General features: G+C 40.4%; 47 protein-coding genes and 1 pseudogene (1 of these 48 running past the window's edge). 2 read left to right on the top strand and 46 right to left on the bottom strand.

Features of this window, described 5'->3' with window-relative positions:
* Window positions 1-290 precede the first annotated feature (290 nt).
* Both DFR58_RS07385 and DFR58_RS07380 read left to right on the top strand, forming a co-directional pair.
* The gene (locus DFR58_RS07385; protein ID WP_114297170.1) at window positions 291-2000 is read left to right on the top strand and encodes an IS1634 family transposase; all 1710 of its coding nucleotides are present in this window, start codon (window positions 291-293) and stop codon (window positions 1998-2000) included.
* Between the two features lie 266 nt (window positions 2001-2266).
* Window positions 2267-2584 carry a hypothetical protein gene (locus DFR58_RS07380; protein WP_114297169.1) on the top strand — a complete coding sequence of 106 codons (318 nt, stop codon included), beginning with the start codon at window positions 2267-2269 and terminating at the stop codon, window positions 2582-2584.
* 123 nt (window positions 2585-2707) lie between these two features.
* Here DFR58_RS07380 and DFR58_RS07375 read toward each other — a convergent pair whose 3' ends face one another.
* The 46 genes and pseudogenes from DFR58_RS07375 to DFR58_RS07145 all read right to left on the bottom strand — a co-directional run.
* Window positions 2708-3250, bottom strand: a complete 543-nt coding sequence (locus DFR58_RS07375; RefSeq protein ID WP_114297168.1) for a ClbS/DfsB family four-helix bundle protein — start codon at window positions 3248-3250, stop codon at window positions 2708-2710.
* Between the two features lie 390 nt (window positions 3251-3640).
* Window positions 3641-3949, bottom strand: coding sequence for a type II toxin-antitoxin system RelE/ParE family toxin (locus DFR58_RS07370; RefSeq protein WP_114297167.1), 309 nt, complete (start codon window positions 3947-3949; stop codon window positions 3641-3643).
* Window positions 3946-4131, bottom strand: coding sequence for a hypothetical protein (locus DFR58_RS07365; RefSeq protein WP_114297166.1), 186 nt, complete (start codon window positions 4129-4131; stop codon window positions 3946-3948). Before DFR58_RS07365 ends, DFR58_RS07370 begins: the two co-directional genes overlap by 4 nt.
* 149 nt (window positions 4132-4280) lie before the next feature.
* Window positions 4281-4733 (bottom strand): GNAT family N-acetyltransferase, encoded by a 453-nt coding sequence (locus tag DFR58_RS07360; RefSeq protein WP_114297165.1) that lies wholly within the window; start codon window positions 4731-4733, stop codon window positions 4281-4283.
* Between the two features lie 337 nt (window positions 4734-5070).
* Window positions 5071-5340, bottom strand: a complete 270-nt coding sequence (locus DFR58_RS22605; RefSeq protein ID WP_114297164.1) for a GIY-YIG nuclease family protein — start codon at window positions 5338-5340, stop codon at window positions 5071-5073.
* 600 nt (window positions 5341-5940) lie between these two features.
* The gene (locus DFR58_RS07345; RefSeq protein WP_114297163.1) at window positions 5941-6984 is read right to left on the bottom strand and encodes a substrate-binding domain-containing protein; all 1044 of its coding nucleotides are present in this window, start codon (window positions 6982-6984) and stop codon (window positions 5941-5943) included.
* A gap of 75 nt (window positions 6985-7059) precedes the next feature.
* On the bottom strand, window positions 7060-8070 hold the full coding sequence (locus DFR58_RS07340; RefSeq protein WP_114297162.1) for an ABC transporter permease: 1011 nt from the start codon (window positions 8068-8070) through the stop codon (window positions 7060-7062).
* 26 nt (window positions 8071-8096) lie between these two features.
* Window positions 8097-9608 carry a sugar ABC transporter ATP-binding protein gene (locus DFR58_RS07335; RefSeq protein WP_114297161.1) on the bottom strand — a complete coding sequence of 504 codons (1512 nt, stop codon included), beginning with the start codon at window positions 9606-9608 and terminating at the stop codon, window positions 8097-8099.
* 177 nt (window positions 9609-9785) lie between these two features.
* Complete coding sequence (locus DFR58_RS07330; RefSeq protein ID WP_170138064.1) at window positions 9786-11399, bottom strand: response regulator; 1614 nt, start codon at window positions 11397-11399, stop codon at window positions 9786-9788.
* A complete protein-coding gene (locus tag DFR58_RS07325; RefSeq protein ID WP_114297159.1) occupies window positions 11392-11850 on the bottom strand; it encodes a histidine kinase in 459 nt (152 codons plus the stop codon). Before DFR58_RS07325 ends, DFR58_RS07330 begins: the two co-directional genes overlap by 8 nt.
* Before the next feature lie 48 nt (window positions 11851-11898).
* The gene (locus DFR58_RS07320; RefSeq protein ID WP_114297158.1) at window positions 11899-12399 is read right to left on the bottom strand and encodes a cupin domain-containing protein; all 501 of its coding nucleotides are present in this window, start codon (window positions 12397-12399) and stop codon (window positions 11899-11901) included.
* Between the two features lie 292 nt (window positions 12400-12691).
* Window positions 12692-13873, bottom strand: coding sequence for an iron-containing alcohol dehydrogenase (locus DFR58_RS07315; protein WP_114297157.1), 1182 nt, complete (start codon window positions 13871-13873; stop codon window positions 12692-12694).
* A gap of 58 nt (window positions 13874-13931) precedes the next feature.
* Window positions 13932-14693, bottom strand: coding sequence for an SDR family NAD(P)-dependent oxidoreductase (locus DFR58_RS07310; RefSeq protein ID WP_114297156.1), 762 nt, complete (start codon window positions 14691-14693; stop codon window positions 13932-13934).
* A 63-nt stretch (window positions 14694-14756) separates the two neighbouring features.
* Window positions 14757-16250, bottom strand: coding sequence for an FGGY-family carbohydrate kinase (locus DFR58_RS07305; protein WP_114297155.1), 1494 nt, complete (start codon window positions 16248-16250; stop codon window positions 14757-14759).
* A 27-nt stretch (window positions 16251-16277) separates the two neighbouring features.
* Entirely contained in the window at window positions 16278-16577 is a 300-nt protein-coding gene (locus DFR58_RS07300) for a hypothetical protein (RefSeq protein ID WP_114297154.1), read from the bottom strand.
* 39 nt (window positions 16578-16616) lie between these two features.
* Entirely contained in the window at window positions 16617-17477 is an 861-nt protein-coding gene (locus DFR58_RS07295) for a phosphate propanoyltransferase (protein WP_341457390.1), read from the bottom strand.
* A gap of 57 nt (window positions 17478-17534) precedes the next feature.
* On the bottom strand, window positions 17535-17804 hold the full coding sequence (locus tag DFR58_RS07290) for a BMC domain-containing protein (RefSeq protein WP_114297153.1): 270 nt from the start codon (window positions 17802-17804) through the stop codon (window positions 17535-17537).
* Window positions 17805-17841: 37 nt separating this feature from the next.
* Window positions 17842-18111 carry a BMC domain-containing protein gene (locus DFR58_RS07285; protein ID WP_114297152.1) on the bottom strand — a complete coding sequence of 90 codons (270 nt, stop codon included), beginning with the start codon at window positions 18109-18111 and terminating at the stop codon, window positions 17842-17844.
* Between the two features lie 78 nt (window positions 18112-18189).
* Window positions 18190-18513: a BMC domain-containing protein gene (locus tag DFR58_RS07280; RefSeq protein ID WP_170138063.1), complete on the bottom strand. Its 324-nt coding sequence runs from the start codon at window positions 18511-18513 to the stop codon at window positions 18190-18192.
* Between the two features lie 31 nt (window positions 18514-18544).
* Window positions 18545-20014: an acetaldehyde dehydrogenase (acetylating) gene (locus DFR58_RS07275; protein WP_114297150.1), complete on the bottom strand. Its 1470-nt coding sequence runs from the start codon at window positions 20012-20014 to the stop codon at window positions 18545-18547.
* Between the two features lie 126 nt (window positions 20015-20140).
* Window positions 20141-20791 (bottom strand): annotated as a pseudogene (gene deoC / locus DFR58_RS07270) (deoxyribose-phosphate aldolase); the annotation flags it as partial.
* 138 nt (window positions 20792-20929) lie between these two features.
* Window positions 20930-21202 (bottom strand): EutN/CcmL family microcompartment protein, encoded by a 273-nt coding sequence (locus DFR58_RS07265; RefSeq protein ID WP_114297148.1) that lies wholly within the window; start codon window positions 21200-21202, stop codon window positions 20930-20932.
* A 13-nt stretch (window positions 21203-21215) separates the two neighbouring features.
* Window positions 21216-21485 carry a EutN/CcmL family microcompartment protein gene (locus tag DFR58_RS07260; RefSeq protein ID WP_114297147.1) on the bottom strand — a complete coding sequence of 90 codons (270 nt, stop codon included), beginning with the start codon at window positions 21483-21485 and terminating at the stop codon, window positions 21216-21218.
* A 238-nt stretch (window positions 21486-21723) separates the two neighbouring features.
* Complete coding sequence (locus tag DFR58_RS07255) at window positions 21724-22020, bottom strand: EutN/CcmL family microcompartment protein (protein WP_114297146.1); 297 nt, start codon at window positions 22018-22020, stop codon at window positions 21724-21726.
* A gap of 55 nt (window positions 22021-22075) precedes the next feature.
* Window positions 22076-23134, bottom strand: coding sequence for a 2-hydroxyacid dehydrogenase (locus tag DFR58_RS07250; RefSeq protein WP_114297145.1), 1059 nt, complete (start codon window positions 23132-23134; stop codon window positions 22076-22078).
* Window positions 23135-23176: 42 nt separating this feature from the next.
* On the bottom strand, window positions 23177-24220 hold the full coding sequence (locus tag DFR58_RS07245; protein WP_114297144.1) for an alcohol dehydrogenase catalytic domain-containing protein: 1044 nt from the start codon (window positions 24218-24220) through the stop codon (window positions 23177-23179).
* Window position 24221: 1 nt separating this feature from the next.
* On the bottom strand, window positions 24222-25001 hold the full coding sequence (locus tag DFR58_RS07240) for an SDR family NAD(P)-dependent oxidoreductase (RefSeq protein WP_114297143.1): 780 nt from the start codon (window positions 24999-25001) through the stop codon (window positions 24222-24224).
* 269 nt (window positions 25002-25270) lie between these two features.
* Complete coding sequence (gene deoC, locus DFR58_RS07235) at window positions 25271-26056, bottom strand: deoxyribose-phosphate aldolase (protein ID WP_114297142.1); 786 nt, start codon at window positions 26054-26056, stop codon at window positions 25271-25273.
* 56 nt (window positions 26057-26112) lie between these two features.
* Window positions 26113-26460: a cupin domain-containing protein gene (locus DFR58_RS07230; protein ID WP_114297141.1), complete on the bottom strand. Its 348-nt coding sequence runs from the start codon at window positions 26458-26460 to the stop codon at window positions 26113-26115.
* Between the two features lie 29 nt (window positions 26461-26489).
* A complete protein-coding gene (locus tag DFR58_RS07225) occupies window positions 26490-27251 on the bottom strand; it encodes an SDR family NAD(P)-dependent oxidoreductase (protein WP_170138062.1) in 762 nt (253 codons plus the stop codon).
* Between the two features lie 305 nt (window positions 27252-27556).
* Window positions 27557-28624 carry a substrate-binding domain-containing protein gene (locus DFR58_RS07220; RefSeq protein ID WP_114297139.1) on the bottom strand — a complete coding sequence of 356 codons (1068 nt, stop codon included), beginning with the start codon at window positions 28622-28624 and terminating at the stop codon, window positions 27557-27559.
* 35 nt (window positions 28625-28659) lie between these two features.
* Window positions 28660-30132, bottom strand: coding sequence for a sensor histidine kinase (locus tag DFR58_RS07215; RefSeq protein ID WP_114297138.1), 1473 nt, complete (start codon window positions 30130-30132; stop codon window positions 28660-28662).
* Window positions 30133-30185: 53 nt separating this feature from the next.
* Entirely contained in the window at window positions 30186-31601 is a 1416-nt protein-coding gene (locus tag DFR58_RS07210) for a dockerin type I domain-containing protein (protein WP_114297137.1), read from the bottom strand.
* 306 nt (window positions 31602-31907) lie between these two features.
* Window positions 31908-32300: a putative toxin-antitoxin system toxin component, PIN family gene (locus DFR58_RS07205; RefSeq protein WP_114297136.1), complete on the bottom strand. Its 393-nt coding sequence runs from the start codon at window positions 32298-32300 to the stop codon at window positions 31908-31910.
* Complete coding sequence (locus DFR58_RS07200) at window positions 32284-32559, bottom strand: AbrB/MazE/SpoVT family DNA-binding domain-containing protein (RefSeq protein WP_114297135.1); 276 nt, start codon at window positions 32557-32559, stop codon at window positions 32284-32286. The genes DFR58_RS07205 and DFR58_RS07200 overlap by 17 nt, the downstream gene beginning before the upstream one ends.
* Window positions 32560-32773: 214 nt before the next feature.
* Window positions 32774-32977, bottom strand: a complete 204-nt coding sequence (locus DFR58_RS07195; protein ID WP_114297134.1) for a hypothetical protein — start codon at window positions 32975-32977, stop codon at window positions 32774-32776.
* 92 nt (window positions 32978-33069) lie between these two features.
* A complete protein-coding gene (locus tag DFR58_RS07190; protein ID WP_114297133.1) occupies window positions 33070-33348 on the bottom strand; it encodes a type II toxin-antitoxin system RelE/ParE family toxin in 279 nt (92 codons plus the stop codon).
* The gene (locus DFR58_RS07185) at window positions 33335-33625 is read right to left on the bottom strand and encodes a type II toxin-antitoxin system RelB/DinJ family antitoxin (RefSeq protein WP_114297132.1); all 291 of its coding nucleotides are present in this window, start codon (window positions 33623-33625) and stop codon (window positions 33335-33337) included. The genes DFR58_RS07190 and DFR58_RS07185 overlap by 14 nt, the downstream gene beginning before the upstream one ends.
* Window positions 33626-33805: 180 nt before the next feature.
* Window positions 33806-36445, bottom strand: a complete 2640-nt coding sequence (gene ppdK / locus DFR58_RS07180; RefSeq protein WP_114297131.1) for a pyruvate, phosphate dikinase — start codon at window positions 36443-36445, stop codon at window positions 33806-33808.
* A gap of 252 nt (window positions 36446-36697) precedes the next feature.
* A complete protein-coding gene (locus DFR58_RS07175) occupies window positions 36698-38086 on the bottom strand; it encodes a glycine--tRNA ligase (RefSeq protein ID WP_114297130.1) in 1389 nt (462 codons plus the stop codon).
* Between the two features lie 31 nt (window positions 38087-38117).
* The gene (gene coaBC / locus DFR58_RS07170; protein WP_114297129.1) at window positions 38118-39329 is read right to left on the bottom strand and encodes a bifunctional phosphopantothenoylcysteine decarboxylase/phosphopantothenate--cysteine ligase CoaBC; all 1212 of its coding nucleotides are present in this window, start codon (window positions 39327-39329) and stop codon (window positions 38118-38120) included.
* A gap of 116 nt (window positions 39330-39445) precedes the next feature.
* Entirely contained in the window at window positions 39446-39652 is a 207-nt protein-coding gene (rpoZ, locus tag DFR58_RS07165; RefSeq protein WP_114297128.1) for a DNA-directed RNA polymerase subunit omega, read from the bottom strand.
* Between the two features lie 12 nt (window positions 39653-39664).
* The gene (gmk, locus tag DFR58_RS07160; protein WP_242987449.1) at window positions 39665-40288 is read right to left on the bottom strand and encodes a guanylate kinase; all 624 of its coding nucleotides are present in this window, start codon (window positions 40286-40288) and stop codon (window positions 39665-39667) included.
* Window positions 40281-40562 (bottom strand): extracellular matrix/biofilm regulator RemA, encoded by a 282-nt coding sequence (gene remA / locus DFR58_RS07155; protein ID WP_114297127.1) that lies wholly within the window; start codon window positions 40560-40562, stop codon window positions 40281-40283. Before remA ends, gmk begins: the two co-directional genes overlap by 8 nt.
* A 35-nt stretch (window positions 40563-40597) precedes the next feature.
* Complete coding sequence (locus tag DFR58_RS07150; protein WP_114297126.1) at window positions 40598-41476, bottom strand: YicC/YloC family endoribonuclease; 879 nt, start codon at window positions 41474-41476, stop codon at window positions 40598-40600.
* Window positions 41477-41709: 233 nt separating this feature from the next.
* On the bottom strand, window positions 41710-42051 hold the 3' portion of the coding sequence (locus tag DFR58_RS07145; RefSeq protein WP_114297125.1) for a response regulator. 30 nt of this gene lie beyond the right edge of the window; 342 of the gene's 372 nt are visible here — the last part of the coding sequence; its start codon lies beyond the right edge, outside the window; the stop codon is at window positions 41710-41712.

Below are 42051 nucleotides of genomic sequence, written 5' to 3'. Positions count from 1 at the left end.
TGTTTTAAATCTTTTTCTAACCATCTTCGGAATAACTAAATGCTACCCAGTTCCAGTTACTCTGTCAATGGTTGCATTTACTTTGACCGCCCACCTATTTTTTTAAGGCTTTTTTTAAGTATTTTTTACTTTCTCCACTCTTTTGCAGTTACATATTAATCGTTAGAGCTTGAAACATAGTTAAATCTATTATTTCAAGCTATTTTTATTTTAAAATAATTGTAAAAATGTATAGCGTATTATTACGTATTATGATATAATAGGTATATATCGCAAAGGATGGTAAGCATATGTATCTTAAGAAAACACCGCAAAAAACCGGTAGAGTTTATCTCTCCATAGTTGATGGATATTATGATAAACAAAAAGGATATTCAAGACAGATAACCATCGAAAAACTTGGATATTTAGATGATTTGGAAAAACAATATGATGACCCTATTGCTTTTTTCACTCAGAAAGTTCAAAGGCTTAAGGAGGAAAAAGCTGAACGCAGGGCCCCTCTCACATTTACGTTCAGCCATGAAGATAAAATTTCACCCAATACTACTTACAGAAAAAATTTTGGGCATGTAGTATTAAGCAGCATTTATCACGAACTTGAAATTAATAAGTTCCTTGTAAGCCGTCAACGCAGTTCAAACATAGAATTCGATACAAATAACATTATGAAGCTTCTTACTTTCTCAAGGTTACTTGCTCCTGCTTCAAAAAAGAAAACCTTTGAGGGCAGAGACAGCTACTTTGATAAAACCAATTATACTCTTGATGATGTTTACCGCTCTCTTTCGTTTTTTAACAAGCAAAGCAGCAACCTCCAGCTCTGGCTCAATGAAAGAATCAAGCAATCCTATGGACGTGATTCCAGTCTGGTTTATTACGATGTAACAAACTACTATTTTGAAACGGATAAAACAGATGATTTTAAAAAGAAAGGGCCTTCAAAGGAGCATAGACCAAACCCAATCGTCCAAATGGGTCTATTTATTGATAACAACGGGATTCCAATTACATTTCAGTTGTTTCCCGGAAACACTCATGACTGCCTGACATACCGCCCAAATCTTTCACGTATTAAAAAAGAATATGATTTGGGTAAGGTAGTCGTTGTGGCAGATAAAGGTATGACCACCGGTGATAACATATGGTATACCTTATCCGCGAAAGACGGATATGTTTTTAGTATGTCTATACGTGGAGCAGATAAAGAATTGAAAGAGTATGTCCTCAATGAGGACGGCTACGAATGGCTAGGAAAAGAGTACAAAAGAAAATCAAGGCTTTATCCAAGAACTATCCAGGTAACAGCCACCAACGGTAAAAAGCTGAAAAAAACGGTACATGAAAAGCAGGTTATCTTTTACAGTGAAAAATATGATAAGAGGGCAAAAGCGGAGCGTGCAGCCGCTATTACAAAAGCACAGGATTTGATAGCCAATCCTGGTAAATATACAAGAGCAACTTCGCACGGTGCAGCAGGGTATGTTAAAAATATCGATTTTGATAAAGAAACCGGTGAAATATTGACTACAGCAAAAGCCTTAGTGCTTGATTTGGAAAGGCTGAAGGAAGAAGAAGCTCTTGATGGCTATTATGCCATTGTTACAAGTGAACATGAAGAAACCGCAGACAAAATCATTGATATGTACAGGGGGCTTTGGAGAATCGAGGAATCTTTCCGGGTTACAAAAAGCGATCTTGAAGCCCGCCCTGTATATGTTTCAAGAGAAGATCACATTCAGGCACATTTTCTCACTTGCTTTATAGCACTTGTTATTGCAAGAATCCTGGAGATGAAGATGGGGCACCGTTACACCATTTCACAACTGCTAGAGAGTTTGAAGAAATGTGAATGTACTCATTTACAGTCAAACCACTATCTTTTTGATTATTATGATGACGTTTTAAAAGAAATCGGTAATGAATTCGCCATTGATTTATCAAAAAGAGTACGAAGTATCGGAGAGATAAAAAATATTTTAGCAAACACAAAAAAATGAAAAATTCGCTATGGTTTTTTGCAAAACACAAAAGCCCGATAATCCTTATATACCAAAGAATTCGGGCTCTTTTTATCTCGTTTTACTGCAAAAGAAAAGTTATAGCACCCTTTAGACATTAATGCAAGAGTTATATGAAAGTAATTTATATATTTTTTTAAGGCTTTTTTTAAGTATTTTTTACTTTCTGTTATAAAACTATTACTTAAGGGTATAAAATGTATAATGAATCAGAATATGCTGTCAATTTTAAGGGGGTATTATTTATGGATCTAAGGGATTTGCTGGTTTCCAACCTGAGCATAACAGAGGATGAATACAGCTTCAAGGGAAGCTTCGTACTGTCCGGCGAAGGGCTGTCTCTAAATGTTGATATCACAGATCTTGAGGACGAAGAAAAGCTCGAGTCCTTAAAGGCTCAATTTGGCCTGTCTGAAAGCAGCGGTGAAATAAGGAGCTTCATCATGGCAGGTGTGGTAGAAAAAGCAGCCATAGGCTCAAGAATTAAAGAGGGTGAGGAATATAGCGAGGAGGCAAAAAAAGACAGGCTTAACAGGCTTGCAGATTCTTTTGATCTTTCATAGCTGAAAGACATCCTCCGTTATCTGATATATCAAAACCTAAACTATATAGCTTAGCGCGATAAAAGCAGGGTATTTGAGCAATGTTTCGGCACAGCTACCCTGTTTAAGCTTTTTTTGCAGCTTTTACTTTCTCCTGTATGCTTTGATGTGCGCTTTAATCTTTTTTATTGCCCAATCGTAATGACTGGACGTTGCGGAAGCGCAGTAAGACCCTAGACTTGACGTTCCCGTCCACAAAAAGTGCTCCTTCTCAAACAGCTCGTCATTTGAGAACCGTTCGATCAAATTCAATACCTTCTTATGGCTGTCGCAAAGCATTTCCTTTGAATTCTCATATGGAGTAGACTGATGCTTCTCCCAAAATTCCACATTCATTTGAGGGTATGTTTTCCAGTTATAAGGCTCGGGTAAAAATGACTTTGCTTCCCCGTTCTGGTTGGCATTAACCCAATTAAGCAGTAGCTGATGCCATTCATACAAGTGAACAAGCACGTCTCGCAGATTTTTATCACGCTTCCAGTGCGCCTCCTTCTTATTAGAGATGTCACCAAAGCTAAAGGCCGCGCTCCGCTCATCGTCTGTCATGGAATCAATGAGTTCCCACATATTATTAAACTGTTCGTTTGCCGCCTTGATTAAATCCGGTTTGGTAGTTGGTCTGCCCATAAGTTAATTCCTCCTGAAATCCGATGATTTTCTTTCGCTTAATTCATTGTAGCAGATATAAGATGACAACAGCATGTCATATTTTATCTTGTATGTTTTTGAACTGTATGGCTTGTGCCGCATAGTCTTTTATCTTTTCAAGAATAACTTTCTCTTTCATATTCCCCCTTAAGCTACTTTAATTTCATGCTTAATTCTAATGTTAATTATAGCCCATAATTTGTAATAAGTAAATTATTCATGAAACAAGGGAGGCCGTTACAGCCTCCCTTGTCATATATTTGATTTTATAAATTTATTTTGCTTCTGTCCCATTGCCCCGCCGCCTGCGGCCACCTGTGCTAATACAAACATTTTTCACCCTATTTTCGATTTTACCTATGGCACACTTCAACAGTGTTTTTGGATCAATCTTGCCTGAAAATCCTGCCTGCCGCTGAAAACGTCTATAATCTCTATTTGACTATCCGTCACACGATACACTAAAAAATATTCACCTTGTATAAGTTTTCGCAATCTATTATCACCGAAGCGTTCGTCTGTAGTACCCAAAAACGGGAATTTTTCAAGTTGTCTTGCATAAATAACCAAATCACTCACTACTTTTTGGGCTTTAGACGAAGAAACTTGTGATATGTATGCCTTGATGGAATCAAGGCTTTCGATTGCTTGTTTGGACCAATATATACTGTATGTCATCGGCAAAACATGTCCTCAACTTGCTCCTGAGTGTATGTCCGTCCTGATTTAACATCGGCAAGCCCGGCGTTAATTCCAGCTTTTAAATATGCATTATACAGTGCGTCCATTAAAACCTCTTCATCAAACATCATTTCATCAGGCAGTTTCATCAGCATATTAATAACATCGTTCTTTGACATGATTTACACTCTCCTTTGTTATAGTATAGCATAAACAGGCATGGTTTACACGATGTTTTTAACGATTGTTTTTTCTTAGCAAACTGTCTACAATAATCACCTTAATTTTGATTATCGCTTATTATCCGCTACTAAGCCATCAATCGGATTTATAACACTTTCTCCATACAGATAGAATCCGGCATATCCTTGTAATCCCCGAAATTTGGTATTTCATAATAGCCAGTGCTTCTATATAATATCATTGCGGCAATCAACGGTTCACCAGATTCCAATACAAATTTTTTATAGCCTTGCTTCTTTGCCCTCTGCTCCAGTAATTCCATCAGTTTTTTTGAAATACCTTTCCCCCGGTATTCCTCCTTAATGAAAACACGTTTTACTTCCGCCGTTTCAGTGTCATAATGCTTAAAGCTCGCGCAACCTATAGGCTTGCTTTTATCGTACACCATAACAATATTATGAATGTCATCTAATCGGTTATATGGAATATATTGTGAGCGATTTTCTTCTCCCCCAACCAATTTGTTTAAAAATTCATCCAGTTCGTTACATAATAGTATAAAGTCTGTATCAGAACCATCTGTATATTCGTATCTCATATAGAAAGCCCCCATCAAAATCCCGTTTATCAAGCACATTTTCATTACTTTTTAAATAAATCCGCATCAGATAAATATATCTATCGCTGTGGACATAGGCATACCTAGTTGTGAAAGGATTTCCTCAGCCCTTTTTTACGCCAGGATTAACTCTTCCTTCTATATAACATAGTAGCGTTTTTGTCGTTACATTTCAATAGACACCTTGGCTACGCGCAGGGCAATCGCATTATAATTAATACGCATATAGAAACCCCGGCACCGTCATCCTGAGCGACTAGCGAAGGATCTATTCACTACAGCAAGATTCTTAGCTCTCGCTATAAAAATTTCATTTTTACCCGCAAATATCTCGGTATAAGTCTTTCCAGTCCTTGTTCATAATATTTATTAGGTTGATTTTCTTTTGTCGAGTAATTCCTTTAATTTGCTTTTCCCTTTGTATTGCCGATTTAATATCACTAAATATCTCATAATATACAAGCTTGTTAACATTATATTTTTTTGTAAAACCCTCAACCATTTTTTCTTTATGTTCAAATGTCCTTCTTACTAGATCGTTGGTTACACCTGTGTAAAGAACAGTATTTAATTTGTTGGTTAATATTACTTTCTCTAGTTATTCCGTGTCTAATATACATTTATACCACTTCTGATGTCTATTCTTCAGTGTATATATCGTACTTTTACAGGTATTCTTTACTGTAGCACAGAGATCCTTCGCTGTTCGCTCAGGATGACGGTCAACTGGCAAACACACATATTCTTTACTGTAGCACTGAGATCCTTCGCTATTCGCTCAGGATGACGGTCAACTGGCAAACACACATATTCTTTACTGTAGCACTGAGATCCTTCGCTATTCGCTCAGGATGACGGTCAACTGGCAAACACACATATTCTTTACTGTAGCACTGAGATCCTTCGCTATTCGCTCAGGATGACGGTCAACTGGCAAACACACATATTCTTTACTGTAGCGCTGAGATCCTTCGCTATTCGCTCAGGATGACGGTCAACTGGCAAACTTCGAAAATTTTAAATGCGATTGCCCTGTGGCCACCCGTCACACGATACACTAAAAAATATTCACCTCTACAACCTCTAAAATTTAAGGTTATCCTATCCATAATATAAATATGCCAGACCCGTATTTTGACGAATCTGGCACATTTTATTTAGAAGATTTAATTTAAGTTTAGTCCTTTTATTTAACGTAGAATGCATCGCCATTGTCTTTTGTTACGATATCAAGACCATTGTTCATCATTGGGAATATAGGTGATCTTCCGGCTTGCTTCCAGTCACTGATTGGGTTAATTATGCCTTTGTTGTAAGTCATAAGAGCCATCATGGACCAGAATCCTTGGTTAACTGTATTAGGATGCATACATGCTAATATAGTTCCATCTTTAACCATGTCGATTACTGCGGGATCTGCATCGTAGCAAAATACCTTTGCGTTTGTTTTTGCTTCTTTAACTGCCGTTCCTGCTCCCATACCTTCCATGCCTGCTGAACAATACATTAAGGCAAGGTCAGGGTTTGCCTGTATCATTGCTGATGTTAAAGATGCCGCCTTAGTCTGGTCGCCTTCCGCTTGACCACGTGCGACTACCTTCATATCAGGATATTTTTCTTTAATTCTTGCTTCAAATCCGTCAATACGGGCTGCATGGTTATTCTGAGCCGGCCTTTCAAGGATACCGATTTTACCCTTTCCACCTAATGCTTTCGCACAGAAATCAGCCGCTTCTCCGCCTGCCCGATAATCATCCGAAGTTATCCAGGTGATTCTTTTGCTATCCGGTGAATCTGAAGCAAAGCATGACACCGCAATACCTGCTTCCATTGCCTTGTTGATTGGTTCAACAAAAGCGTCTGCAACTGTTGGTGAAAGCGCGATCCCCTTTGGCTTTTTAGCAACAATCTGTTCAAAAACTGCAACCTGCTTTGCAGCATCACCATCGTCACAGCCCATATAAAAAGTCTTTACTCCCAAAGCATCTCCAGCTTGTTTAAAGCCTATGAAAACGCCCTTCCAATAGTCAGCCCCCTGATAGAAAGTACACATATAGTACTCATCCGTGGGTGATCCTGCAAAACCCGCCATTACCTCGGCTGCCGCTTTTGCGCCCGTCGTTGTTTCTTTAGGGGCTGCTGTTTCCGATGTACATCCAATAAGCCCAATTGCGAGTGTCATCACGATTACAAGCAGCATCGTGATACCTCTTCCTGTTTTAACGAACATGGTAATTCCTCCTAAGTTCTATTTAATAATAGCCTAATGCTTATGCCTTTTGGCCATAATTACATTATTTTCGGTCTATTTATCCTTATGCATCAGATAGTCTATAGTAACTGCAATCATCAACACTGCGCCGGTGACGAACTGGGTCCAGTTTACGGATATATTCAACATTACAATACCATTTGCAATGAAATTCATTAGCACTATGCCAAGAATCGAGCCTAATACCGTTCCTTCTCCACCCAACATGCTGGCGCCGCCTATAACCGCTCCTGAAATAGTCATCATGGCCGTGGGCTCTCCGGTAGTTGCAGGTGCAACTCCAAATCTTGCAATCGTGAGAATGCCTGCTATCCCGGCAAGTGCCGATGAAACAATATACACCCCCATTTTAACGTTTTGTGCATTTATACCTGAAAGAATAGCCGCTTTTTCACTGCTGCCAATATAAAAAACCTTTCTCGCAATGGAAGACCGTCTTAGAGTATAATCGCTTATGACCGCGATTATCAGCATAATCAGCACCAGAACAGGTAATATGTCAAGAATAAGACCGGTTCCCAGTGTTCTGAAGGCAGCCGGCATATTAGTTACAGAAATTGGTGTCCCATTGGTTATAACATAATCCAATCCTCTGCACATACCCATGGTCGCCATTGTTACAATAAAGGGATTCACTCCGACTTTGCCTATGAATAAACCGTTTAGAAATCCTACGAATACCGCAGCTAATAAGCCTATCAAAGCAGCAACAACAATATTTAAATTGTATGTCTGCCACAGCCGTGCTGTCAGTATGCCTGCCAAACCCATTACAGATCCTACCGATAAATCAATACCCCCGGATATCAAAACCAAAGTCATTCCTATTACAATGATGGAGTCTGTTGAAAGCGCCAATGCTATAGCTTTAAAGTTATTTACCGAAAAGAAGTGGGGTGAAGCTATTGACAAACCCGCCCCGATTACCAGAATAATTAAGATTATGGTTAACTCCCTGAAACCTGCTATTTTTTTTAATACCCCGCTTGCGATGGAATCTGCCTTTGTAAGATCTTTACCTGATTGTTCAAGTAATGCTTTCATTTTCCCTCTCCCTTTAAATATTTTTATTAACCTGCAAAGCCGTGCTCCTGTGAAGAGGCTGCATATGTCATTATGTGTTCTTCCGATAGGTCCTTAGCATCCAAAACCCCTGTTATCCTGCCCTCAGACATTACTATAACCCGATCGCACATTCCAATGATTTCCGGAAGCTCGGATGATATTATTACTATACCGATTCCTTCATCTGAGAGCTTTCTTAACATGTCATGTATTTCAGATTTTGCACCTACGTCAATACCTCTGGTCGGCTCGTCCATGAATATCAGCTTTGGATTTATTGAAAGCCATTTTGCTATAACTATCTTTTGCTGATTTCCTCCGCTTAAGCTGCTGGCTTTCTGATTTACATTGTATAACTTTATTCTAAGCTTTTCGGAAAAGGAATTTGCCCAATTCTTCTCTGCACCGGCATTGATTATCTTGAATTTTGAAACTTTTTCCAGACAAGAGGCCGTAATATTTTTTTTGATACTTAAATTAAGAAACAGCCCTTCTATTTTTCTATCTTCTGTAAGGTAAGCAATGCCTCTTTTGATTGCATCCCTATAGCTTTTAAAGTGTACCTTTTCCCCTTCAAAGTGAACTTCACCCGAATCAACCTGGTCAATCCCACACACCGCTCTTGCTACTTCGGTTCTCTTAGAGCCTACTAAACCGGCTATTCCTAATATTTCACCTTTAGAAATTTCAAAACTAATATTATTAAAAACGCCTTTTCTGGTAAGATTCCTGACCTCTATGATCTTTTCTGTTACTTTGGTACTCTTTGGAGGATATAAGTTTGTTATGTTTCGTCCGACCATTTTACTGATTACAATTTCAGGACTTATTTCTTTTACCTTTAATGAATCTATAAAATGACCATCTCTAAGAATTGTTATACTGTCACAAATTCTAAATATTTCTGACATCTTGTGGCTTATATAAAGTATGCTTATACCTCTGGCCTTTAAATTCGCGATGGTTACAAATAATGCCTCGGTTTCGCTTTCGGTCAATGAAGAGGTAGGCTCATCCAGAACAAGTATTTTACAATCAAGCGATAACGCCTTTACAATTTCTACCACCTGCTGGTCTGCTACGGTTAGCTTTCTAACTATAGTCTGTGGAGTAATGCCGGTTTTGAACAGGCTAAGGATTTCACCGGCTTTTCTATTGAGCTCTGAAAAGTCCAGCATACTTAATATATTTCCTTTAATCCTTCCCATATAAATATTTTCTGCAACAGTCATATGAGGACAAAGCGCTATTTCCTGATGAACAAAACCAATACCCGCATCCTGAGCATCTTTTGGTGAATGGAATTTGACTTCCTTGCAATTTAACATAATTTGTCCGCTGTCGGGCTTAATTACCCCTCCAACGATATTCATAAGTGTAGATTTGCCGGCCCCATTTTCACCTATCAGAGCGTGAACCTCTCCTTGCCTTAAGTCAAAATGCACATCTGTCAAAGCTTTTGTACCGGGATAGCTTTTATTGATGCCTTTTACACTTAAAATAGTTTTCTGTTCCAATGTATTCACCTCTTCATGTGTAGTTTCTATATTTAAATGATACAACATGAATACATCTAAGATTTCTGAACCTTTTTAATATAGACATGAAGTTTTTAAGTGTCCATAAGATAAGTTTAGTAGATAAATTTCTCTGTATTAAGAAAATTATATGAAATTAAAATAGTACTATGATTATTATTGAAGATTATGTAATATTACATTTGCCCTGAATTGTCTGGGGCTTAAACCCGTATTCTTTTTAAATATTCTGCAAAAATAGTTTGAATCTTCATATCCGGACATTTTACTCACTTGCTTTATATTCAAATCACCCTTTTTTAATAGGGTTTCTGCAAACTCCAAACGTTTCGTGGTTATATAGTCTATAAAATTGGTTCCGCACTTTTCTTTAAATATCTTGCTAAGGTATTGTGAGCTTAATCCTACTTCATTGGCAACAGACTCCAGCGTTATGTCCTTGTTGAAATTTCTATTTATGTATTCGAAAACCTTACTGATCATTTCCGAATTCCTACCAGGGCATTTCTCGACCTGCTCTATGATATAATCAACATTCTTCTTACACCACACCTCTATTTCATCTGCTGAAGTTAACTCAACCAGTTCTAGCAGCATCCCCATACTTAAAGACTTGTCCATATGTATTCCCATTTTAAACACATTTCTTTTTAAAATAAATATGAGCTCTTCGGCATAACCTTTTAAAATATCCATATTATCAATATTTGCTATTAATTCAGTTATGATTTCATCAGCAAAGCTTTTAGCATTCTCTATGTTTCCCGCTTTTATTTCATCAATAAGCTTATTTTCCAAGTCTAATGGATACTCATGAAACGTCCCTGAATTCATCTCAATACAAAGTGAGGAAAAATGAATTACACTGTTCTGATCAGATGATTTTCTAAGTGCAAAACCGGCTTCATTGTATGATTTACTGAAATTTTTAATGTCTGTGTACGCATTGCCGATTCCTATTGAGGCATTAACATCTCCAGCAACCTTTAGCTTTCTTAAAATATCCTGAGCAATTATAACCGCTTCATTCACAACCTCTTTGTGCTCGAAATTTTCATTAACAGGAATAAATACAACAATAGAATTCCCCTGAGGCTTGCCGAAAAAACACTTCTTATATAAAGGAAGATTGCGTGTAACAATTGCCGCTGTTTTTTCCTTAATAATTCTACTCCTTATACACTCATTGATTTCCCGGGAGTTTGTCCGGCCCGGGGATATCAGCATAAAATAACCCGCCTTTATTTCCTCCTGAAGAAATGCTATATAATTTTCCACCTTTCCAACATCACAATTGCCATTGATAAAAGCAGCCACAAGCTCGTTCTCCATGTACGGCTTAATCGCTCTGAGCTTTGCGTCAATCAATTCCTTGAAGTCACAATTGTTCAATTTCTCATCAATCTGACCTAAGACCTTGTTTATTTTTTCAACCACCTCCAGCTCGTTTACGGGTTTTAAAATATATCCCTTTACTCCAATATCCAAAGCTTGCTTTACATATTCAAAATTATTATATGCCGTCAAAATCAGTATACATGAATTGAAATATTCCCTGAGGATTTCCATCGAAGCATCAATGCCGTTAATACCAGGCATTTTTATATCCATTATAATTAAATCAGGTTGAAGCTTGTGATTTAATTCTATAGCCTGCCTGCCATTTTCAGCCTCACCGACAATTTCAATATTACTGAATTTCTTCGTTATCAATGCTCGCAAAACATATCTTGACAGGGATTCATCATCTACAATCATAAGCTTATACATTGACATCCCCCATTTCTGCTAAAGGCCTTGAAAACTCTTCCTTTTTCATGTCCTTTTTTAATATAACCCTGAGAAATATTCCATTAGTATCTTTAATTTCAACCGTAAGAGCAATGATTCCTTCATACTGCACAAGGGCGTTATTCAATATATGATCAACAAAATCTATGACACTCAAGTGATTGATGTTTATGTCTTCAAACCCACTGCAATTAAGATAAGTAATGTCAAACCTGTTTCCATAGCGAATTTTTTGTATGTCAATATAATTGCGTAAAGCCTCTAATTCCTTTGAAAGCAAAACTTGTGTATCACCCTTGTAAAAATACCTTAAAAGTTCACAGAACATCTGAAGCATCATTTGGGTTTTGGGAGCATTCTCCAAGTATGCCATTTGGGCTGCATTAACTACAAACATCTGAGTCACCTCATCAAATCTTCTTAGTTTCATAAATCACCTTTATCCAGAGATATTTTAACAACACGTTGCAAAGCACCCTTATTTATCAACGATTTCAATTTGCTTTTCCACAGGTATTTCTACCACATAACAATCATTCATGTACGTCCTTTCAGGAAGTGCCACCAGAATATTTACGGTTTTACACCTGTATACGAAGGCTGAGTAGTGCCATACCCCAGGATTAATACATACGACTACGCCCTTTGGTATACGAAAGATTTCTATGTCCTCAACCGGCACCTCTGCCTTTGAGGTAGCCGGACCGACATGCATAAGAATATCCCCATCCAGCGGTACTATCATTTCTCCCGAGTAATTGTGGTATTCAGAGGCATCAATAATCAACGGCCTCTTTAAAAGCCGGCATAAGGAAAAGGAAGCTAAATTACTATTTCCAAGCGGCAGCTTAATCATATCCCTATAAAACTCAACCGGTTCTTCCCCGAATTTAACCCCATTTGGATTAAGCATATCGGAGTATGTACCATATTTTGAAAAATTCTCCATGCACAGCTCATTTATCTGCTTTTTTATCATAAATATCATTCCTTTCAATGTACTCAAGGCACAAAATACAAAAGCTATAGATTCCTATATATGTGGCGATAAAGATTTTACATAGAGGATATAACTTGCCGGAAGAAATTTTTATTTGACCCGCAAGGCACTTTTTCGTTGCTATTAAAAATTTCTGTAGGCATTTGTATCCTCTATGATTGTAAAATCTTTATCGCATCCTATATATACGTTAAAAAAATTCGGATATCAATATCCACTAAGAATAAAAACATCCGAATGATTTAACTTTTAAGTATCCTTTTAAACTTGACTAAAAGGATTTTTTCAGTATCTCAATAATGTCTTCCTTACTTGCTCTTTTTGGATCAAGATCCAGCCCTCCACCCATATACTTCGTTGTTCCGGACGCAATCTCATCAAAATCCGATTCCTTGACTCCTTGTTTGCTAAGCGGAATATTCATGCCTATATCATTGATTAGCTTTTCAACTTCCTGTACACTGCTCTCGCATGTGCAGCATCCGTCATATTCTTCACAGCACCCTTCATCCCGGAGGAACATGCCGATATTTTTATATTTTTCAGGTCTGGAATCCATACTGAATCGCATAGTATGAGGCGTCATTGCTGCAAGGCTTTCTCCGTGGACAGTCTCACATACCCCACCTACCGCATGGGAAATCGAATGACATAAGGTTATAACCGCCGTTGCGATTGAAAAGCCTGCCAAGGTATCTGCATAAGCCAATGCAGTTCTTGCTTCTATATCAGCACCGTTTTCAACAGCCCTTCTTAAATACTTTCCAACTATTCTTATAGCTTCCTCCGCCATTTTATCTGTAATAGGAGTAGCACTATTGCTGGTATAAGCCTCAATAGAATGGGCAAGGACATCAAACCCTGTTGCAGCAGTAATCTTCTTAGGTACGGATAGCATGAGCTCAGGATCTACAATTGCCACCTTTGCATATGTATAATCGCTTCCAAGTCCCGGCTTTTCCTTTGTAACGGGATTTGTTATAACGGCATACGGTGTTGCATGGCTTCCTGTACCCGATGTAGTTGTAATTGCAATAATGGGAAGCGTTTTTTCTGTTGCGGTCAAATCATCGGGGTCTCCGCTTGGGCAATAATTCCATATCGGTGCATTATGCCCCATTGCAACAGCAATCCCTTTGGCAGCATCAATTGCACTGCCTCCTCCTAAACCTATAATAACATCACAGCCGGTTTTTTTACCAAACTCCGCACCTGCATCTACTTGCGTTGAAAAAGGATTTGGGCTTACCTCGTGGAATAACTCCGATTCAACGCCGCTTTCAGCTAATATCTTTTGAATTCTTCCAACCAAACCACTGTCCTTGAAAAAAGGGCCTGTTGTAACTATTAATGCCTTTTTGCCGTATTGCTTTACGTACCCGCCCGCTTCATTCAATTTGCCTGCTCCAAAAACTATTTTCACAGGAACGAAATAGAGAAAATTGTTAATCATAATAATACATTCTCCTTTTTTTTATATTTTTTGAAACCCCCAGAAATCACCAAAGCTCTTATCTCATCAGCATCCCACCTGTAACGTCAATAGTTGCGCCAGTTATATAATCAGCCTTATCTGATGCCAGAAAGGCAACTGTGTATGCAACCTCCACAGGATCTGAAATCCTGCCTAACGGTATTCTTTCTATGTATTTAGCTTCATTTTCCGCAAGCTCTTTTTTATTCATTGGCGTTCTCATCATCCCCGGCGCTACTGCTGTTACATTTATTCCATATTTGGCGACTTCTCTGGCAAGTGAAACCGTAAAGGTTACAACTCCTCCTTTTGCCGCTGCATAATGGGCGTGACCACTGGTTGAACCATGAAAGGCAGCCTGTGAAACAATGTTTATAATTTTTCCCTTGCTCTTTCTTCCTATCAGGTTCTGTACAACCCGTTTACTAAACATAAATGGCCCGGTAAGGTTTATTTTTATTGTTTTTTCCCATTCTTCATCAGCCATGCTTTCAACGAAAGCTGTTGGCCATACCCCGGCATTATTTACAAGAATGTCTACTTTGCCGTAAATATCAACCGTCCTTGCAATGACATTTTCTATATCGCTTGCCTTGGTAATATCTCCATATAAAGGTATCGCCCGTGTATCATATTTTTCATTAAGCTGATCAACAAACTTAAAAACATTTGCCTCGTCAACAAAATAATTTACTACCACATTGGCTCCCTCCAATGCCAGGACTTCGCTTATTGAAGCTCCTAAACCGCTTCCCCCGCCCGTTACAATTGCTACCTTGCCCTTCAAATTAAGATCCATAGCCTTTCCCCCTTCTCTTATTTTGACATATACCGGAAGAAAAACAATCCCTAAAGAGTACCCTCAGCCTCCAACCTTGTCAAACATATCAATTACTCTTCTAAATTCCTTATACTTCCTCATATAAACTTCATTTCTTTTTGCATCTGGATAATAATGATTCTTATCCTTTACCATAATACCTATTGCTTTCTTGAAATCATTGTATTCACCTATTGCTATAGCAGTACAAACTGCAGTTCCCAAAGCTCCTACCTGTGATGCCTCAGTTGTAATTATCTCCATATTCAAAATATCTGAAAATATCTGACACCAAACATGGCTATTAGTAGCGCCTCCTGAAAGTACTGCTTTATTTCTGACAACTCCCGCGTTTCTGAGGCTTTCTATATGCATTAAGTGCGCAAAAGCGACCCCTTCAAATAAAGCTCTTAACATATTAAACACATTGTGTTCCGCCTTAATTCCAAAAAATGATCCCTCCATATTTTTTGAAAGCTGCGATTTATACAAAAAAGGCATATAAATAATATTTGACTCCTCAGCATTGATTTGGCTTATTTTTTCATCAATTATTTTATAAAGACGACTGTTTGAAATATCAAATAAACCAATCCCCTTCAGCACATTGTCAATAAACCATTCAAGGTTTACCGCAGATGTTGCGCTTGATTCAACGTAAATATATCTGTCAATATCAACAAAGAGCGAGCATTTCATCGTTTGCGCACTATACACAAGCTTTTCTCTGATTCCGGTATTCACATTCCAGGTTCCTGCGATCAAGCTGTATTTGTCATCATCAAAAACACCGCTTCCAAGAGCACATGCAATTACGTCATAAACCCCTCCGGTTACAGTCGTCCCAAAATTTAAGCCTGTTTCTATTGAAGCTTCCTTAGTAACATACCCTGCTATATCTGTCGTTTTTCTTAAGGGCGGAAGCTTGTCAAACATTTCTTCTATTCCAAATAGCTTTAGAACTTCCTTATCAGTATTTTTAGTAATGGGATTTAATAATCCGGAATTACTGGCATCGGTGTATTCTATCCCTGCATTTCCTGTCAATTTATAAATAATCCAGTCTTTAACCATAAAAATCTTTTCAATTTTTTTATAGCTGTCCGGTTCATTCCTTTTTAACCAAGTTAATATCGGGATAGCCTGACCGCTCCACAAATTTTGGAATAGGCTTTTGTAAGAGCTTTTGCCCTCCATATCCCATTCCTCGAGAAGCTTAATTGCCCTTGCATCCATTGAAGATACAGCTTTCCTTACCGGCTTATTAACTTTATCCAAGCAGTAAAGGCCGGCGCCATGCCCACTGTTACCAACTCCAACTATATCTGAAGGATTGATGTTTGATTTTTTTATGGATTCTTTTATTACATAAGCTGTATTTTTCCATTGCAGCTCCATATCAATTTCCGCACAAGCACCATAGTTCTCAACCACTGTATTTATAAGGCTGGAGGCTATTTCTTTACCATCTGTCGTAAAAATTACCGATTTGGTTGTTGTTAAGCCGTTATCAATACATAAAATGTATTTTCCCATTACTTCCTCCCCTACAAAAGCTGCAGTCTATTTGCCCACTGTATTTCCCATCTTTTCAAGGCATCTTGTTACCACTTCGACAAGTTCTTCCTTTTTAAGAAAGCCGCCTGCCCTATCCATATTTTTTATTACTGCCTTTACCAAATTCTTTAGAAGTTCAGATTTCTCATCGCTTTGCTTGTCGATACCTTTTCCCAAAATTATATCGATTTTGTGTTCCTGTGCCCAATCCTTTGCAGATGGAGTCAATATTGTGTCTGCCGGGAAAACAGCCTTTTCCATACCTGCAAACTTCATAATTTCCATTTGTGTTATTACCTGTGCCATATAAACATCACCTCATGACTTCTATCTTGTTTATGGAATCTAATTCCATATAACCTCGACACCCAATTCCTTAATTGCGTCTCTAGCTAAAGGAGTACAGATAACACCTTTATTTACAGTGATTACAGCTTTTTTCTTCCATGCCCTCCTCACGGTATCCTCCGTTACAAGTCCCACAGGTTCTTCTATAATAGCTTTTTGTGTGCTTTCGCTCTTAATTGGATCGCAGATATTTGGCACGACAGATAACCCTGAGAATAAAAGGTATGCCATTTCTCCATGCTTTATCCCTGCACCGTTGGCTTCATCAATATCTATATGAAATTCCAAAGCAAATTTATCACTTACCCGTACAATGACATTGTCAAATATCACTCCTCGTTCTCCTGTATACTTAACTTGAGCCTTCTGCCCATCCTTCACTCCATAACTTTCAGCATCAAGTGGAGTCATATGTATATGCCTTTGTGCAATAATGGCACCCTCCTTAAGGTGAACAGACCCCATAGGGCCAATAACGGTAATCCCGCCTGACCCCTTCAAATTCCCCGACTCCCTTATCGGTGCATTAACGCCGAGCTTAAAGGCATCACCTCGTGAAATCTCTATTTGAGTCTGTTTTCTTACAGGCCCCAGCACCTTTACCTGTTCTATGCACCCTTTTGGGCCGGCAAGCATGACTGTCTCAAATGAAACGCACTGCCCCGGCTGGGATAGCTCCCTCCGGCACTTCAGACTGTGTCCATGCCCAAACAAAAGCTCCAGATCTTCTTTTGAGAGATGTATATGCCTGTTGGACACACCAATTGGAAAAGGTTTGGGATGTAATTCCGTCACGGAATGGGCCGTTATCTTTTGAATTATTTTAATTACGATCTGCCTTAACAGCTCCTGTTCCACTTTCTCCGCCCCACCTTTCTTCAATTTGAATATATATGTAGCGATAATGTGTGTTTGTTACCGGGGTAAAATGGACTCAACTTCTGAGTGCGGACGAGGTATAACGTGAACTGATTTAAGCTCACCAACACGTGACGCTGCAGCAGCCCCTGCCTCAGTCGCAGCCTTTACAGCTCCGACATCTCCGCGCACCATAACTGTTACATATCCGCTTCCGATCTTCTCCATGCCTATCAAATTAACATTTGCTGCCTTCACCATTGCGTCGGCAGCTTCTATTGCTCCAATTTCACCAATTGTTTCAACCATTCCTAATGCATTTTCCATTTATTTAACCTCCGCTCTTATTGTTTTATCAAAACCTCTACTTAGGCAATATTGCCTCAACCTCTGAATGTGGACGCGGTATGACATGTACCGATTTAAGCTCTCCAACTCGGGCTGCAGCAGCCGCGCCGGCATCAGTAGCAGCTTTCACAGCTCCAACATCTCCACGCACCATAACTGTTACATATCCGCCTCCGATAGCTTCTTTACCGATTAATTTTACGTTAGCAGCTTTAACCATCGCATCTGCCGCCTCTATTGCACCCACTAGACCCTTAGTTTCAATCATGCCCAATGCGTTTTCCATTTAATATCCCCCCTATGCTTTTAATAATTTTGTTAAATATGCCAAACTTCCATGCAAATCCTGAAGCATTCGCTTTAATTATTTAGCAGCGCCTTTAGCTTCAGCCTTTGCTGCTTCAGCCTTTACTGCTCCGGCCTTTGGCAATATTGCCGAAACTTCTGAATGCGGGCGCGCAATAACATGTACGGACTTTACTTCTCCAACTCTTCCTGCTGCTGCCGCTCCCGCATCAGTAGCAGCTTTTACAGCCCCGACATCACCGCGGACCATTACCATAACAAGACCGCCTCCAACCAATTCCTTACCGGCAAGCTGTACGTTCGCCGCCTTGACCATTGCATCTGCAGCTTCAATTGCTCCTACCAAGCCTCTGGTTTCTATCATTCCTATCGCATCACTCATTAAAATAGCCTCCTCGATTTTATTTTTTATATTACTTGCTCCCTGCTTTTATTAACTCTTCAATTGCCCGGGTTATCTCTGCCTTTGTATAAAAGAAGCTTGACGGCTTGCCTGCCGCTTTGCCCGTTTTCTCCGGCAAATGGTACGCCAAGCGTTTAATGTTGATTAGGTGCAGCGGGGTTACATTATCCGAGGTAATACTTCCGCCTAATGTGCCGCATCCCAGTGTTAATGCCGGTGCAACACCAGTTGTATAGCCTATTGCTCCCTGAGAGGACGGTGTGTTTACCAGAATACGAAAAACAGGCTTTTTAATTGCAAATTCCCTTATTATATCCTCGTTTTTTGAGTGAATCACCAGGCTATGCCCAAGGCCTCCGTACTGTAGTAATTCAAAGCAGCGTTCACATGCTTCTTTCCAATCCTTCTCAATATATAGCCCTAGCACCGGGCACAATTTCTCGGCCGATAAAGGAAAATCTTTTCCGACTCCCTTAAGAGATGCAACTATTACCTTAGTTCCTTCGGGTATTGTTATTCCTGCTAAGGAGGCTATTGTCTCTGGACTCTGGCCTACAACCTTTGGGTTTACTCCACCGTTAGGCTGAATCACTATGTTTTCCAATGCAGCCAAATCTGCTCCGCTGACAAAGTATCCGCCTTGCTTTTTTAATTCATCTATAACTCTCTCTGCAATAATAGCTTCGGTCACAATTGCCTGCTCTGAAGCGCATACCGTACCATTATCGAACGTCTTGCTTGAAATTATCTTTTCAATCGCGTCGGTAATATCCGCTGACCGTTCAATAAACGCAGGCACATTCCCCGGTCCCACTCCGTATGCCGGATTGCCTGAACTATATGCGGCCTTTACCATTGCAGACCCACCCGTTGCTAAAATCACAGAGGTTTTTAAATGGTGCATCAATTCGTCTGTAGCTTCTCTTGTAGTTACAGAAAGACAATTTATAAGTCCTTTGGGAGCGCCTGCCGAAACAGCGGCCTCCTCCATAAGCCTCGCTGCTTCCAAGGAACATTTAATTGCCCTTGGATGTGGAGAAAACACAATGGAATTGCGGGACTTAACCGCTATAATGGCTTTATACAAAATTGTTGAGGTAGGATTGGTGGTTGGAATTATTCCTACTACAACACCCATAGGTGAGGCAATCTCCACAACACCCTTATCTGGCTCTTCCTTGATTATTCCTGCAGTACGCATATTTTTTATGTACTCATGAACATTTCTAGTCGCAAACCGGTTCTTGATTTCTTTGTCTTCAGCCACACCTATCTTTGTTTCTTCAACCGCCATAACCGCTAAGCGCCGGGCATTTTTGTACCCTGCTTCAACCATAGCCTCAACAATTCTATCTACCTTTATCTGGTCCAGCCCGGCTATAAGCTTTTGACTGTCATAAGCGGTCTGCATAAGCAGGTTTGCTTCTTTTATAGATAATGCCACATTGTCTGTACAAGCTGTGTCACTGTTACTTCCCATCTTTGCCACATCCCTTTTGGTTATTAATCCTTAATAATTGTCTTTAACAACCTTTGCGTTTCCTGTGGGGCAAGCTGACTTGCAATTTCCACAATTGACACAGGTAGCTTTAGCATTTGGATCAACCCCGGTATGAATAGCAACACCTTTACTTGTACCCAAGCGCGTTGCTCCTGCCCTAATAAGGTTAAGCGCAATTTCACGGTCATTTACACCGGTAGATGCCTTGACTCCCATATCAGGCCCAACAGTTTTTCTCATCAGCGAGATATCTTCAACAGTAGCTCCGCCTGTACTCATTCCTGTTGAAGTCTTTACATAATCTGCCCCTGCGTTTTTGGCAAGTAAGCACGCCTTTATCTTTTCTTGTTCTGTTAAAAGACAAGTTTCGATAATTACTTTAGTTAATGCCTGCCCTGCCGCAGCATCAACAACCGCTTTAATATCTTTCGTTACCATATCGTAATTTCCGTCTTTTAATGCCCCTATATTAATTACCATATCAACTTCCTGAGCTCCGTTTGCAATTGCGTCACGCACTTCAGCAGCCTTAACGACAGGAGTGTTAGCCCCTAAAGGGAACCCGATAACCGTGCATACCTTTACTTTACTTCCTCTAAGAATACTTGCTGCGTACCTGACATGCGTGGGATTCACACAGACAGATGCAAATCCCCATTCCATCGCCTCTTTGCAGAACTTCTCTATTGTCTTTTTTGTTGTATCAGGCTTTAACACTGTGTGATCACATGTAGCAGCCAAGTTATTTATGTCCACTTCATTAGGCAGGATCTCTGCAGATAATTCGCTGCCGTTAAGCTTTGACAAATTTTCTTCACCCAGCTCCTTTAAAACCTCCTGTGTAATTGTCTCGATAAGCTTGCTTATTTCCATCGCCTTCACCTCTCAATTTTTTTATGTTACACTTTCAACAACATCTACTATCCCCGCAATCACCGTATCTATCGGGGCCTTGGCATTTCCATATACCTGACGCGCTGATCCTCCCTCTGCAATGCAGAGAACCATATCTCCAACACCTGAGCCAACTCCATCAATTGCTATAAACTCATCACCTGCGTTTTTGCCTTCTGTATCGATTGGCTGCAGCAGCATGAGTTTACCTCCTAATAAATTGACATTTTTTTGTGTTGCAACGATATTTCCAACTACACGAGCAAGTATCATTTTGCAAAACTCCTTAGCTTTTACTATAGGCATAATCTACTATACCTATTATTCCTGCATCACTGGGTGCGTTTGGGTCAGGCAGAGGCATTGCGCCGTCCTTACTCTTTGCGCAGAACACCGTATCCCCCGCCCCCGCGCCTATAGTGTCTGATGCTACAACAGGTGAACCATTCGCCTTTCCGCTTGAATCAACAGGTTGGATCACAAGCAGCTTTACTCCCTTCAGGGAAGCATCCTTCTGTGTTGCTACTACTGTCCCGATTACTTTTGCAAGATACATTTTACAGTCCCCCAGTTAAGATATATATGTAGCGATAAAGATTTTACATGGAGGATATAGTTTGATGGAAGAAATTTTTTTGACCCGTAAGGAATACATCTAAGAAAAGCGCCTGATGACATACCCGTGAGACATTTCCCCGCAAGGCGTCTTTTCGTTGCTATTAAAAATTTCTGTAAGCAATTATATCCTCCATGTTTGTAAAATCTTTATCGTGTCCTATATAGGTACAAGAATACTACATACCTTTATCAAACACTTTTTTACCTTCAACATCTATTAAATCTACGATTGCCATGATAGTCGCATCTACAGGAGTATTTGCTGTAACTGCCGTTTGTCTTGCAGAGCTGCCTCCAACAACAAGGACTATTTCATTAAGTCCTGCCCCAACCGAATCTATCGCAACAGCAGGTTTACCTTCATATTGAAGTGTTAAAAGATTGACAGGCTGCACCACCTGAAGCTTTCTGCCGTTTAATTTCTCATCCTTGGCAGTACAAACCACGGTACCGATAACCTTTGCTGCGTACATATATCTTCAGCCTCCCGCTTTTCTAATGCTTTATACTGTTTGTTAAAGCTGTTGCTTACTTAAAGTTTTTTACAGCAGACTCAAATATCTGCTTATTAACCATGTATTTTGAATTCTGGCCTTCAAAAAGCTTAACCATTTCGAGTGCCAGCTTTTTAGGAGAATTAAAAAACGCATCATTTGAACCGCCTGCCATATGAGGAGTAATTGTTACATTGTCAAGCTTTACAAGGGGGTATTCTTTTCCTGGCGGTTCAACGTCAAATACGTCTAAAGCGGCGCCTGCGATTTTCTTATTCTTCAATGCCTCATATATAGCATTTTCATCTGCTACAGATGACCTTGAAGTGTTTATAAAATATGCTGTCTGCTTCATTTTCTGGATTAATTCTTTGTTAACAAGATTTTCTGTTTCCTTCATTGCCCTGACATGGATGGTTACAAAATCAGACTGCTCCATCAATTCTTCCAAGCTCACCATTTTGATCCCATATGGAGGATTATTTACAAAAGGGTCATAGCCTAAAAGATTAACGTCAAAACCAACAAGCCTCTTTGCAACCTTTTGGCCGATTTCTCCAAGTCCGATAACTCCAACTGTCTTTCCCGGAAGATCAGGAATATGCCCTGAATTTGAATATGTCCTTACCCATTCTCCGTTTTTCAAGCCAAAGTGTCCTCTGGCAATGTTTCTGCTTTCACTTATTAAAACTCCTATTGTAAAATCAGCAACTGCATCTGCATTTCTGCCAGGGGTATTGAAAACCATAATACCCTTTGAGGTTGCATACTCTACATTGATGTTCTCACATCCCGCCCGAAGTACTCCTATTACCTTAAGCTTTGTACATGCATCAATCAACTTCTTTGTAACGGTACAAAATTCAGTTATGATAATATCTGCATCCTTACATGCATCTATTATATACTCAGGTACTTCATAGGCTTCACTTCCGCTATGCTCTACCAAAAGATTTATATTCTGAAGCTCTTCAAAATCCTTGAGCTTCCAATCTACAGTGCAGACTTCAACTCCCAGTTCCTCGAACTGCTTAAATCCCGATAGTATATATTTATTGGGAATAAACAAATCACCAATTCCAACAAGCTTCATAGCCGTACTCCTTTTATAGCTTTGTAATAGTAAGCAATAGACCTACGGAACCAACACTATTTTCACAGCATTTCCTGCTTTGATTTCGTCCATTGCCTTGTGGAAATCCGAAAATGGCATAACATGTGTAATCAAAGGTTTAAATCCGTCGGGATTCTTCCTTAATAACGCCACTGCTGCTTGGACATGCTTAACTGTTGAATCCGATGTGCCGTATAAAACCAGCTCATTATAATGAATGGTACGGCTATTCATACTAAGCATCTCATCGCCCACAGGCAAGCTCGCAAAGTACGACACATACCCGCCTTTTCTGGCATACATGGGAGCTTTACTCTGCACTCCATTGTTAGGAGCGGTGATGAGTACAAGATCAAAGCCTTCTCCGTTTGAAAGTTCTTTGAATTTCCCATCAATTTCATCAGGAGCCACAACTGTCAAGCCCATATCCCTTGCCATATCAGACCTTTTCCCCGGGAATTCCACACAAACGATGTTTTTAACGCCTTTTTCGCGGACACATACCGCATGCAGCATACCGAGCGGCCCAAGACCTAATATAAGTACATTCTCAAGCTCTTCTTCAGGCACACGGTTGATGTCGTTCATTGCACATGACATTGGTTCACTAAGGGAAGCCACCGTGGCATCCAGATCTCCTACGTCAACCAGATGATTCTGTTTAACAGCCTTCGCGGGAATTACTGCATATGGAGCCATCGCACCCGCATAATTAAAGCCCATTGCCTCAGCGCTTCTGCACATATTCGTTTTGCCTTTATTGCAGTAATAGCAGTCACCACAGCCTATTGTAGTAGCCATAGTGACCCTTTGTCCAATTTTATAATTTGCAACACCCTTGCCCAATTCCACTATAGTTCCGCAAAGCTCGTGTCCCATAACCTGCGGAGGCTTTATTCTGGGATTCCCGTTTACAAATGACTTAACATCAGTCCCACAAACCGCACAGGCTTCAATCTTTACAAGTACCTCGCCAATGCTGATTTTAGGTATTTCATTCATTTCTTCGATTCTTACATCTTTTGGTGCATAATAATTAACACAATTTCCAACGGAGGCTCCCATATCAGTGCATCTCCCTTCCGCCTGTTATGTTCACCGCCTGACCTGTACAGTATTCTCCGCTTGCAGTAAGGAAATAAACATAATCAACAACATCTTCTATATCTGTCAGTCTCTTAAGCGGAATTTTTGCAGTAAAGGTCTTAATTACTTCTTCTCTGGATAATCCTAAATTATCTGTATATCCTGCGCTAACTGAGTTCCAGACGCCTGTTGCATCCGTAATGCCCGGGCAAATAGAATTTACTTTTATGTTGAATTGCGCCAGCTCAAATGCCAATGCATGAGTTAATGCTATTACCGCACCCTTAGCCGCTGAATAATGGGCCATTAATGCCGAACCGGTTTTGCCGGATTTTGATGAGAAATTAATTATTCTGCCGTTTTTCAGAGCTTTCATAGTTTTAACCGCAGCTTGTGCGCAGAAAAGTGTTCCGTTTACATTTACCGCCATTTGCTTATTAATCTGATCCGCCGTAATTTCTTCAAAAGGGCGTTGGTCGACTATTCCCGCGTTATTAACCAACGCATACACCGGGCCAAGATCCTTCACAATTTGCTCAAAGCAAGCGAAAACAGCGTCTCTATCAGTTATATTCAATATATATCCCTTTGCAGTCCCACCTTCTTGCGATATTCTATCGGCCTGTGCTGCAACTTCACTGCTAATATCAATCATAGCAACCGCCGCGCCCTCTTTTGCATATCTTTCGGCAATACCAAGTCCAATACTTCTTGCTGCTCCTGTAACAACGCAAACCTTGCCTTTTAATGATGAAAACATTTTAATTTCCTCCTCACAATCAACTCAATTGATATTTTTTAATTAAATTTTTTTATATATGTAGCGATAAAGATTTTACATAGAGGATATAACTTGCCGGAAGAAATTTTTATTTGACCCATAAGGAATACCTCTAAGAAAAATGCCGAGTGACAAACCCAAGAGACTTTTCCCCGCAAGGCACTTTTTCGTTGCTATTAAAAATTTCTGCAGGCATTTGTATCCTCTATGATTGTAAAATCTTTATCGTGTCCTATATATGACATTTGTCAAAATACTCTCTTTACAATTTTTACCGACCCACTGGCACCAATTGTGCTTCCGCCGCTTTCAATTATTGATAAAGCAGTGTTATAATCCTTAATTCCCCCATCTGCCTTTAAGCCCATATCATTTCCGACGATCTGGCGGAAGAATCTCATATCTTCGGCATTTACCCCAACAGGCCTTGTTGTAGCCGCAATTTTCAAAAAGTCTGCATCTGCCATTTTTGCAATTAACGCTGCCTTTATCCTCTCTTCCTCTGTTAAAGCGCCCAGATCAATTACAACTTTAATCAAAGCCCTCTTATTGGATGCGGTAACCACCGCTTCTACATCTTCCTTAACAGCCTTTAGCTGTCCCGCTTTGATCATTCCTATATTTATTGGCAGGTCTATTTCTGCTGCCCCATTTTCAATAACCTCAATGGTTTCCGCCACTTTAATCTTTGTGGACGCTATTCCCATAGGGAAGGCAACTGCTGTGGACACTTTGACGCCTGTCCCTTTAAGCAGTCCCGCAGCCATAGGCACAAAACATGGTGCAAGCGCAACATTGCGGAATTTATATTTTACAGCTTCATCGCAAAATTGTTTTACCATTGCAGGCGTGGCATCAGGCCTAATCATCGAATGCTCCATCCTTGCCGCAAGCGACACATCAAAATCTCCGCTAACACTGCCGGCTGAAGCTGTCAACCGAGCATTTGAACCCGAATCCTTATTTAAAAGTCTTTCTTTTGTAATTTCTTCAATAACTTCATTTACTACTTTATCCAGATTGTTAATATCCATTTTTATTCCCCGTCTCTTTAAAAAATCTCAATTGCTTACAAAAACCCTTCTTATGTTTAGTACAATAATATAAATCCCATTACTTCAAGGGTTTCATCACTATTGTTTTCGATAGAATGTGACGCGCCGCCCCCAGTTAAAATAACATCACCCTCTTTAACCTCTTGTCTGATTCCATTGTCAACACAAATACCCTTGCCTTTTAATATGTAATAGATTTCCTCTTCGTTTTCATGCGGGTGTTCACCAATTGAGCAGCCCGGATTAATCCGCATCCTTCCAAAAAATCTGCACTTTCCCTTTATTTGAATCTGGCGCAAGAGATGTGTTATAGCGACAGAACCCTTGCCGCCTTTCATTTTATCCCTAACTTCAACTTCCATAGTTCCAGCCCTTTGAATCATAAAACGCTCCCTCCTTTTTAAGTAAAAATTTACCTTCCTGTAATCCCCCCACTGACATCCAATGTTGCCCCGGTAATATAACTCGACACATCCGAAGCCAAGAACACCACAACTCTCGCAACCTCGTCAAGCTCAGCTATACGCCCTATCGGGATTTCTTTTTTGTATTTGTCCATATTTTTATCAAGGGTTTCAGCTGTCATCTCTGTATACATCATTCCCGGAGCCACGGCATTAACATTAATCCCATACCGTGCTGCTTCCTTAGCCAACGAAAGTGTAAAGGATACAATTCCTCCTTTACTTGCTGCATAGTGGGATTTCCCCGTTTTCGAACCGTTAAATGCCGATTGGGAAGCAATGTTGACTATCTTACCGCATTTGTTTTGGGCAATGAGCATATTAATCATTTCTCTGGAGGTTAAAAAGGTTCCCGTCAAATTGGTGCCTATCACACTATTCCATTCAGATAAGTCCATGTCTTTAACCATTGACACCGGGCATATTCCTGAATTGTTTACTAAAATATCTATTCTGCCTAATTGGCATAATACTTCACAAAAAATTCGCTTTACATCTTCTTCACTTGTTACATCTCCTTTTACACATATTGCTTTGACACCATATTTTTCTTTAATCTCTTCTGCAAGCAGCCAGGCTCTTTCATGGTCCTTCCTATAATTTATTGCAATACCGCTGCCCTCGGAAGCTAAGTTTAAGCATATTGCCCTTCCTAAGCCACGAGCTCCCCCAGTAATCAATGCAGCCTTATTGCTCAATCCAAAATCCATAATCAGTACTCCTTGCCTGCTTGGCAGTTTTCTGCAAAGCCCGTTAAATATTAGGATTTTGCAGGAAAAGATTTGAAATATTAATTGCTCTATTACATAGTTAAATAATATAATATTAATTGAGGTCATACTTGCGTAATATTTTAATAATTCTATGAAGTTTTTAATTGTAAGGGAAAAATTTGATTTGTAAGTTTAGTTAATTGTATTAAAAAAAGACTATAAAATTAAAAAAGTACTATCCTGATTATAGCAAATATTAATCGAATAGCACTTTTTTATATTATTCCATTATTTTATGGGCTTTACTGGATGTCGAAGTAATCGCAATTTTCCTTTGTTACTACGTCAATTCCATTATCAATAGTTGTAGGCAAAGGTGATTTATTTGCGGCTTTCCAATCGTTAGCAGGGTCAATCAAGTTATTTGCCGCCGTGTACAGGCACAGCATTGACCAATAACCCATATTTACAGTATTGGGCTGAAAAGAAGCAAATATCGTTCCATCTTTAATCATATCAATTATCTGGGGATCTACATCATAACAAAATACCTTTACCGGCTTTCCCGATTCTTTTACTCCCACTCCTGCACCTATTCCTTCTATTCCCGCCACGCAGTAAATAAGTGACAAATCAGGGTGCTCCCGAATCATCGCAACAGCCACCCTTGCTGATTTTGCCTCATCTCCATCTGCTGTGGCACGTGATACAACCTTCATACCGGGATACTTTTCTTCCAACCTATCCATGAATGCTTTTACACGCTTGGCATGGTTTGTTTGGTTAGGCCTTTCGATTATTCCGATTGTTCCACGTTCTCCAGTCTTTTGTGCTATGTAGTCAGCGGCCAGCCTTCCCTGTGTTATATCGTCGGTAGTTATGATGGTAAGCCTTTTGCTGTCCGGTGAGTCAGAAGCAAAGGTAGTAACCTTAATACCGGCTGCTATTGCTTTATCGATGGGATCTTTGAATATTTCCGAACTGATCGGAGACAGAGCAATTCCTTTTGGTTTTTTCGCTACAATTTGTTCAAAAACCTTCAATTGGGCATTAGCATCGTATTCGTCACAACCTGCAAATTCTGTTCTCACCCCAAGCTGATCCCCTGCAGCTTTAAAGCCTTTATAGACGCCCTTCCAATACGCAGTCCCTTTAACAAAAACGCACATAAAGTAAGCTTGATCTTTTGATCCTGCAAATGCGGTGCCTCTAACCTCAGGATCATCAGCAGAATTTCCTTCCGGGGCTTCACTGCTGCTTGCAGCAGGAGTATTTGCAGGATCAGGGGAATTTACTATAGCAGAACAGGCTGTTAATATTATGCAGAAAAGCAGTAGGAGTAATTTAAAAAACCAGATTCTTTTATTCATTTTCTAGTATCCTCCAGATTTTTGATGCTTAACCTCTAAATCATCTTAGGAAGCCGTATGTTAACTTCAGTCCCTTTATCCTTGCTGCTCTTAATTTCAACAACATTCCTGCCGTATTTAAGCTCTAGCCTTCTAATTACGTTCACGACGCCGATTCCTCTTTCAGAAGGGGAAGGCATGGATTTTTCTTTTTCAAAAAACTGACTGAGGATTTCCTCTTTTATACCAATACCATTGTCTTCAACCTTCATTAATATGTCACTTTCCATATCAATGATCCTTACATTAAGCCTCCCTTTTTCCTCTAAAGGCTCAAGTCCGTGTATTATTGCATTCTCAACAAATGGCTGGAGTATCATGCTGGGAACACAATGACCCATTACGCCTTCATCATAGTGTAATTCAAATTTTATCCTGTCCCCAAAACGTGCTTTTTGAAGATATACGTAGTTTTCAATAATCTTGAATTCTTCATTCAATGTAACATTTTCGTTTATCTTTTTGAGGTAATATTTCAAAATTTCAGAAATGCAGCCTATCATTTTCATGGTTTGCTCCGCACCTTCTATAAGAGCCCAGGCAGAGATGCTGTTTAAAGTATTATAAAGAAAATGAGGATTGATTTGCGACTGTAAAAATTTTAGCTCTGCTTGGTTTAGAAGATTGGACATTTCCAAATTTTTTATCTGCTCTTCTGATAATTCTTTTTCTATATCCGCTTTAGCTTTTATTTCTTCAATTAACCCTTTTATTTTAGCTGTCATAAGAACAAAGGATTCTATTAAAACATCTATCTCATCGTCTGTTTTAATGTTGATTTTTTCGACTTCAAACTCTCCCTTTGCAACTTTTGCAAGACTTAGCACCAGCTGGTGAATAGGCTGCGAAATTTCCCTTGAAAATCGAACGGCAATAATTATGCATATCACAGTTATCAATGCCGTTAAGACATAGATTACATTCTGCTGGCTTCCGATATCGTTTATAAAGTTTCTATAGTATGCCATTACAGCACCAAATTGCCCCAGCAACACATTCTTGACTTCATCGTCAATGTATCCCTTGAGCCTCGTTAATTCCGATACCGATTCGTTTATATAAATCAGTTGAACATGCTTATCACTATCTGAAATAATAACTTTACTTTTTTCATCAAAGGATAAGATCATGTTATAAATATCTGAGAATTTATAATGCTCCTCTCCATAAGTTTCATTTTTTAACCGACTGCATAAATCCAAAATAGAATCAGACTCTGTTTTATAGTCAGTTAAATAATTCGCAGCACCGCTATGCGCATAATTATCTATATCCTTGCACATATTATCTATCTTAAATGATATAGAATAAATATCCACCAGCCTTGTCAGCATTGTATAAAAATTTCCGTAGAAGGATTTGAATCTAAAGGTTGAATATGCATTCAATAATACCATACAAAAAATCACTATTAGAAAATATTTAATTATTCTATTCATTAAAGTATGATTTCGTTTTTCTGCTTTCATCAATTCCCACCTTTAAAGCCCGAGCCAAGGCAAGAGCAACGGCTCTGCTTTAATTATTTTTGGACAGGAAATTCGTCAATAATACCCAACAAATATTGCTTTATTAAAGAAAAATCCAGTGTTGTTATTCTGCCGTCTCCATCGACATCAGCAGCCAGTTTACCGTTTGGAGCGGGGAAATCGGTAATCTGTTCAAGCAAATACTGTTTCACTAATGAATAATCTATTGTATTTACCGTGTTACTTCCATCAACATCACCATATATTATATCTGTATTGGCAGAGCTTTCTTTAACCTTTAAAACCACCACGCCATGGGAGGGTACATTGGCCGTATACCCGGTATCGAACGTGCCGCAATCCTTATGCTCCCAAAGATCACGAACAGCGGCAGAACCCTCAGCAAGCTTTATATCCTTCCAATTGACTGTGATATCTGCCGAAGTGCCTCCTCGATTAAAAAGGATAACTGCCTTGGTAGTTCCATCTGTTCCCAGAGGTTTGCACCACACTTCAAGGTCTCCCGAAGCACTTACCTTAGTGCCTTGGATTCCTGCAGGGTCCTGATCAATAGCAATGACTTCTCTGTTAGTAAGAATTTCCTTGGTAGCAGGAGTCATATTCCTAAGATCATTTCCAGCGATAAGGGGAGCTGCCATAATGCACCACATGCTGAAATGCGATTTGTATTCTGTATCTGTCATTTGACCATTGCCAACCTCCAACATATCCGGATCATTCCAATGGCCCGGACCTGCATAGGCTGCTGACTTGGAGTTTTCGTCAATATTCTTTATAATGCTTCCCCAGTTATCACTAATATCTCCCGTTGTTCTCCAGGAATTACCGCAATCTACCATCCATGGACCCACAAAATACCAGCAGCATATGCTGTAGAAAATAGGTCTTCCTGTTTTCAAAAGAGCCTTCTGCATTTTTTCGTAGCCTGCCTGCAGATTATTGTCTGAAGCACAGTTATCATATTTTAAATAATCTACTCCCCAGTCGGCAAAAGTTTGTGCATCCCGTTCCTCATACCCCTCGCTTCCGCTCTGTGGAATATTGCAGCAAGTGGTTTTTCCTCTGTCACCATAAATTCCAAATTTTAATCCTTTTGAATGAACATAATCTGCCAAAGCTTTCATACCGCTAGGAAAACGCTTGGGATCCGGAATAAGATTTCCGTCAGCATCACGGGCAGGGTTTGCCATCCAATTGTCATCAAGATTAACATACTCATAGCCTGCATCCTTCATTCCTGTTGTAACCATTGCATCTGCAATCTGCTTGATCTTATCCTCATCGATGTTGCCTCCAAAGATGTTCCAGCTGTTCCATCCCATGGGAGGGGTCAATCCCAGATTGTTGTCCAGAGCCAGCACTTGATTCCCATTTTGAACAAATGGGAGAAATAATGAGATAAACGCCACAGTCAAAGTTCCGGCGATAAGGCGGTTGATTTTTTTCATTAATATACTCCTCCTAAAATAATACTTTTGCATTTTCCAAATCCCTTAATATTAGTTCTTTTTTAACACTATTATATCATTTATTTGAAGTTTTGGTAATTGTTTTATCGAAAAATATCGAAAAATTATTTACTTGTCAGAGCTGAAAAAATAAGGTGCCGGCATCAATAACTTCATGTGCCAACACCCTATTTATTATACTTTCAAAATCACCTAAAAATCTTGATTATACAAAGCCTTTCACGCCATTTATATTACTTTTGCGCCATTACCCCGCCACTATCTACTCCTGTACGAATAGTAAAACTAATATCTATCCAAGAATTCCGTCGGTGTAAGTATTTCAGGACGGTCTATATCTATCCCGGTAAAATCCTTATCTCCTGTTATCAGGACATCCACATCAGCAGTAATCGCAGAAAGAAGCACCGGCTTATCCTTTTCATCTCTTATTTTTGGTGCCGTTGACATCTCCGTAGGAGTATATGCCATTTCAAATGGCATTTTTAATAAAAAGGCATCTAGCACAGCTTTATATGTTGACGATTTTCTAGTAATAACGGCATTGGCTTCTTCAATTACATACGAACATAGGACTAACGTGTGTTTGTCTGCGATATACTCAATCAAATCTGCCATTTTCGCACTTTTAAATACAAGAGCCGATAAAAGAACATTCGTGTCAATCATTATCCGCATATTTCTTCTCCCACAACTCTTTTCTTACTTCTTTAACAAGATTGACAACATCATGTTCAGATTTTAGACTCAATTCTTCTGCTAATCCCTCAAATGCTTCCTGTGCTTCTTTTATTGCAAGTCTTGTTGGGTTCTCCATAATAACCTTGCCGCCGTCAGTCATAAAAACAACTTTGTCTCCATCTTTAAGATTCAGCATTTTCCTAATTTGAATAGGTATTGTTATCTGTCCCTTTGATGTAATTTTCGCTAACTCCATAATATATAACCGCCTTCCAAGAATTCAATGATTTCCTTACATTTATAGTATATGCTGCTTTGTTAAAAAAATCAATCAAAAATCAGGGTGCTGACAACAAAAAACCCGCTTGTCAGCACCCTATTTATTATACTTGTGAATTTATCTCAAACCTTGATGACACAGAGCTTTCTCTCCATGCTCATTCTTACTTTTGCGCCATTGCCCCCGCCGCCTACGGCTGCCTGAAAACTGCCTCCATTGCCAGCTTACTTAACTCACGAACACTTAGATCAATATTCAAGTTCTCATCACGCCATTTTGTATAATCAAAAGGCTCCTTATTCATAAGCATAATAAAGCGTTCAGCATCTACGTAACCTAATTTGGCAATTAACGCATTCATTCCTTCAACTTTTATAATTGTATCTGTTTTCATGAGCTATCCCTCCATCTCACTGATAAATTCAGCTGTAGCTGATTATCAAATAGTATATTGAAGCAACAATTATCCAAATCCTTCAAATATTCTTATTTTTTAAATAAATCCGCATGAGTGCCTGTTCGGGTAAGGGTAAGCGTCAATATATCACTTTCGATAATATAAATTAGTAGCCAATCTGATTGTATATGACACTCCCTAAACCCATCAAAATTACCTTTCAATGCGTGGTCGTTATATTTTTCTGCCAAAGGCCGTCCATTGACAATTTCACCAATAATGAACTCAAACAGCTTTGCATCATACCCCCGCTTCATCATCTGCCTGTATTCTTTCTTGAAACGAGAGGTTCTGTTAATCTTCATCATCGTTGTTCAAGTCCTCCATCAACTCCGCTACGCTATTATAACTCTTTGCCGGAGCTTTTCCAGTTATGATATCACGGGCTTCCTGAATAGCCGCAAGCGTTTCGACGTTATACTGAGGGTTTTTAACCTCAAAGGGCAACCCTCCAGCGAGAATGACCTGATGAAGAAATATATTGATAGCTTCTGTAGTCGAAAGACCTAATGTTTTAAGCGTAGCTTCAACACCAGCTTTTACGGCAGGTTCAACTCGAATGTGCAATGTTTCCGATTTAGCCATATTGCTCACCTCCTGTATTATCACATGCATTGTATCACATTTTATATGCATATTCAATACATTTTTTATCAAAAAGCAGGGTGCTAACAGCAAAAAATCCGCTTGTCAGCACCCTATTTATTATACTTGTGAATTTATCTCAAACCTTGATGACACAGAGCTTTCTCTCCATGCTCATTCTTATTTCTGTCCCATTGCCCCGCCGCCTACGGCTGCTTGTGCCGCTGCCAGCCTTGCTATGGGCACGCGGAACGGTGAGCAGGATACATAGTTCAATCCAAGATTGTGGCAGAACTCAATTGAAGAGGGGTCGCCTCCATGCTCTCCGCAAATTCCCAGCTTGATGTCCGGCCTCGTCTGTTTTCCCAGCTCCGAAGCAATCTTTATAAGCTTCCCGACTCCTGTCTGGTCAAGTCTTGCAAACGGATCCGACTCATAGATTTTCTTATTGTAATACTCGTCAAGGAAACGCCCCGCATCATCACGGCTGAAACCGAAGGTCATCTGAGTGAGGTCGTTTGTGCCGAATGAGAAAAATTCCGCTTCCTTTGCTATCTCATCTGAAGTTATGGCAGCCCTCGGAATCTCTATCATTGTTCCTACCTTATACTGAAGCTGAACTCCCGCTTTCTCTATAATGCTGTCCGCCGTCTTCACAACAACGTCCTTTACATACTTGAGCTCCTTGGTTTCTCCCACTAGAGGAATCATTATCTCAGGTATTACGCTCATGCCTTTTTTGTTTACATTAATGGCAGCCTCTATAACCGCCCTTGTCTGCATTTCAGCTATTTCAGGATATGTCACCGCAAGGCGGCAGCCCCTGTGCCCCATCATGGGGTTGAACTCATGCAAATCACAAACTATGCTCTTCAATTCACAGTATTCCAGTCCCATTTCCTTTGCAAGGGCCTGTATATCCTCGTCGGCCTGAGGAAGGAATTCATGGAGAGGAGGGTCTAAGAACCTTATGGTTACAGGATATCCCTTCATCTCCGTAAACAGTCCCTCAAAGTCACTTCTCTGCATGGGAAGAAGCTTCTCCAGTGCTTTTACCCTCTGCTGCTCCGTTCTGGCAACAATCATCTCACGCATTGCGGGAAGCCTGTCAGGCTCAAAAAACATATGCTCTGTACGGCACAGGCCTATACCCTCCGCACCAAAGCTCATTGCCTGAGCAGCATCCTTGGGCGTATCGGCGTTAGTCCTTATTTTGAGTGTTCTCATCTCGTCGGCCCACTGCATAAGAGTGGAAAAGTCTCCCGTCATCTCGGGCTCTACCGTGGGAAGCCTTTCCCCATATACATTTCCTGTTGAGCCGTCTAACGAAATCCAATCCCCTTCTGCATATTTTTTGCCGTTTTTATCAGTAAAATATTTTTCTTCCTCATTTATTTTTATATCCCCGCATCCGGCCACACAGCACGTGCCCATGCCCCTTGCAACCACAGCCGCGTGAGAGGTCATACCTCCGCGTCCTGTCAGTATGCCCTGCGATACGTGCATTCCCTCTATGTCCTCGGGCGAGGTCTCAAGCCTTACAAGTATAACCTTGTCTTCCCCTCCCTTTGATGCCTCCACAGCATCATCCGCTTCAAAGAAAACCTTACCCGTGGCAGCTCCGGGCGATGCGGGAAGCCCCTTTGCAACAGGCTGCGCCGCCTTTAAGGCCTTTGGCTCAAAATTGGGGTGCAGCAATGCGTCCAACTGCTTGGGATCCACCTTCATTATCGCTTCCTGCTTGGTCGCCATGCCCTCGTCAACAAGATCAACCGCTATCTTTAACGCAGCAGCAGCCGTCCTCTTTCCGTTTCTGGTCTGAAGCATAAAGAGCTTGCCCTTTTCAATGGTAAACTCCATGTCCTGCATATCCCTGTAATGCTTCTCAAGCTTCTCTGCAATGTCTGCAAACTGGTTGTATACCTCGGGATTGATTTCTCTTAGCTGCTCTATTGACTGGGGTGTCCTGATTCCAGCAACAACGTCCTCTCCCTGAGCATTCATCAGAAACTCTCCATACAGCTTCTTCTCTCCTGTGGACGGGTTTCTGGTAAAGGCAACCCCCGTACCCGAATCATTTCCCATATTTCCATAAACCATTTCCTGCACATTGACCGCCGTTCCCCAGTCACCGGGGATATCATTAAGCCTCCTGTATACAATGGCTCTGGGGTTATCCCATGAACGGAACACCGCCTTTACCGCCTCCATAAGCTGAGCCTTAGGCTCCTGAGGAAAATCAAAGCCCTTTTCCTGCTTAAAGAGCTCCTTATATCTTTTAACTACCTCCCTTAAATTAAGGGCTGTGAGATCAGTATCAAACTTAGCGCCATTCTCTTCTTTTACACCATGGAGTATTTTCTCAAATTTTGATTTCTCAACCTCCATAACAACATCACTGAACATCTGAATAAACCGCCTGTAGCTGTCAAAAGCAAACCTTTCGTTGCCTGTGAGCTCAGAAAGCCCTTCCACAACGGTGTCGTTAAGCCCAAGGTTCAATATCGTGTCCATCATACCCGGCATTGAAGCCCTTGCGCCGGAACGCACCGATACGAGAAAAGGGTTTTTAGGATCTCCGAACTTCTTTCCCACCAGGTTCTCTGTTTTTTCCATCATTTCCGATATTTCTTTCTCTATTTCGTCGGCAATCACTTTTCCGTCATTGTAATATCTGGTACAAGCCTCGGTAGTAACAGTAAATCCCCTCGGCACCGGAAGCCCCAACCCCGTCATCTCGGCCAGATTAGCCCCCTTGCCTCCAAGCAAATTTTTCATTGAAGCGTTACCCTCACTGAACAGATAAACATACTTCGCCATTAAGTAAACCTCCTATGTATTTTATAATTGTATAATTATATATGGGAGTGCATACAGCTTCGCATCTTCCATCTTATACTCCTCCAAAAAAGTCCAAGGAATAATATTCCATTTAACAGCCTTATTAATTATATCACAATTATATTATTTTCAAATTAATTAATTTTTAAATACACTGTTTTTTTAAGTACACAATAAGCAGTAATAAATTCTGTCCATAATCATGGGTATACATACTTTTAATGACTTTCTTTAAAACTCCAGCCTTTCTTCAAAATATTTGCCCAAATCATCAATTTTTATTCTTACCTGCTGCATTGAATCCCTGTCCCTTATGGTTACACTTCCATCGCTGACTGAATCAAAATCAAATGTAACACAGTAAGGCGTGCCCGTCTCATCCTGCCTTCTGTATCTCTTTCCTATGCTTCCCGTCTCATCGTACTCACACACATATTTTTTTGTCAAGTCTTCATATACCTTATAGGCATCCTCTCCAAGCTTTTTGGAAAGCGGAAGAACCGCAATTTTTATCGGAGCAATTGCTGGATGGAAGTGAAGAACAGTCCTTATATCTCCCTCCGCAACCTCCTCCTCATCATATGCGTCGCATAAAAATGCAAGGGTTACCCTGTCCGCTCCAAGAGAAGGCTCTATACAGTATGGTACATATTTTTGATTCGTTACGGGATCAAAATAGGACAGGTCATCCTTAGAGTGCTCCATGTGCTGCTTTAAATCAAAATCCGTCCTGTCGGCAATTCCCCACAGCTCACCCCATCCAAACGGAAACTTAAATTCAATGTCTGTCGTTGCATTACTGTAATGGGAAAGCTCTTCCTTGGCATGATCGCGCAGCTTCAGGCTTTCCTTCCTTATGCCCAAGCCAAGGAGCCAGTTATGACAAAAATCCTTCCAATACTCAAACCACTCAAGATCCTTCCCCGGTTCACAGAAAAACTCAAGCTCCATTTGCTCAAATTCACGGGTTCTGAAGGTGAAATTACCCGGGGTTATTTCGTTTCTGAAGGATTTTCCAATCTGCCCTATTCCGAAAGGAATCTTCTTCCTTGAGGTTCTCTGTACATTTTTAAAATTCACAAAAATCCCCTGCGCGGTTTCCGGCCTTAAGAATATTTCCGCCTTTGAGTCCTCGGTAACACCCTGAAAGGTTTTAAACATAAGATTAAACTTTCTTATATCGGTGAAATTGGCGGAACCGCACTGGGGACACTTCACTCCCTTTTCCTTTATATATGCCGTAAGCTGCTCGTTTGTCCATCCGTCAACAGCCGTCTCGGTTTGGTTTTCGTTATTCCAGTCCTCTATAAGCTTGTCTGCCCTGTGTCTGGTTTTGCAATCCTTGCAATCTATGAGGGGATCGCTAAAGCCTCCCACATGCCCCGATGCCACCCATACCTGAGGGTTCATAAGTATTGCACAGTCCACTCCTACATTATACGGGCTTTGCTGTATGAATTTTTTCCACCACGCCCTCTTTACGTTGTTTTTCAGCTCTACCCCCAGCGGGCCGTAGTCCCACGCGTTAGCAAGACCTCCATATATATCCGATCCCGGGTACACAAACCCTCTATTTTTCGCCAGAGCCACTATCTTTTCCATTGTTTTCTCCACCGCCATCAGTAATGTCCTCCTCGTTTACGTTTTATATTTATTCTTTAATTTCTTTTTTAAATAACATAACAGCCTCATCAAGTATTTTATGAGAAACGTCCCTTTTACTCATTTTAGGCAATTCAATCAAGCATCCATCCCTTTTTACAAGCTTTACTATGTTGGTATCTGAATCAAATCCCGCACCCTCGGCAGACACATCGTTTGCAGCTATCATGTCCATATTCTTTGCCTCAAGCTTAGCTTTGGCATTGGAAAGCAGATTCTCCGTCTCGGCACTGAAGCCCACGAGCAGCCTTTCACCCTTTACCTCTCCAAGCTCCCTTGCTATGTCGGGGTTTTTTACAAGCCTTACCGTCATATCATCACCGTTTTTCTTTATCTTATCAGGAGATATTTCTGCACATCTGTAGTCAGCAACCGCCGCCACCATTATAAGCATGTCGAAGCGGGCATACGCCTTCATCACCTCACTGTGCATTTGCTGTGCCGAAACAACGCTTATAAGCTCTGCACCGCCAGGGCAAGGTATGCTCACCGGCCCCGAAACAAGTGTTACCTCGGCGCCCCTTTTTAATGCGGCCTCTGCAAGCGAATAGCCCATTTTACCCGACGAGTGGTTAGAGATGTACCTGACAGGATCAATAGCTTCGCGTGTAGGGCCTGCTGTTATCAGCACCTTAATGTCCTTCATGTCCCTGTCCCGAAGCAGAATGTCCACAAGCCTTTCTACTATGTGCCGGGGCTCGGGAAGTCTCCCCTTGCCGTGCTCACCTTCAGCCGCCATGGACCCGGTTCCGGGCTCCATAAACATGTACCCCAGTGCCGCAAGCTTTGAAATATTGGACTTTAATATGGGGTTAGCATACATGGCTTGGTTCATGGCAGGAACAAAAAGCACCGGCACCTGCGCAGCCATTATGGTTGTTGTAAGCATGTCATCGGCAATTCCTCCCGACACCTTTCCTATAACGTTTGCCGTAGCGGGAGCAATAACAATCAAATCCGCCCTTCTGGCAAGAGAAATATGCTCAACCTCCCAGCTTTTAGGCTCTGAAAACATGTCCCTGACAACATAATTATTAGACAGCGACTGAAAGGTTAGAGGAGCAACAAAGCTTTCGGCGCTCTTAGTCATAATGACATGCACCTCCGCCCCCAGCTTTCTCAGCCTGCTTATCACCTCAACAACCTTGTATGCCGCTATTCCTCCGCACACACCTACAACAACCGTTTTACCTTTAAGCATAAATCCTCTCCCGTAAAAATACCAATTAACAATGGACAACGGACAATTAATAACTTGATTACTAATCGCCTGTTGCCCATTGCTGTTGTGCAAAAATCCCAGTCCACTGACGGATTTTATTTTATTCCGCTTTTGGTACGTACATACGTAATTTTATCTTCATTAATCTCATTAATCGCAATTGTAACAGGCTTATCGGAATTGCATTTGGTAAGCTTATGGGCCCCGTCAGCAAGCTGGCGGGCTCTTTTTGCGGCAGCTACCACCAGAGTATATCTGCTGTCAACCTTAGTCATCAATGAATTAATTGGCGGTTCAATCATTAAAATAACCTCCTAAAAACCTATTTCTTCTAGTATATGCTTGTTTCTTTCTACCGTGAGCTTCTCTGCCTGCAAAATGCAGTTTAGTTTATCCGCAGCCTCGTCAATATCGTCATTAATAATTATATAATCATATTTATCGGCATGCTCTATTTCCTGTCTGGCCCTTTCAATGCGCTTCTCAATAACCTCGGAATCCTCAGTCCCTCTGCCTGCAAGTCTTGTTCTCAATTCCTCAAAGGTAGGAGGCAGAACAAACACCGATACTACCTCGGGGTACTTATTTTTTATCCTGGCAGCTCCCTCTACTTCTATTTCCAGTACAACGTCATATCCCTGGCCCAGCAAATCCTCAATATGCCTTTTAGGCGTACCATAGTAATTTCCGCAATACTCCACCCATTCAACCAATTCATCTTTTTCTATCATTTTTTTAAAATCGCGAATGGATTTAAAATAATAATTGACGGCTTCCTCCTCGCCGCTTCTTGGACTCCTGGTGGTTGCAGAAACGGATAACCTTATATTTTTGTTTTTATGCATTGCTTTATTTAATATGGTTCCCTTGCCAACTCCCGACGGACCGCAAAGGATAACCAGCAAGCCTTTATGTGACATCTCAGCCCCTCTATTCATCCGCCTCTTCTGAATCCGCATCTGCGTCTGTATCCACATCCTTAACATTGAGCCTGTGTGCAACTGTTTCAGGCTGAACAGCGGAAAGTATTATGTGGTCGCTGTCGGTAATTATAACGGCTCTGGTCCTTCTGCCATATGTAGCATCTATAAGCATTCCCCTGTCCCTGGCCTCCTGTATTATTCTCTTTATAGGAGCCGATTCAGGACTTACTATAGCCACAAGCCTGTTTGCCGACACAATATTTCCGAAGCCTATGTTTATAAGTTTCATTAACTTACCTCCCGATTTCTAATTTTTATATTGTGCTATTCTATATTCTGGACCTGTTCACGAATTTTTTCCAGCTCACTCTTAATATCAACAACATGCCTTGTTATTGTAAGGTCATTGGCCTTAGAGCCTATGGTATTTACCTCTCTGTTCATTTCCTGCATAATAAAATCAAGCTTTCTTCCAACCGGCTGCTTCATATCCAAGGCTTCCCTAAGCTGGCCTATGTGACTTCCAAGGCGCACTATCTCTTCATCAATACTGCATCTGTCAGCAAACAGAGCAATCTCCACAGCTATTCTGCTTTCATCCACAGTCTGCTGATCCAAGAGCTCTTTTATCCTTGCTTCTAATTTTTGCTTATACTCCGTTACAACATTGGGTGCCCGCAGAGCTATTTTCTTTAAAAGCTCTTCTATATACTCCGTCTTTTCCATAAGGCTTTTTTGGAGCTGCTGCCCCTCCTTTTCCCTCATGGAAACCAACGCGTTTAAAGCATTTTTAACAGCCTCACTAAGCATCTCCCATAGCTTATCTGCATCCTCTTCCGGCTTTTCAACCCTCAGAACATCCGGGAAACGAGCTATAAGCGAAACAGATATATCATCATTAAGCCCGCTGCTATCCCTAAGAGACTTAAGGGCATCTATATAAGCCTTAGACAGAGCTTTATCAAACACTACGGTTTTGGCATTATCCCCCAAATCCTCATATGATATATATACATCGGCCTTCCCTCTGGATATGCTCCTGCTCACCACATCCCTCACCTTATCCTCAAGGAAGGATATATGCCGCGGCATTTTTATAAAAACATCACTGTACCTGTGATTTACGGTTTTTATCTCAACGAAAAACTCTTTCCCGTCATTCTGGCTTTCACCTCTGCCAAAGCCTGTCATACTCCTAATCATAACCTATTATCATCCTCTTTTTGGATTTTATACTATTATAACATAACTTTTAATAAATTAAACTTTATTTTGTTATAATCATAATTTTTTTATGATTTTCAGGTGTTTTTTCCGGTTTTCTTCCATTTGCTCCGTTTTTTTAAGGTTTATTTCCTGAGCTTTTATTTTAAATATGCCTTGCCACATAAACTCTGAAATAAAAAAAGAATACATTGTATTCCCAAAACCGCGCCCTACGAAGAAATGACATTTTGAATGGCCGCAAAAACCCTGGATTTATCGAAAGGCTTTACTACAAAATCTCTGGCGCCCAGCTTTATAGCCTCAATGACCATCGCCTGCTGCCCCATAGCCGAAACCATAATAATTTTAGTGTGAGGACTGACCTTTAATATCTCCTTTATGGCGGCTATTCCATCCATATCGGGCATGGTTATATCAAGAGTCATAACATCAGGCTTCTTAAGCTGTGCCTGATGAATTGCCTCATGTCCGTCTCCGGCCTCACCTACAACAGTATACCCTTCTTCTTCCTCAATCATCCTCTTTAATAACGTCCTCATAAATATGGCATC

It is taken from the genome of Anaerobacterium chartisolvens, assembly GCF_003337415.1.
Classification (GTDB): domain Bacteria; phylum Bacillota; class Clostridia; order Acetivibrionales; family DSM-27016; genus Anaerobacterium; species Anaerobacterium chartisolvens.
Note: the sequence above shows the minus strand (reverse complement) of the source record. Positions and strands in the feature narration are given on the sequence as shown.

Bases quoted from the DNA above. Each gene is read 5' to 3' on its own strand.
- DFR58_RS07175 (WP_114297130.1), bottom strand. From the start codon at position 38,086: ATGGCGGTGGAGAAAACAATGGAAAAGATAGTGGCTCTGGCGAAAAAT.
- DFR58_RS07195 (WP_114297134.1), bottom strand. From the start codon at position 32,977: ATGAAAACAGATACAATTATAAAAGTTGAAGGAATGAATGCGTTAATT.
- DFR58_RS07205 (WP_114297136.1), bottom strand. From the start codon at position 32,300: ATGCGGATAATGATTGACACGAATGTTCTTTTATCGGCTCTTGTATTT.
- remA (WP_114297127.1), bottom strand. From the start codon at position 40,562: ATGAAACTTATAAACATAGGCTTCGGAAATATTGTGTCGGCAAACAGG.
- DFR58_RS07200 (WP_114297135.1), bottom strand. From the start codon at position 32,559: ATGGAGTTAGCGAAAATTACATCAAAGGGACAGATAACAATACCTATT.
- DFR58_RS07265 (WP_114297148.1), bottom strand. From the start codon at position 21,202: ATGATACTTGCTCGTGTAGTTGGAAATATCGTTGCAACACAAAAAAAT.
- DFR58_RS07330 (WP_170138064.1), bottom strand. From the start codon at position 11,399: ATGTATAAGCTTATGATTGTAGATGATGAATCCCTGTCAAGATATGTT.
- DFR58_RS07380 (WP_114297169.1), top strand. From the start codon at position 2,267: ATGGATCTAAGGGATTTGCTGGTTTCCAACCTGAGCATAACAGAGGAT.
- DFR58_RS07225 (WP_170138062.1), bottom strand. From the start codon at position 27,251: ATGGATTTTGGATTGAGCAATAAGGCTGCATTGATTACTGGGGGAGCT.
- coaBC (WP_114297129.1), bottom strand. From the start codon at position 39,329: ATGCTTAAAGGTAAAACGGTTGTTGTAGGTGTGTGCGGAGGAATAGCG.
- DFR58_RS07375 (WP_114297168.1), bottom strand. From the start codon at position 3,250: ATGGGCAGACCAACTACCAAACCGGATTTAATCAAGGCGGCAAACGAA.
- DFR58_RS07320 (WP_114297158.1), bottom strand. From the start codon at position 12,399: ATGATAAAAAAGCAGATAAATGAGCTGTGCATGGAGAATTTTTCAAAA.
- DFR58_RS07370 (WP_114297167.1), bottom strand. From the start codon at position 3,949: ATGACATACAGTATATATTGGTCCAAACAAGCAATCGAAAGCCTTGAT.
- DFR58_RS07230 (WP_114297141.1), bottom strand. From the start codon at position 26,460: ATGATTCAAAGGGCTGGAACTATGGAAGTTGAAGTTAGGGATAAAATG.
- deoC (WP_114297142.1), bottom strand. From the start codon at position 26,056: ATGGATATTAACAATCTGGATAAAGTAGTAAATGAAGTTATTGAAGAA.
- DFR58_RS07280 (WP_170138063.1), bottom strand. From the start codon at position 18,513: ATGAGTGATGCGATAGGAATGATAGAAACCAGAGGCTTGGTAGGAGCA.
- DFR58_RS07325 (WP_114297159.1), bottom strand. From the start codon at position 11,850: ATGAAACTAAGAAGATTTGATGAGGTGACTCAGATGTTTGTAGTTAAT.
- DFR58_RS07250 (WP_114297145.1), bottom strand. From the start codon at position 23,134: ATGAAGCTTGTTGGAATTGGTGATTTGTTTATTCCCAATAAATATATA.
- DFR58_RS07260 (WP_114297147.1), bottom strand. From the start codon at position 21,485: ATGTATCTTGCAAAAGTAATCGGGACAGTAGTAGCAACACAGAAGGAT.
- DFR58_RS07245 (WP_114297144.1), bottom strand. From the start codon at position 24,220: ATGGGAGCCTCCGTTGGAAATTGTGTTAATTATTATGCACCAAAAGAT.
- rpoZ (WP_114297128.1), bottom strand. From the start codon at position 39,652: ATGATTGAACCGCCAATTAATTCATTGATGACTAAGGTTGACAGCAGA.
- DFR58_RS07360 (WP_114297165.1), bottom strand. From the start codon at position 4,733: ATGAGATACGAATATACAGATGGTTCTGATACAGACTTTATACTATTA.
- DFR58_RS07210 (WP_114297137.1), bottom strand. From the start codon at position 31,601: ATGAAAAAAATCAACCGCCTTATCGCCGGAACTTTGACTGTGGCGTTT.
- DFR58_RS07220 (WP_114297139.1), bottom strand. From the start codon at position 28,624: ATGAATAAAAGAATCTGGTTTTTTAAATTACTCCTACTGCTTTTCTGC.
- DFR58_RS07300 (WP_114297154.1), bottom strand. From the start codon at position 16,577: ATGGCACAGGTAATAACACAAATGGAAATTATGAAGTTTGCAGGTATG.
- DFR58_RS07240 (WP_114297143.1), bottom strand. From the start codon at position 25,001: ATGTTTTCATCATTAAAAGGCAAGGTTTGCGTTGTTACAGGAGCAGCA.
- DFR58_RS07285 (WP_114297152.1), bottom strand. From the start codon at position 18,111: ATGGAAAACGCATTGGGCATGATTGAAACTAAGGGTCTAGTGGGTGCA.
- DFR58_RS07315 (WP_114297157.1), bottom strand. From the start codon at position 13,873: ATGATTAACAATTTTCTCTATTTCGTTCCTGTGAAAATAGTTTTTGGA.
- DFR58_RS07275 (WP_114297150.1), bottom strand. From the start codon at position 20,014: ATGGGAAGTAACAGTGACACAGCTTGTACAGACAATGTGGCATTATCT.
- DFR58_RS07385 (WP_114297170.1), top strand. From the start codon at position 291: ATGTATCTTAAGAAAACACCGCAAAAAACCGGTAGAGTTTATCTCTCC.
- gmk (WP_242987449.1), bottom strand. From the start codon at position 40,288: ATGAATAGAGGGGCTGAGATGTCACATAAAGGCTTGCTGGTTATCCTT.
- DFR58_RS07150 (WP_114297126.1), bottom strand. From the start codon at position 41,476: ATGATTAGGAGTATGACAGGCTTTGGCAGAGGTGAAAGCCAGAATGAC.
- DFR58_RS07190 (WP_114297133.1), bottom strand. From the start codon at position 33,348: ATGATGAAGATTAACAGAACCTCTCGTTTCAAGAAAGAATACAGGCAG.
- DFR58_RS07305 (WP_114297155.1), bottom strand. From the start codon at position 16,250: ATGGGAAAATACATTTTATGTATTGATAACGGCTTAACAACAACCAAA.
- ppdK (WP_114297131.1), bottom strand. From the start codon at position 36,445: ATGGCGAAGTATGTTTATCTGTTCAGTGAGGGTAACGCTTCAATGAAA.
- DFR58_RS07255 (WP_114297146.1), bottom strand. From the start codon at position 22,020: ATGTACGCAGCAAAGGTTATCGGTACCGTGGTTTGTACTGCCAAGGAT.
- DFR58_RS07345 (WP_114297163.1), bottom strand. From the start codon at position 6,984: ATGTTCGTTAAAACAGGAAGAGGTATCACGATGCTGCTTGTAATCGTG.
- DFR58_RS07290 (WP_114297153.1), bottom strand. From the start codon at position 17,804: ATGGAAAATGCATTAGGAATGGTTGAAACAATTGGTGAAATTGGAGCA.
- DFR58_RS07310 (WP_114297156.1), bottom strand. From the start codon at position 14,693: ATGGATCTTAATTTGAAGGGCAAGGTAGCAATTGTAACGGGCGGGGGA.
- DFR58_RS07215 (WP_114297138.1), bottom strand. From the start codon at position 30,132: ATGAAAGCAGAAAAACGAAATCATACTTTAATGAATAGAATAATTAAA.
- DFR58_RS07185 (WP_114297132.1), bottom strand. From the start codon at position 33,625: ATGGCTAAATCGGAAACATTGCACATTCGAGTTGAACCTGCCGTAAAA.
- DFR58_RS07340 (WP_114297162.1), bottom strand. From the start codon at position 8,070: ATGAAAGCATTACTTGAACAATCAGGTAAAGATCTTACAAAGGCAGAT.
- DFR58_RS07365 (WP_114297166.1), bottom strand. From the start codon at position 4,131: ATGTCAAAGAACGATGTTATTAATATGCTGATGAAACTGCCTGATGAA.